At 58.6% G+C, this 57,108-nt stretch carries 56 protein-coding genes, 1 tRNA gene and 1 other annotated feature (2 of these 58 only partly in view); of the genes, 25 read left to right on the forward strand and 32 right to left on the reverse strand.

All coding sequences use genetic code 11. The annotated features are described in order from the left end of the window. Positions 1-377 carry the 3' portion of a 2-keto-3-deoxygluconate kinase gene (locus BEQ56_04650; protein AOH42826.1) on the forward strand. 700 nt of this gene lie to the left of the window's left edge, so the window shows 377 of its 1,077 coding nt (coding positions 701-1,077); the start codon falls outside the window, past its left edge; the stop codon is at positions 375-377. A 44-nt stretch (positions 378-421) separates the two neighbouring features. After that, entirely contained in the window at positions 422-1,876 is a 1,455-nt protein-coding gene (locus BEQ56_04655) for a phosphogluconate dehydrogenase (NADP(+)-dependent, decarboxylating) (protein ID AOH44409.1), read from the forward strand. A 104-nt stretch (positions 1,877-1,980) separates the two neighbouring features. On the opposite strand, the gene BEQ56_04660 is transcribed toward BEQ56_04655, so the two are convergent. The 18 genes from BEQ56_04660 to BEQ56_04745 form a co-directional block, all read right to left on the reverse strand. Then, positions 1,981-3,318, reverse strand: coding sequence for an NADH oxidase (locus BEQ56_04660; GenBank protein ID AOH42827.1), 1,338 nt, complete (start codon positions 3,316-3,318; stop codon positions 1,981-1,983). 140 nt (positions 3,319-3,458) lie between these two features. Further along, positions 3,459-4,919, reverse strand: a complete 1,461-nt coding sequence (locus BEQ56_04665; GenBank protein ID AOH42828.1) for an alpha-amylase — start codon at positions 4,917-4,919, stop codon at positions 3,459-3,461. A gap of 5 nt (positions 4,920-4,924) precedes the next feature. Next, positions 4,925-5,728 (reverse strand): hypothetical protein, encoded by an 804-nt coding sequence (locus BEQ56_04670; GenBank protein ID AOH42829.1) that lies wholly within the window; start codon positions 5,726-5,728, stop codon positions 4,925-4,927. A 2-nt stretch (positions 5,729-5,730) separates the two neighbouring features. Beyond that, positions 5,731-6,798, reverse strand: a complete 1,068-nt coding sequence (locus tag BEQ56_04675) for a hypothetical protein (protein AOH42830.1) — start codon at positions 6,796-6,798, stop codon at positions 5,731-5,733. Next, entirely contained in the window at positions 6,785-7,945 is a 1,161-nt protein-coding gene (locus tag BEQ56_04680; protein ID AOH42831.1) for a hypothetical protein, read from the reverse strand. Before BEQ56_04680 ends, BEQ56_04675 begins: the two co-directional genes overlap by 14 nt. Next, positions 7,942-9,354, reverse strand: coding sequence for a hypothetical protein (locus BEQ56_04685; protein ID AOH42832.1), 1,413 nt, complete (start codon positions 9,352-9,354; stop codon positions 7,942-7,944). Before BEQ56_04685 ends, BEQ56_04680 begins: the two co-directional genes overlap by 4 nt. Beyond that, positions 9,351-10,580, reverse strand: a complete 1,230-nt coding sequence (locus BEQ56_04690) for a hypothetical protein (GenBank protein ID AOH42833.1) — start codon at positions 10,578-10,580, stop codon at positions 9,351-9,353. The genes BEQ56_04685 and BEQ56_04690 overlap by 4 nt, the downstream gene beginning before the upstream one ends. Beyond that, on the reverse strand, positions 10,580-11,674 hold the full coding sequence (locus BEQ56_04695; GenBank protein AOH42834.1) for a cobalamin biosynthesis protein CbiD: 1,095 nt from the start codon (positions 11,672-11,674) through the stop codon (positions 10,580-10,582). Before BEQ56_04695 ends, BEQ56_04690 begins: the two co-directional genes overlap by 1 nt. Then, on the reverse strand, positions 11,671-12,351 hold the full coding sequence (locus tag BEQ56_04700) for a hypothetical protein (GenBank protein ID AOH42835.1): 681 nt from the start codon (positions 12,349-12,351) through the stop codon (positions 11,671-11,673). The genes BEQ56_04695 and BEQ56_04700 overlap by 4 nt, the downstream gene beginning before the upstream one ends. After that, complete coding sequence (locus BEQ56_04705; protein ID AOH42836.1) at positions 12,308-13,078, reverse strand: precorrin-3B C(17)-methyltransferase; 771 nt, start codon at positions 13,076-13,078, stop codon at positions 12,308-12,310. Before BEQ56_04705 ends, BEQ56_04700 begins: the two co-directional genes overlap by 44 nt. Continuing rightward, positions 13,075-14,937: a precorrin-4 C(11)-methyltransferase gene (locus tag BEQ56_04710; protein ID AOH42837.1), complete on the reverse strand. Its 1,863-nt coding sequence runs from the start codon at positions 14,935-14,937 to the stop codon at positions 13,075-13,077. The genes BEQ56_04705 and BEQ56_04710 overlap by 4 nt, the downstream gene beginning before the upstream one ends. Continuing rightward, positions 14,930-15,733 (reverse strand): hypothetical protein, encoded by an 804-nt coding sequence (locus BEQ56_04715; protein ID AOH42838.1) that lies wholly within the window; start codon positions 15,731-15,733, stop codon positions 14,930-14,932. Before BEQ56_04715 ends, BEQ56_04710 begins: the two co-directional genes overlap by 8 nt. Positions 15,734-15,742: 9 nt before the next feature. Next, positions 15,743-16,297 (reverse strand): cob(I)yrinic acid a,c-diamide adenosyltransferase, encoded by a 555-nt coding sequence (locus tag BEQ56_04720; GenBank protein ID AOH42839.1) that lies wholly within the window; start codon positions 16,295-16,297, stop codon positions 15,743-15,745. A 5-nt stretch (positions 16,298-16,302) separates the two neighbouring features. Beyond that, positions 16,303-17,019: a hypothetical protein gene (locus BEQ56_04725; GenBank protein ID AOH42840.1), complete on the reverse strand. Its 717-nt coding sequence runs from the start codon at positions 17,017-17,019 to the stop codon at positions 16,303-16,305. A 4-nt stretch (positions 17,020-17,023) separates the two neighbouring features. Next, complete coding sequence (locus BEQ56_04730; protein AOH42841.1) at positions 17,024-17,776, reverse strand: cobalt ECF transporter T component CbiQ; 753 nt, start codon at positions 17,774-17,776, stop codon at positions 17,024-17,026. A 15-nt stretch (positions 17,777-17,791) separates the two neighbouring features. Then, positions 17,792-18,061 (reverse strand): cobalt ABC transporter substrate-binding protein CbiN, encoded by a 270-nt coding sequence (locus BEQ56_04735; protein ID AOH44410.1) that lies wholly within the window; start codon positions 18,059-18,061, stop codon positions 17,792-17,794. Positions 18,062-18,075: 14 nt separating this feature from the next. Next, positions 18,076-18,834 (reverse strand): cobalamin biosynthesis protein CbiM, encoded by a 759-nt coding sequence (locus tag BEQ56_04740; protein ID AOH42842.1) that lies wholly within the window; start codon positions 18,832-18,834, stop codon positions 18,076-18,078. A gap of 127 nt (positions 18,835-18,961) precedes the next feature. Beyond that, positions 18,962-19,107: a binding site (cobalamin riboswitch), on the reverse strand. A 54-nt stretch (positions 19,108-19,161) separates the two neighbouring features. Further along, entirely contained in the window at positions 19,162-19,659 is a 498-nt protein-coding gene (locus BEQ56_04745) for a hypothetical protein (GenBank protein AOH42843.1), read from the reverse strand. 165 nt (positions 19,660-19,824) lie between these two features. On the opposite strand from BEQ56_04745, the gene BEQ56_04750 reads away from it, so the two are divergent. The 5 genes from BEQ56_04750 (at position 19,825) to BEQ56_04770 (ending at position 25,053) form a co-directional block, all read left to right on the forward strand. Beyond that, positions 19,825-21,015: a hypothetical protein gene (locus tag BEQ56_04750; protein AOH42844.1), complete on the forward strand. Its 1,191-nt coding sequence runs from the start codon at positions 19,825-19,827 to the stop codon at positions 21,013-21,015. Positions 21,016-21,183: 168 nt separating this feature from the next. Next, the gene (locus tag BEQ56_04755) at positions 21,184-21,714 is read left to right on the forward strand and encodes a hypothetical protein (protein AOH42845.1); all 531 of its coding nucleotides are present in this window, start codon (positions 21,184-21,186) and stop codon (positions 21,712-21,714) included. Positions 21,715-21,774: 60 nt separating this feature from the next. Continuing rightward, positions 21,775-22,839: a hypothetical protein gene (locus BEQ56_04760; protein ID AOH42846.1), complete on the forward strand. Its 1,065-nt coding sequence runs from the start codon at positions 21,775-21,777 to the stop codon at positions 22,837-22,839. Positions 22,840-22,968: 129 nt separating this feature from the next. Continuing rightward, positions 22,969-24,117, forward strand: coding sequence for a hypothetical protein (locus BEQ56_04765; GenBank protein ID AOH42847.1), 1,149 nt, complete (start codon positions 22,969-22,971; stop codon positions 24,115-24,117). Between the two features lie 57 nt (positions 24,118-24,174). Continuing rightward, complete coding sequence (locus BEQ56_04770; protein ID AOH44411.1) at positions 24,175-25,053, forward strand: hypothetical protein; 879 nt, start codon at positions 24,175-24,177, stop codon at positions 25,051-25,053. An 88-nt stretch (positions 25,054-25,141) separates the two neighbouring features. Here the strand turns inward: BEQ56_04770 and BEQ56_04775 are convergent, their stop codons facing one another. Beyond that, complete coding sequence (locus tag BEQ56_04775; protein ID AOH42848.1) at positions 25,142-25,372, reverse strand: hypothetical protein; 231 nt, start codon at positions 25,370-25,372, stop codon at positions 25,142-25,144. Positions 25,373-25,444: 72 nt separating this feature from the next. Further along, complete coding sequence (locus BEQ56_04780) at positions 25,445-26,455, reverse strand: hypothetical protein (protein ID AOH42849.1); 1,011 nt, start codon at positions 26,453-26,455, stop codon at positions 25,445-25,447. Positions 26,456-26,737: 282 nt separating this feature from the next. On the opposite strand from BEQ56_04780, the gene BEQ56_04785 reads away from it, so the two are divergent. After that, on the forward strand, positions 26,738-27,946 hold the full coding sequence (locus BEQ56_04785) for a selenium metabolism hydrolase (GenBank protein ID AOH44412.1): 1,209 nt from the start codon (positions 26,738-26,740) through the stop codon (positions 27,944-27,946). Positions 27,947-27,979: 33 nt separating this feature from the next. Continuing rightward, the gene (locus tag BEQ56_04790) at positions 27,980-29,173 is read left to right on the forward strand and encodes a knotted carbamoyltransferase YgeW (GenBank protein AOH42850.1); all 1,194 of its coding nucleotides are present in this window, start codon (positions 27,980-27,982) and stop codon (positions 29,171-29,173) included. A gap of 52 nt (positions 29,174-29,225) precedes the next feature. On the opposite strand, the gene BEQ56_04795 is transcribed toward BEQ56_04790, so the two are convergent. Genes BEQ56_04795 through BEQ56_04805 form a run of 3 tightly spaced genes read right to left on the reverse strand, consistent with a single transcriptional unit; the run spans position 29,226 to position 32,226 of the window. After that, on the reverse strand, positions 29,226-30,263 hold the full coding sequence (locus BEQ56_04795; protein AOH42851.1) for an ABC transporter: 1,038 nt from the start codon (positions 30,261-30,263) through the stop codon (positions 29,226-29,228). Between the two features lie 17 nt (positions 30,264-30,280). Further along, positions 30,281-30,973, reverse strand: coding sequence for a hypothetical protein (locus BEQ56_04800; protein ID AOH42852.1), 693 nt, complete (start codon positions 30,971-30,973; stop codon positions 30,281-30,283). Further along, positions 30,970-32,226: an iron ABC transporter substrate-binding protein gene (locus BEQ56_04805; protein AOH42853.1), complete on the reverse strand. Its 1,257-nt coding sequence runs from the start codon at positions 32,224-32,226 to the stop codon at positions 30,970-30,972. Before BEQ56_04805 ends, BEQ56_04800 begins: the two co-directional genes overlap by 4 nt. Positions 32,227-32,635: 409 nt before the next feature. On the opposite strand from BEQ56_04805, the gene BEQ56_04810 reads away from it, so the two are divergent. Together BEQ56_04810 and BEQ56_04815 are read left to right on the forward strand one after the other, a co-directional pair. Beyond that, positions 32,636-33,547: an L-lactate dehydrogenase gene (locus tag BEQ56_04810; protein AOH44413.1), complete on the forward strand. Its 912-nt coding sequence runs from the start codon at positions 32,636-32,638 to the stop codon at positions 33,545-33,547. A 69-nt stretch (positions 33,548-33,616) separates the two neighbouring features. After that, positions 33,617-33,702 (forward strand) — tRNA-Ser (locus BEQ56_04815). A 57-nt stretch (positions 33,703-33,759) separates the two neighbouring features. Here BEQ56_04815 and BEQ56_04820 read toward each other — a convergent pair. Further along, on the reverse strand, positions 33,760-34,257 hold the full coding sequence (locus tag BEQ56_04820) for a hypothetical protein (protein AOH44414.1): 498 nt from the start codon (positions 34,255-34,257) through the stop codon (positions 33,760-33,762). A gap of 313 nt (positions 34,258-34,570) precedes the next feature. Here BEQ56_04820 and BEQ56_04825 point away from each other — a divergent pair, with 313 nt between their 5' ends. Both BEQ56_04825 and BEQ56_04830 read left to right on the forward strand, forming a co-directional pair. Next, positions 34,571-34,813 carry a hypothetical protein gene (locus BEQ56_04825; protein AOH44415.1) on the forward strand — a complete coding sequence of 81 codons (243 nt, stop codon included), beginning with the start codon at positions 34,571-34,573 and terminating at the stop codon, positions 34,811-34,813. Between the two features lie 11 nt (positions 34,814-34,824). Further along, entirely contained in the window at positions 34,825-35,058 is a 234-nt protein-coding gene (locus BEQ56_04830; protein AOH42854.1) for a hypothetical protein, read from the forward strand. Here BEQ56_04830 and BEQ56_04835 read toward each other — a convergent pair. Continuing rightward, positions 35,040-35,309: a hypothetical protein gene (locus tag BEQ56_04835; protein ID AOH42855.1), complete on the reverse strand. Its 270-nt coding sequence runs from the start codon at positions 35,307-35,309 to the stop codon at positions 35,040-35,042. The genes BEQ56_04830 and BEQ56_04835 overlap by 19 nt on opposite strands. 357 nt (positions 35,310-35,666) lie before the next feature. Between BEQ56_04835 and BEQ56_04840 the strand changes: the two genes are divergently transcribed. The 9 genes from BEQ56_04840 to BEQ56_04880 all read left to right on the forward strand — a co-directional run bounded on the left by BEQ56_04840 (position 35,667) and on the right by BEQ56_04880 (position 45,730). Beyond that, positions 35,667-35,909, forward strand: a complete 243-nt coding sequence (locus tag BEQ56_04840; GenBank protein ID AOH42856.1) for a hypothetical protein — start codon at positions 35,667-35,669, stop codon at positions 35,907-35,909. Positions 35,910-35,922: 13 nt separating this feature from the next. Next, positions 35,923-36,648 carry a hypothetical protein gene (locus BEQ56_04845; GenBank protein ID AOH42857.1) on the forward strand — a complete coding sequence of 242 codons (726 nt, stop codon included), beginning with the start codon at positions 35,923-35,925 and terminating at the stop codon, positions 36,646-36,648. 27 nt (positions 36,649-36,675) lie between these two features. Further along, positions 36,676-37,236 (forward strand): ribosomal subunit interface protein, encoded by a 561-nt coding sequence (locus BEQ56_04850; GenBank protein AOH42858.1) that lies wholly within the window; start codon positions 36,676-36,678, stop codon positions 37,234-37,236. 202 nt (positions 37,237-37,438) lie between these two features. Further along, positions 37,439-39,118 carry a hypothetical protein gene (locus BEQ56_04855; GenBank protein ID AOH42859.1) on the forward strand — a complete coding sequence of 560 codons (1,680 nt, stop codon included), beginning with the start codon at positions 37,439-37,441 and terminating at the stop codon, positions 39,116-39,118. 96 nt (positions 39,119-39,214) lie between these two features. Next, positions 39,215-40,042, forward strand: a complete 828-nt coding sequence (locus tag BEQ56_04860; GenBank protein AOH42860.1) for a hypothetical protein — start codon at positions 39,215-39,217, stop codon at positions 40,040-40,042. A gap of 214 nt (positions 40,043-40,256) precedes the next feature. Continuing rightward, the gene (locus tag BEQ56_04865) at positions 40,257-40,814 is read left to right on the forward strand and encodes an elongation factor P (protein ID AOH42861.1); all 558 of its coding nucleotides are present in this window, start codon (positions 40,257-40,259) and stop codon (positions 40,812-40,814) included. 252 nt (positions 40,815-41,066) lie between these two features. Continuing rightward, on the forward strand, positions 41,067-42,932 hold the full coding sequence (locus BEQ56_04870) for a cell division protein FtsH (GenBank protein AOH42862.1): 1,866 nt from the start codon (positions 41,067-41,069) through the stop codon (positions 42,930-42,932). A gap of 147 nt (positions 42,933-43,079) precedes the next feature. Further along, positions 43,080-43,988, forward strand: a complete 909-nt coding sequence (locus BEQ56_04875) for a hypothetical protein (GenBank protein ID AOH42863.1) — start codon at positions 43,080-43,082, stop codon at positions 43,986-43,988. Then, positions 43,985-45,730, forward strand: coding sequence for a hypothetical protein (locus BEQ56_04880; GenBank protein AOH42864.1), 1,746 nt, complete (start codon positions 43,985-43,987; stop codon positions 45,728-45,730). Before BEQ56_04875 ends, BEQ56_04880 begins: the two co-directional genes overlap by 4 nt. On the opposite strand, the gene BEQ56_04885 is transcribed toward BEQ56_04880, so the two are convergent. Continuing rightward, positions 45,636-47,099, reverse strand: coding sequence for a hypothetical protein (locus BEQ56_04885; protein ID AOH42865.1), 1,464 nt, complete (start codon positions 47,097-47,099; stop codon positions 45,636-45,638). The genes BEQ56_04880 and BEQ56_04885 overlap by 95 nt on opposite strands. A gap of 66 nt (positions 47,100-47,165) precedes the next feature. Here BEQ56_04885 and BEQ56_04890 point away from each other — a divergent pair, with 66 nt between their 5' ends. Genes BEQ56_04890 through BEQ56_04900 form a run of 3 tightly spaced genes read left to right on the forward strand, consistent with a single transcriptional unit; the run spans position 47,166 to position 51,287 of the window. After that, positions 47,166-49,145 (forward strand): DNA primase, encoded by a 1,980-nt coding sequence (locus tag BEQ56_04890; GenBank protein ID AOH42866.1) that lies wholly within the window; start codon positions 47,166-47,168, stop codon positions 49,143-49,145. Between the two features lie 59 nt (positions 49,146-49,204). Then, a complete protein-coding gene (locus BEQ56_04895; protein AOH42867.1) occupies positions 49,205-50,713 on the forward strand; it encodes a hypothetical protein in 1,509 nt (502 codons plus the stop codon). 25 nt (positions 50,714-50,738) lie between these two features. Then, positions 50,739-51,287 (forward strand): hypothetical protein, encoded by a 549-nt coding sequence (locus tag BEQ56_04900; GenBank protein AOH42868.1) that lies wholly within the window; start codon positions 50,739-50,741, stop codon positions 51,285-51,287. Between the two features lie 70 nt (positions 51,288-51,357). Here the strand turns inward: BEQ56_04900 and BEQ56_04905 are convergent, their stop codons facing one another. The 6 genes from BEQ56_04905 to BEQ56_04930 form a co-directional block, all read right to left on the reverse strand. Beyond that, positions 51,358-51,609, reverse strand: a complete 252-nt coding sequence (locus BEQ56_04905) for a hypothetical protein (protein AOH42869.1) — start codon at positions 51,607-51,609, stop codon at positions 51,358-51,360. Positions 51,610-51,622: 13 nt separating this feature from the next. Beyond that, the gene (locus BEQ56_04910) at positions 51,623-52,864 is read right to left on the reverse strand and encodes a hypothetical protein (protein AOH42870.1); all 1,242 of its coding nucleotides are present in this window, start codon (positions 52,862-52,864) and stop codon (positions 51,623-51,625) included. 91 nt (positions 52,865-52,955) lie between these two features. After that, positions 52,956-54,104 (reverse strand): hypothetical protein, encoded by a 1,149-nt coding sequence (locus BEQ56_04915; GenBank protein ID AOH42871.1) that lies wholly within the window; start codon positions 54,102-54,104, stop codon positions 52,956-52,958. After that, positions 54,101-55,573, reverse strand: a complete 1,473-nt coding sequence (locus BEQ56_04920) for a hypothetical protein (GenBank protein ID AOH42872.1) — start codon at positions 55,571-55,573, stop codon at positions 54,101-54,103. The genes BEQ56_04915 and BEQ56_04920 overlap by 4 nt, the downstream gene beginning before the upstream one ends. Before the next feature lie 115 nt (positions 55,574-55,688). After that, complete coding sequence (locus BEQ56_04925; GenBank protein AOH42873.1) at positions 55,689-56,114, reverse strand: hypothetical protein; 426 nt, start codon at positions 56,112-56,114, stop codon at positions 55,689-55,691. Positions 56,115-56,220: 106 nt separating this feature from the next. After that, positions 56,221-57,108 carry the 3' portion of a hypothetical protein gene (locus BEQ56_04930; protein AOH42874.1) on the reverse strand. It continues 288 nt past the right edge of the window, so the window shows 888 of its 1,176 coding nt (coding positions 289-1,176); its start codon lies off the right edge, out of view; its stop codon occupies positions 56,221-56,223.

Consider the following 57,108-nt stretch of genomic DNA (forward strand, 5'->3'; position numbering starts at 1 on the left):
GCGACAAGATCGAGGGGTTTAAAGAGATGATCACGCGGGTCCGCGCCGCCTATCCGCGGGCGCGGGTTTTCGCGAATACGCTGCGCGAGGTCGTCAGCGCGAACGAGCATCTCTGGGGCGCGCTGCTGCATGTAGAGGACGAGTGGTTTACGGTTGAACCGCGGCCGATTCCGGTCCTGGATCGAATCGGCGGCGGCGACGGATTCGTCGGCGGTCTGCTGTACGGCGTTCTTCAGGGCTGGGAGCCGGAAAAATGGGTCCAGTTCGGTTGGGCGACCGGGGCGATGGCGACGAGCTGCCTGACCGATTATGCGCAGCCGCTCGACGAGGATCAGGTTTGGGCGATTTATCAGGGAAACGCGCGCGTCAGGCGATAAAGGCGACCGAAAGGCGTAAAAGCAGAGAAGGGAAAATGACGGCAATGATGAAAAAGTCGGATATCGGATTAATTGGGCTGGCGGTCATGGGGGAAAACCTCGTGATCAACATGGAGAGCAAGGGCTTTACCGTTTCGGTTTATAACCGGACGACGGAGAAGGTCACGAAATTTATCGAAGGCCGCGCGAAAGGGAAACAAATCCGGGGCGCATATTCGCTGGAGGAACTGGTTTATCAGCTGGAGCGCCCGCGACGCGTGATGATGATGGTCAAGGCGGGAGCGGCGGTCGACGATTTTATTGAAAAGTTGATTCCGCTTCTTGAACCTGGGGATATCCTGATCGACGGGGGCAACGCGCATTTCCCGGACACCGAACGGCGGACGAAATACGTCGAATCGAAGGGTCTTCTCTACGTTGGAACGGGCGTTTCGGGCGGCGAGGAGGGCGCGCTGCATGGTCCATCGATGATGCCCGGCGGGTCGCCGGCGGCCTGGCCGTTCGTGAAACCGATTTTCCAGGGGATCTGCGCCAAGGTTGAGAATGGCGCGCCGTGCTGCGACTGGGTCGGGAGCGGGGGCGCGGGGCATTTCGTCAAAATGGTCCACAATGGGATCGAGTACGGCGATATGGAGCTGATTTCAGAAGTGTATCAGGTCATGCGCGACGTGCTGAAGATGACGAACGGCGAAATGGCCGAGGTTTTCGCGGCTTGGAACAGGACGGAGCTGGATAGCTACCTGATCGAGATTACGAGTAAGATTCTCGGCTATCAGAACGAAGCGGGCGAGGAGGTGATCGATGTTATCCTTGACGCCGCGGGTCAGAAGGGCACGGGAAAATGGACGGCGATTTCGGCGCTGGACGAAGGAATTTCGCTGACCCTGATTACCGAGGCGGTTTTCGCCCGCTGCCTGAGCGCGGTTAAAGAGGAACGGGTCGCCGCGGCCGCCGCTCTGGCGGGCCCGGCGGCCGGTTTCGACGGCGATCGAGCCGCGATGATCGAGGATTTACGGAGCGCGCTTTTCGCGTCCAAGATCGTTTCGTACGCGCAGGGGTACGCGCTGATGCGCGCCGCCGCCGAGAGGTACGGCTGGGACCTGAAATTCGGCGATATCGCGCTGATGTGGCGGGGCGGCTGCATTATTCGATCGGTTTTCTTAGCGGATATCAAGCGCGCGTTTGACGCGCGGCCGGGGCTGCGGAACCTGATGCTGGACGATTATTTCAGGGCTGCGCTCGAAAAGGCGCAGTCCGGCTGGCGGCGGGCGGTCGCGGCGGCGGTCATGAACGGGATCCCTGCGCCGGCGATGTCGGCGGCGCTGTCATATTACGACGGGTACCGCTGCGCCGGGCTCCCGGCGAACCTGATCCAGGCGCAGCGCGATTATTTCGGCGCGCATTCGTACGAACGGATCGACCGTCCGCGCGGCGAATTTTTCCATACGAACTGGACCGGCGAGGGCGGGACGACGTCCGCGTCGACGTACGTTGTCTGATTGAACCGGCGGAGGAAGCCGGAGAGGAAAAAACGTCGGGGCGGGTTTTGGTAAACTGAACCCGCCCCGGCTTTGCTCAGGGCCGCTTTTGGGGGAGCGCGGATTTATTTCGCGCTCAACGCCGCCATGGTGATATAGTTGTACGGCTGATTAAAATGCGGCAGGAAGAAGATATCCATCAGCTTTAATTTATCGATCGTGACGCGTTCTTCGATTGCCAGAGAGAACATGTGAATCCCCATATGCATATCGTATTCGGAGGCCATCTGCGCGCCGATAATTTCACGGTTATCCTTCCGGTAAACGATCCGCAGCCTGACAACCGGGTTCGCGCTCTGGATGAACGCCGGCTTCTGCGTGTCTTCGAATTCCGTGAATTCGACGGGGATCCCAAGGCGTTCGGCGCGTTCGACGGTCAGCCCGGTGGAGACCATTTTCAGGTCGTAGACGCAGATTCCGTTGGAGCCCTGAACGCCGATATGCTCGAGCGCAGTTCCGCAGGCGTTATGCGCGGCGATGATGCCGCTGCGGACGGCGTTGGTCGCGAGGGCGATGTACTCGTCGCGTCGCGAGGCGTTATCGAAAACGGAGGCGCAGTCGCCAATCGCGTAAACGTCGGGGATCGAGGTGCGCTGACGCCGATCGACCGCGTACGCGCCGCTGGCATGATATTTCAGCGCGGGATGGCGGAAGGGGGTATTCGGCCTGAACCCGACGCACTGGACGACCATGTCCGCCGGGATCATCCTTTTATCGGTTCGGACGCCGCTGACGTTTCCGTCTTTTCCTTCGTAGCCGAGGACCTTCTCCCCGAGCGCGAGGCGGATCCCATGCGCTTCAAGATTCTGGATCATGCGTTTCCGGAACGGCTCGTCGTAGTACTGGACGAGGACCGTCGGCGCGAGATCGACCAGCGCGACGTTCTTCCCGATCCGGCGAAAGGCTTCGGCGAGTTCGACGCCGATATACCCGGCGCCGACGACGGCGATCGTTTTGAAGGCGTCGTTATTCCCGAGTTTTTCGATGACCTCTTTGGCGTTCTGATAAAGCTTGACGTATTGGATATTTTTGAGGTCCGCGCCGGGGATCGGAAGCTCGATCGGTCTGGAGCCGGTCGCGAGGATGAGCTTATCGTACGTGTCCTGACGTTCGTTCGCGCCGGATCGGACGGTAATCGTTTTCCTGTCGAAATCGACGGCGGTCACCTCGGTCTCCATCCAGACTTTCGCGCCTTTGGCTTCGAAATCTTCTTTGCGGCTGTAAAAAAGGCCGTCGCCGCTGGGGATCTGCTTCCCGATCCAAAGCGCCATGCCGCAGCCTAAAAAACTGATGTTGTCGTTGCGGTCGTAGACGACGACTTCGTTCCCGGGATATTGGTCGAGAATCGTATTGATCGCGGCTGTTCCGGCGTGATTCGCGCCGACGACGATAATTTTGCTCATGCTTGCCTCCTGAAACGGATCGTGGAACTGTTCCTGATTTAAACCGGTTCAATTTTATCGTATTATTGGCGTTTTGTGGGGACGTTCGGATTATTTCGCGGGAGGGACTGCGAACCCGTCCGGCGGGCTGGCCCGCTTTTTTACGCCGTGAAGCTTCGATCTCCCCAGACCGAGTAGGAGCGGGCTGAAACGGGGAAGTCGGCTGCGCCGTTCTCGTCAAGCGTAATTTTATCGTCGCGGCGGCCGCTGTAGTCGGCGAAGACGCGGCCGGCGTACGTTGGGCCGAACTCGATACGCATGCGCATTTCGTCATCGCTCGTGCAGACGAGGGTCGCCAGTTTCCCCGGATTTTCATCGTCGCCATGCTGAATCCAGCCGATCAGGTTGGGATGATCAAAACGGTCTTCCTGGTCGCCGGAGAGGAATTGCCGCCGGATCCGGAGGAGGCGGTCAATTTCGGACTGGAACCCCGGACGGTCGGGATCGCCGTTGATCCCCCAGTAGTCGCCGGCGAAAACGCAGGGGTACCCGTCCTTCCGGAGCAGGATCAGCGCGTAAGCGAGCGGCTTGAACCATTCTCCGACCCAGGATTCGAGCGCCTGTCCGGGCTGGCTGTCATGATTATCGACGAACGTTACAGCTAAAGCCGGGTGTTCCCGGACGACGGTATTATCAAAAACGGTTCGCAGGTCGTATTCTGCGCCGTGCCAGGCGGCTTCGGCGAAATGGAAATGGAGCTTGACGTCGAAGATATCCATGTCGTAGTTCGTTTCGTAGAGGTAACGGTTGGTCTCCGAGCTGTCGGTTTTCCAGTACTCGCCGACAAAGTAAAACTGGTCCCCCTGCTGTTCCTTAACGTGTTCGACGAAATCGCGCATGAAGTCGGCGCTGATATGCTTAACCGCGTCCATCCGGAAGCCGTCGACGCCGGTTTCCGCGATAAACCAGTCGCTCCAGCGTTTCAGCTCGTCGCGGACGTCCGGGTGATCCGTGTTGACGTCCGCGAACATCAGGTAATCGAAGTTCCCGAGCTCGCTGGATACGTCCCGCGACCAATCTTTGTTGTCGCCGAGGATTTTGAAGATACCGCCTCGATTGGAGATCCGGTCGTAGTCGACGCCGCTGAAATGATTGAAGTTCCATTTAAACGCGGAGTAGCGGCCGCCGCGGCCGGGGAAGTCAAAGCGCGTCCAGCCTTCGATATCGAACGGGTCGGAAATGACTTCGGTTCGGTCGTCGCGATTGACCTCGACGACGCGGAAAAGTTCGACGCCGTCTGCACCGGCTTTATGATTCAGCACGACGTCGGCGTAAACTTCGAGCCCGCGCCGTTTCAATTCGCGGACGCAGTCGAGGTACTGCGCCTTGGTTCCGTATTTCGTCCGCGTTTCTTCCTTCTGATCGAACTCGCCAAGATCGTAAAGATCGTACGTCCCGTATCCGACGTCAAGCGACGAGGTCCCCTTAAACGCGGGGGGAAGCCAAAGCGCGGTGAATCCGGCGCCCGCGAACTGGGCTGCCTGATTTCGGATTCGGTCGTAGAACGTGCCGCCGCCTTCGGTATTCCATTCAAACGCTTGAAGCATGACGCCGTTTTTCATCAGGTTCAGATCCTTTCTGTTGTTTGCGGGACTGTTGATTCTCCGCCGTTTTTTTTCGTCAGGAATTCGAGATATTTTCCGCCGAACGCGTTTTTCAGCGCGCCGCTTTTGAGAATTCCTTCCCGCGTCTCCGAAAAAAAAGCGCGGTCATCGTCTAATACCCAGATCACGTCGGCGAACCGCATGACCAATTCCAGGTCGTGGCTGGAGAACAGGATCGCTTTTTTCTCGGAAACCGCGATCTCTTTTAATAATAACAGCGTTTCCATCCGATTCGGCCAATCTAAAAACGCCGTCGGTTCGTCGAGAAAGAGGATCGGGGTTTGCTGCGCCAACGCGCGGGCTATCAGGATTTTCTGTTTTTCGCCGTCGCTGAGATGAAGATAACGGCGGTCGGCGAGCGGAAGCGCCCCGATTTTTTTCAAAACATCGTACACGATTTCGCGGTCGGCGTCGGTCAGCCGCCCGAGCCAGTCCGTGTAGGGGAGGCGTCCCAGCTCGACGACCTGAACCGCTTTGAGGTTTCCGACATGGACGCCGCCGGAAAGGACGGCGCTGACGAGGCGGGCGCGTTTTTCGGGCGGGATCCGATAGAGATCTTCGCCGGCGGCGCTGACGGTTCCGGCGATGGGCTTCTGCAGCCCGGCGAGGGTTCGGATCAGGGTCGATTTTCCGACGCCGTTCCGTCCGATCAGGCAGCTCAGGCGGTCCGGCGAAAGCGTCAGCGTCAGCCCCTGGAGCAGCGCCCGGCGTTTCCGGCCATGGAACCCGACGCTGAGGTTCGAAGCGGATAAAATCACGTCGGTCATGATCAGAAATCCCGACTGAGACTGCGTTTATTCAGGATCACGGCCAGAATAACCGGACCGCCGACGAGCGCGGTGACGCTGTTGATGGGGAGGAGATACGTCCCGCCGAAGCTCTGCGAAATCATGTCGGCGATCAGCGCGACGCAGCTTCCGGCAAGGATACAGGCCGGCAGCAGAACTTTATGATCTGAGTCGGCGAAAACGCTGCGGCAGAAATGCGGAATGGCGATACCGATGAAGCCGATGATGCCGCAGTGCGCAGTGACGACGCCGGTCAGGACAGACGCGACCGCGATCGTCAGCCGACGGGCGCGGCGCGGGTCGATTCCGACGCTGCGGGCCTGCTGGTCCCCCAGTAAAAAGGCGTTCAGCGGTTTAATCGTCAGCGCTGAAAGCGCCAGACCGCCGAGGACGACAGGCGCGAAGATTCTGAGCTGGTTCCCCGTGACGCCCGAGAAGCTCCCGAAGGTCCAGGACAGATACGCCTGGATCGCGTCCGGCGTCGCGTATTGAACGAGGATCCGGACGAACGCATTGACGATCGAGCCGACGAAGACGCCGGAGATCAGGAGCGTCGCCGGATGGACGCTGCGCGCGAGGAGGATAACCGGAATAAAAACGAGAAGCGAACCGATCGCCGCGGCGAGGATCAGCCCGACGCTCCCGGTCAGGTCAAGGCTGCCGATCGATCGGAAACCGCCGCCGATTCCCGTCAGGATCACGAGCGCCGCGCCGAGATTCGCGCCCGACGAAATCCCGAGGATAAACGGGTCCGCGAGCGGGTTATGAAAAAGCGTTTGCATCTGCAGCCCGGCGACGGAAAGCGCCGCGCCGGAAAGCAGCGCGGTTATCGATTTCGGGAATCGATAATCACGGACGATAACGCTCCAGTTCCGCGGCAGGTTTTCCGCTCCGGTCAGCGCGCGGAAAACTTCGCGGATCGGGATCTGAACCGAGCCGACCGTCAGGTCCGCCGCCCAGCAGGCGAAGAACGCGAGGATCAGCGCGCCCCAGAGCCAGCGCGCCTGAGCGGGAGGGCGCTGGAACGGTTTTTCGTTATGGGAGTTCATGCGTGTCCAGGCGCCGGTAGTAGACAATATCGTGATCCGGGAGCGCCTCCGGATGGAGGATGCGGATGAGGTCGGCGAGGACGATGTCCGGATTGACGATCCCGGTCTCGCTGTAAAGATTCGCGCCGTTATCGGCGACGAGCCGATTGTTATTGTAAACGCGGTTATCGGCGAACGCCTTGATTCCGGCGTAGCGCGGATCGGCGTTCAATATGTCCTCGGCGGAGCGCCAGGAAAGCGACTGATCGAGCCAGAAATCGGCCTCCGCGCCTTTTTCGAGAGCCGTTTCAAAGCTGATCGGGAATCGTCCCGACGTTCCGTCGTCCGCCCAGAGATACGCGCCGCCGGCGTCGCGGATATAGGCTGCCTGAACGCTGTTCCCGCCGGGGACGTTCCATTTTCCGTTCTGATGGAACCCCATGATGACGCTCGGCTTTACTTCCAGTTTGGCGCTGATTTCGGTCAGCGCGAGATAGCGGCGTTCAATGTCGTCGAAGATCCGTTCCGCTTCGGCCTCCTGATCGAATAAAAGCGCCATGACTTTAATCCATTCGGCGCGTCCCAGCGGCGTTTCTTCCATGTAGTCCGAAAAGATCAGCGTCTTCATGCCGAGCGAGAGGAGCTGCTGATAGTCGTCTTTCGTCGATTTCCCCATCGCGAACGTCGTCACAACGTCGGGATTTACGCTGAGTAATTCTTCAAGATCGACGTCGGGTCCGTTCCCGACGGCGGCGATCGTCCCCGCCGCGATTCCCGACTGAACCGTTTCGGAGCTGACGTACTGCGGGTTGGCGATGGCCGTGAGGCGGTCGAGGGTTCCGAGCCGTCCTAAAAAGGCGAGATGCGTCGCCGCCAGCGAAGCGACCGACGAAACCGGCGTTTCGATCCGCTGCGCTTCGGGGTATCCTTCCGGGTCGGGCGTCCCGCGCTTGACGAAAAGATATTCGAAGGTCCGGTCCGCCCCGCGCCAGGGACGGGTCACGGTCAGCAGCCGGTAGGTATCGAAATTTTGAATCGTGAACGCGGTCGCGTATCTGACGGTGGGCGCTGTCGGCTGCGCCGCGGCGTATCTGACAGCGGCGATCAGCAGGAGCGCGGCGATGGTCAGGCTCAGGAGGAAGCTGAAAAAGCGGATTGGACGGTTCATGCAGCGACGGAAGCTCTCCTTTGGGCACATTTCAGAATAAAGGTTTCGGCTAACGACGGGTCCTGCTGAAAATGCAAATGCACGTAGGAGGCGAGGACGTTCGCGCTGCGCCAGCCTTCGGTGGAGACCGGTCCGTCCGGGTCGCCGACATGACGCTCGTAGGCGGGGGAAACCCCGGCCCGACTTTCGTCCGCGCCGTCCCATTCTGAATAATGGAATTCATGGCCGCGCAGGAGTCTTCCCTTTTCGGCGAGAAGCGTATCTCCGAGCGGGCGGACCGAACGGTACCCCATTTTCAATCCTGTTCCCATCCGGCAGCGTCCGTCGATCGTGCCGACGAACGGAAAGAACGTTCCTTCGTCTTCGAAGCCCTGCGACAGGTAAATCAGTCCGCCGCCCTCCGCGTAAACCGGCGTCCCATCCGCGCAGCGCGCGCGGAGTTCCGCCAGGAGAGCGGTATTCGCGCTCAGCCGGCGGGCGTAACGTTCGGGAAAGCCGCCGCCAAGGAGAATTCCGTCGGTTCCTTCGGGAAGGCGAGCGTCGCGAAGCGGGCTGAATTCGACAAGAACCGCCCCAGCGCGTTCGAGCGCATCCAGGTTATCGCGATAGTAGAAACAGAAGGCCTCGTCGCGGGCGACGGCGATCCGGACCGGCGGTTCCCGTCGATTTTGGTCGGTGTCTTTTGCGGGGACGAGCGTGGGCGGCGGGGAGAAATCCGGCGCCGCGTCAGCGATCGCGAAGATTTTTTCCAGATCGAGGTATTCGCGGAGCGCGGAGGCCGATTCGGCGACGAACGCTCGCGCTGCGTCCGGGTCTTCGACGACGGTCCGCAGCCCGAGCTTCCGTTCCGGAAGGTTCAGCGCGTCAAGCCTGGGGACGCAGCCGAGAACCGGGATTTTCGCGTAGGTATCGATAGCGCTCCTGAGCCAGGCGGCATGATTCGTCTTCCCGACGCGGTTGCAGACGACGCCCGCGATTCGCAGCCCGGGCTCGAACGTGTCGAGGCCTTTCAGGATCGCCGCGGCGGTCGACGACAGCTTCGCGCAGTCGAGGACGATCACGACGGGACAATCGAGCAGCCTGGCGATCGACGCCGGGCTGCCGCGCATCGGGTCGTCGGCGAATCCGTCGAAAAGTCCCATAACACCTTCGATTATGGAGAGAGACGCGGACGAGGAGGCTGACGCGAAGATCCGGCGGTTGGTTTCCGCCGGGAGGATCCAGCTGTCGAGGTTTCGCGACGGCCGGCCGGTCGCTGACGCGTGATACATCGGGTCAATAAAGTCGGGGCCAACCTTGAAACATTGTACCGGGAAGCGCTCCGAAAAAAGAGCGGCCAACGCGGACGTGATAACGCTTTTCCCGGAACCGCTTCCCGGCGCGGAAATCAGGATACGCGGAATTCTCATCTTTGGATCGTTTTCCCCAGATCGCAGCTTAAAACGTATACCGGATTGATCGGATCGAGACGGGTTCCGCCGCCGATCCCGCGCCCGTAAGCGAGACTGATTCCGGCGACGCAGGGATCGTATCCGGCTCCGCGGAGCGTTTCCAGCGCCAGCGTCAGGTTTTCAAGAATCGTGAAGTTTGCGGCAAGGCGTGCGTTCGGCGCGGCGCGGTTCAGGACGAAGCGCAGGATCGCCTCCAGTTTTCCGCCGCTCCCGCCGATAAAGACCGCGGTTGGGGCGGGGAGATCCGCGAGCGCTTCCGGCGCGGCGCCTTCGACGGCGCTGACGTTCAGCGCGCCGAAGCGGTCGACGTTCCGGCGCAGGAAGACCAGCGCTTCCGCGTTTTTTTCGATCGCGAAAACCCGTCCGCGCCAGGCGCGTTCGCCGATTTCAATCGAAAGCGCGCCGCTTCCCGCGCCGACGTCCCAGACGAGGTCGTCTTCAGCGATTTTCAGTCGATCCATCGTCATCAGGCGCACGTCCCGTTTGGTGATCATGCCGCGCGGATGCGCATAGGCGTCGTCCGGCCGTGGAACGCCGATGGAGGATGGGACGAACGGTTCGCGCTGAAGCAGCAGAAGGACGTTCAGCGGCGCGAAGCGCATTCCGCGAATTTCGGATAGACTTCCCGCCAGGATTCGTTCGTCCTTCGTCCCCAGATTTTCGCAGACGACCGCCCGGCAATCCGGGACTCCGGCGGAAAGGATTTTTTCCGCAATCCAGTTGGGCGGGAACCCTGGTTCGGTCAGCAGCCCGATCTTCGCATGACGGCGGATCAGTCCCAGCGCTTCGGGAAACGGGCGCGCATGCAGGCTTGTCAGCGCGGCGTCCTGCCAGGGGACGCCGGCTTTCGCGAAAGCGGACTGGAGCGCGGAAACGTTCGGAACGATCGTTATCTCCTCCGGGGCGAGGATTTCCGAAATCGTCGCGGCGATTCCGTAGAAACCGGGATCGCCGGACGCCAGGACAACGATCCGTCTGGAACCGCGGGAGCGCAGGCTTTCCAGCTGCGGCCGGAGGGGGGACCGGAATCGGACTTTCTTCGCCGGAATGTCGTCGAATTCGGATAGGAAACGTTCCGCGCCCCAGAGCTCGTCAGCGCTCTGGATCGCTTGAAGGGCCGAAGCGCTGAGCTCGCTCCTTCCGGACATTCCTGAGCCGACGACGACGATTTTTTCGGGGACCATCACGCCTCCCCTTCCTCTTTTTCGGCGGGCCGGAACGAACTGGCCAGGAGGTCGCCGGTCAGGTTAAACAGGTAAACGCCGATATCCGTTTGCCCGCGGCAGCGTTCCCAAACCGACTGCGCGGCCATCTCTGTCAGGATCGGTTCCAGCCGGACCCCGAGCGGCTTGAGAAGCTGCTGCGCCTGACGCGCGGTCCGGCAGGTCCGGATCGTTTCCGCGTCCCGGGGCTGTGCGCCCGCTTTGACCGCGACGCTGGCCAGAAAATCGAAATCGACTTCGCCTTCGTTGACATGCGTCTGGAAACGTCCCTGCGCCAACTTTGAAAGCTTCCCGATCATTCCGCCGATGTAAATTCCGCTGAATCCGAACCGCAGCGCGCGGTCGATCGGGAACCCGATCTCGTCGCCCACGTTGATCAGCTCCAGTTCGTTCGATTTCTGGAGGACGCTTTTCAGGTATTGGAGCGAACGCTTTCCGGTCGCGAACGCGACCGTCCGCGATCCGTTCTCTTTCGCGACCTTTAGCTCGTAATACAGGCTTGTCCGGAAAGCGGGGACCGAATAAGGATGGACCAGGCCGTCGGTCCCGAGGATCGAGATTCCGCCGACGATCCCCAGCTTCGGGTTCATCGTTTCCCGCGCGATTCGCTCGCCGTCCGGGACGCAGACGGTCACGCTGAGTCCGATCTCCGGGGCCAGTCCCAATCGCTCGGTTTCGGTCCGCAGCGCATGCAGGATCAGGCGGCGCGGGCCGGGATTAATCGCGGCTTCCCCGACGGCGACCGAAAGTCCGGGAAGCGTCACGGTCCCGACGCCGATCCCGCCCTGTATTTCGATCCGCCCTGTCTCCGACGGGCGGACGAGCGCCTGAATCTCGAGTCCGTTGGTGACGTCGGGATCGTCGCCCGCGTCCTTTATAACGCCGCAGCGGACGCCGTCCCCCTCCCATTCGCAGCGGACGATCGAAAAAGCGACCCCTCGCCGGGTCGGAAGATCGATCGCGACGTTCGCTACGGTTTTCCCGCCTGTCAACGCGCGGAGCGCGGCGACCGCGGCGGCGGCCGCGCATGCGCTGGTTGAAAATCCGGTTCTCATCTTTCCGACTCTTTTCGTTCGCTTTCGTCCCGCTTTTTATTCGCCAGCCGGAGGAGGGCGTTGAAGATCGCGACGGCGACGGTCGAACCGCCTTTCCGTCCGGATACGGTTATATAGTCCAGATCGGTCCCGCAGAGCGCTGCCTTGGACTCGGCCGCGTTGACGAAGCCGACCGGAACGCCGACGACGACCGCCGGACGGATTCCTTCTTCCCGATAAAGGCGAAGGACCTCGAAAAGCGCGGTCGGCGCGTTCCCGATCAGGACCGCCGCGCCGTCCATCTCTCTCCCCAGCAGGCGCATTGCCGTTTCCGAACGCGTTTTCCCGGTCCGGGCGGCGATCGCGGCGACGTTTTCATCACTGACGAGGCAGCGCGACCGGCAGCCGAACCGATCCATCAGCGGTTTCCCGATTCCGGCCTCGATCATCCTGACGTCCGAAAAAACCGGCCTGCCGGCGTGGATTGCGCGGATCGCGCTGTCGATCGCGCCGGGCGAAAAGCGGATCAGGTCCTGAAATTCGAAATCGGCGGTTGCGTGGACGACGCGCTGAACGATCGGGAGCTCGGTTTCGCTGAACGAATGCGGATGCATTTCGCCAAGCAGGATTCGGAAGCTTTCGCGTTCAATTTCTTCAGGTTTCAAGCGTTTCTGTCTCCATTGACTGCTTTTGAAGATTGTACCCCCGCGCGGTAATCATCCTGCCGCGCGCGAAACGGGTCGTGCGGTTCCCGATGATCACGACGCAGTCCATCCCCAGTTCCGCGCCGCGGAGCTCCGCCATCCGACAGCGGCGAACGCTTTGGCCGTCGCGATACGCGGCGCGGACGATCCCGACCGGCCGCTCGCCGCCGACGATTTTCTCGACCGCGGCGCAGGCCGTCTCGAAGAACGCGCGCCGTTTTGAGGAAGTCGGATTATACAGGCAGATTACAAAATCCGCCCGCGCCGCCGCTTCGAGCCGTTTCAGGATCGTCGCTTCCTCGACGAGATAATTGCTCAGGCTGATCGCCGCGAAATCGGACATCAACGGCGCGCCGAGCAGCGCCGCCGCCGCGGTCAGCGCGGTGATCCCGGGAATGACTTCAACGGGGATCCCGTCGCTGTCGCCGTCGAGCAAGTCAAAAATCAATCCGGTCATGCCGTAGACGCCCGCATCGCCCCCCGAGATGACGGCGACGGTATGGCCTTCCCGCGCGAACTGGATCGCTTTTTCGGCGCGCTCGACCTCCTGACGCATTCCGCTTCCAAAGCGCGGCGTATCTGGGAAAAGCGAATCGATCTGCTTCAGGTAGGTATGATAACCGACGATGATCGTGGCTTTTCCGAGCGCCGCGAGCGCCGCGGGGGCGCAGAGCTCCGGCGTGCCCGGTCCCGTCCCGATCAGGGTAATCGCCCCGCTCATGCGTCCTCCTCAGCCAGCGAGACGGCGACCGTCACGTTCGTGAATTTTCGTTTCCGGATCAGGAGTTTTTGGCTGGCCGCGGCGAGGAGCGCGGCCGGTTCGGCGACGGCCGGAACCCCGAGCGCTTTCCGCGCCGCGGGAGAGTGCGCGACGAAATCCGCGACGCTTTCGAGTTCCGCGCGCGAAAAGAAACGCAGCTCCCAACCGGTTTTCTTCGCCAGCGCGACAAGCCCGGGCTCGTCGCGTTTGTCTTCAACGCTCGCGAGGCAACGGATCGCGTTCAGCGAGAGACCGTCCCCAGCGAAAACGGTTTCGATCGCTTCAAGAATCTCGCTTTCGTCCGTCCCACGGTTGCAGCCGACGCCGACGGTCAACGCGGCGGGATAGAGGATCGCCGCGCCGTTCATCCTGTCCGGAAAATGACGTTCGAGGCCGCGCAACGTAAAGTAAACCGAGCTTTCCGCGATTTTCGCGGCTCCATGGCCCGGGAGCACGGCGATTTCCGCCCATGGGACCGTCGTCAGCGCTTTGGGAACCGGCAGCCTGTCGTCAACGAATAAGGTTACCGGACGTCCATTGATCAGCGCGCTCATTACGCCCGGGAGGTCGCTGCGCGGATGAAATTTCCAGCCGTGATTTTTCGCGATGACGTCGAGCGGAGGCAGCCCCGCGTTGTCGCCCGCGGTGGTAACGACGGCCTGACCGCCAGTCATTTCAGCGATCCGGAGGGCGAGCGCGTTTGCGCCGCCTTCGTGGCCGCTGAGAAGGCTGACGGCGAACGCGCCCTGCGGATCGAGGACGACGACTGCGGGGTCGGCGTGTTTACTGGACAGGACTGGCGCGAGCGAACGGACGACGATCCCGGCGGCCATGACGCAGATCAGGCTTTCAGCGCCGCGGAATTCGTTTTGGAGCGCTTCGCGGACGCCGTTACGGATCGGGAAGACGCGCTGACCGGCGGTTTCCGCGTCGGCGAAGGACCTGACATGCGCCTCGGGAATAAAGAGCCGCGCGTTATTGAGTTCATTCAGGAGTTTTTTCCCCAGGCGGATCGCGGGTTCGGTCAGCGCGAAAATTGAACATCCGGCGCGCGGGGCGCCCCCCGCCTGATAACCGCCGTAAAGGAACGACCGCGGGATGTCTCGGGACGCGTCGAGCGCGGGGCTGACGATTATCAGGCTTTGGCGATCGATCCGGGCGGCTTGAAGCTGCGCTTCGATCGTTTCGATCGTCCCGCGCAGGATCGCCTGATCCCGCCAGGAAGCGCGGTAAACAACCGCGATCGCGCTATCTTTCGGATAGCCGGCTTCGGTCAGCTCGCTGACGACCTTCGGGATTAACGAGGAGCTCAGGAAAATTGCGACGCTGCAGCGATGCTTCGCGAGCTCCCGCAGGTTTTCCTTCTCCGGGACGGGCGTTCGGCCGGACGCGCGCGTCAGGATCAGCGTCTGTGACCGTTCGGGCAGCGTATATTCGATCTCAAGCGCGGCGGCGGCGGCGAACGCCGAACTGACGCCGGGGATGATTTCGAACGGGACGTTCCGATCGCGGAGCCCGCGCATCTGCTCGTCGATCGCGCCGAAAACGGACGGGTCGCCAGTATGGAGCCTGGCGACGATTTTTCCCGCCTTTGCGGCTTCGCTCATGAGCTCAAGCTGGCGTTCGAGCGGGAGCCGCGACGTGTCGAAGCGCTCGGCGTCCGCTCGCGCGTCGGCGAATATTTCTTCAGGGACGAGCGATCCGGCGTAAAGAATCCGGTCGGCCGTGCGGACGATCCGCGCCCCTTTCAGCGTGATCAGCTCCGGGTCGCCGGGGCCGGCTCCGATAAAGAAGACTTTTCCGGAAGCGATGTCAGCCATTCGCTTTCGTGTCCCAGGCTGTTTTTGCGTGGCGGACGTAGATTTCGCGGATCGCGGCGAGCTCGCCCAACCCGGTCAGCCGGGTCCGGACTTCGAAGCCGTTCGCCGTCAGGATCGATTTCCAGCTGTCCGGATTATCGCTGGCCATGTCGTTATGCGCATGGTCGCCGGCAACGAGCATGAACGGCATCAGGACGACGCGCCGGACGCCGCCGGTTTTCATCTCTGGAACGATATCCTCGAGAACCGGCCTGCCTTCGACCGTCGCCAGATAAACGCGGCGGAGCCCGGCGCGCTCAAGCGTCTGCGTCATGCGCTCGTATGCCTGGTTGGCGGCGTGTCGGGAGCCATGGCCCATCAGGAGCAGCGCCTGATCTTTCTGGAGCGCCGCGGCGATGGGGCGGATCGCTTCAGCGACGGCGGGAAAATCGTCGTCGTCCGCTAAAAGCGGCTTCCCGACGACGAGACGTTCGAACGAATCTGCCCGGAGCGCGGCTTCGCGTTCAATTTTCGCATATTCGAATCCCGGGATCAGGTGAAGCGGTTGAACCAGGACCTCGCGGTACCCGTCTTTCGCGAGAGCGGCGAGGACCTCGGAAACGAATTCTCCGGAACGTTCGCCGTCGTTCCGCGCCGATGAAAGCTGATGCGACGTGATTGCGCGCTTGAGCGCGAAATCCGGGAACGCGTTCGCGAGGTCGGTTTCGGTCGCTTCGATCGCTTCGCGGCGCGCTTCCTGAAAACTGGTGCCGAAGCTGACGGCGAGGAGGGCTTTTTCTGATGATGGTGTGCTCATGCGTTTCTCCTAAAAGTCGATACCCTTTTGCGCTGGGATTTGCTGGAGACGGAACGGATGCCTGACTTCGCGCATCTCGGTGACCATATCGGCATATTCGACGAGCTCATCGGGCGCGTTCCGCCCGGTCAGGACGAGATGGAGCCGGTCGGGCTTGTTCGCCTTGAGCCAGGCGACGACCTCGCCGGTGTCGAGCCAGCCGAACGTCAGCGGATAGGTAAACTCGTCGAGGATAACGACGTCGGTCCCGCCTCCGGAAATCAGCGCTTTCGCCTTTTCCCAGGCAGCGAGCGTCGCCTGACGATCCTGCCCCCCTTTCTCGGGGTTAAAAACGAACCCGGTCCCGAGGCTCTCGAACGGGACCCCCAACCGCCGCGCCGCGTCGGCTTCTCCGTACGCGCGTTCGGGGCTCTTGATGAATTGGAGGACGGCGACGCGCAGGCCGTGCCCCCTGGCCCGGGTCATGACGCCCATCGCCGCCGAGGTTTTGCCTTTGCCGTTACCCGTGAAGACGACGACAAGACCTTTTTGCTTGCTGGTTTGTGACTCTCCCGTTTGATGCATTCTGATTATCCGTACCTTTCCGGCAGCTCGCTGCCTTGAAATACTTCTTCCGGCGTTCCGGCGCGAAGAACTTTTCCGTCTTCAAGCCAGTATACCTCTTCCGCCCATGAACGCGCCATGTCCCAGTCATGCGTCGCGAGCAGGACGGTATTCCCTCGCGCCGTCCAATCGCCCAGGATCTTCAGCACCTGCGCGCGCATCCATGGATCGAGGGCGTTCGTGATCTCGTCGGCGAAAAGGAACCTCGGGCGCATCGCGAGGATTCCGGCGAGGGCGGCCCGGGTTTTTTCGCCGCCGCTGAGCGCGTGCGTCGGGCGGTCAAGGAGTTCGGTCAGCCCGCAGAGCGCGGCGACTTCGGCGACACGCCGGCGCGCTTCTTCGGGCGTCAGCCCGATATTGAGCGGTCCGGCGCTGATATCCTGGAAGACGGACGCGCTGAAAAGCTGGTCTTCCGGGTTTTGCAGCACGATCCCGACGCGTTCGCGGAGAAAGCGGCTTTCGCGTTTGCCTTTGCCGACGACGCGGCCGTCGAAAATGATCCTGCCTTCGGCGGGAAAGAGGATCCCGTTCGCGATCTTCATCAGCGTGGATTTACCGCTGCCGTTGCGTCCGATCAGCGCGGCGCGTTTTCCGCTTCCGAGCCGGAGCGTCAGCGCGTCGAGCGCGTTCCGTTCTGTCCCGGGGTATTTATATACGACATTCTGGAAAATAAAATCCGTCATATGGTTATGTCCCGGTGGAATTCGCGGCTCCGGGGGCGTTTACTTCCCGCCAGAGCGAGCGGGGCGATTCATAGTCGCGGGGAAGGACGCGAAACGACCCGTTCCAGCAGCGCCCTTCCAGGGCGATCTGGAGCCGCTGGCTGCGTCGATAGGCGTCGATAAATAAACTGGCGGCGATATCGGCGCTGGACCGGAAGGCGTTTCGAAACGTCCGGAAGCCGAGCCGGGCCTCTTTGGCGACGATCATGCGGTCGAGACAGTCCAGGAGCGTGAAAATAAACCGGTAAATCAGCGTCAGGATATCGATCAGCGAGTCGGGAACCTTCATTCGCGTCATCAGGTCGATCAGGTCGACCATCGGGGTCGTCAGCGCCAGCAGGTTCATCGCGCTGACGCAGGCGAGCGAGCGCAGGAACAGGCCGCCCGCGGCGGCGAGCGATTCCTGCGTTGCCGAGAACCACAGCCCGAAAAAAAAGCGCGCGTTTGCGCTTTGGATCGTGGAGACGCTGACGGCGACCGTTCCGACGCTGAGGACGAGGAATCCGGCTTCCGTGAACAGGATTTTCAGGAACGGTCCGAGCGGGATCCCGGCGAGAAGAACCGTTATCAGCGCGACGGCCGTCAGGCAGGCGGCGCTGAACCCCGCCCGGTTGACGGTCAGGCAGCTGAGCAGCAAGAGCAGGCTGAACCCGGCTTTCCAGGCCGGATCCAGCTTGCGAATGCGATTGTTATACGCGAACCGGTCAATCAGGCGCATTTTTGGGACGCGGTATCAGCGATTTTTCGCTTTGCTTTGCGACTGGCCTTTTTTCAAACCAATATAGTAAGCGATAAACCCGGCGCCGAGCGCGGCCTGAAGCGCGAAGAGGAGACTTTCGATTTCGCCGGACGGCGGCTCGAAAAGCGGTTCCGCCCAAGGCTCGTAATCAGGGTTGATATCGCCGATCGCGCTTTCGGCGAGAACGTCCGCGCCTTCGAATTCAGCCCCTCTCGATAAGAAAAGCGGAACGACCGCCAACGCGACGACGAGCAGGATCAAAATCCAGGTTGAATTTTTCATGATTTACCTCCTTCGAATCCGAGCGCTTTCAGCTCGGCGGACGCGTTCTGTTTCAGCGCGTTGAAGATCAGGACGGTCAGGATTCCCTCGCTGATCGCTAACGGGATTTGGGTTATGGCGAAGATTCCGCCGAATTTTACGAAGGAAGCGGCGAATCCCCCGGCGGTATCCGGATGCGCCAGCGCGAGCTGGACGGAGGTCACGACGTACGTCAGCAGGTCGGCGGCAGCGGCGGCAAGGAAGATGACCCAGGATTGCGGAAGCTTATCCTTCAACGCCTTCCAGATTCCCCAGGCGATCAATGGTCCGGCGATCGCCATGCTGAACGCGTTCGCGCCAAGCGTTGTTAATCCACCGTGCGCTAAGAGGATCGCCTGAAAAAGGAGGACGACCGTTCCGACAACCGCCATCGGGAACGGCCCGAAGAGCATCGCGCCGAAGCCGGTTCCGGTCGGATGGCTGCAGGAGCCGGTCACCGACGGAATTTTCAGCGCGCTCAGGACGAACGTGTACGCGCCGGAGAATCCGAGAAGGAGCCGGCTTTCGGGTTTTTCCGCGACGATTTTTCGAATCTGGATCATCCCGACGACCCAAAATGGGATCGAGACCGCGAACCAGAAAATCGCCCAACCGATCGGCAGGAAGCCTTCCATGATATGCATGGCTCGGACGGGACGGATCCCGAAGCCCAGGATCAGGGCTAAGAACAGGTACAGAACGGATTTGGATTTGAGATGATTCTTGAAAACATTCATAACAACCTCCTATCGGTTAATGTCTCGAGACAGGAGGCGGAACCGATCCCTGATGATATGGAAACAGACAGCGTCAGAGACTGCGACAGCGATTGGGGTTCAGGCCGGTCTCCTTGCTCGAGAAGACGACGATAAAACGCTGCAAGGCAGGTTTCCTGGCTTCGAACCGGCTCCGATTCGTTACAGTTGCGGCACAGCGCCGGTCTTTCACCGGCTTCCACCTTTTAAGCCCTGACATCCGGGCATCGGGTCACCTTGCTATAATGTTCTGGTCCTGATTATAGCTTAGTTTCAGCGGTTTGGGGAGGTTCGGGAAAAGCGAAAAGCTTATTCCCGCGGGTCGTTTCGCGATTTTTGAAGCTCGGTCAGGATCGACTGAATCGGGAGGTTCGTGTCGCGCGCGATCCGTTCGAGCTCGTCGGATTCCGGCCGTTCGGAGAAAAGCCGCCCGTCGAGGAATTTCCGTTTGTACCGGACGCTGCCGAAGACGGTTTCACGGACGATTTCGTCGCGTTCGGCGGTATAGCGCGCGCAGTCTTTAACGCGGACGCCGAGCGTCGACGTTTCCCGGAGGATCAGCTCGGCGAATCTGGCTTCGTCTTCTTTCCGCGCCAGGACGGTAAAGAGAACGGCGGGCCGGTTTTTTTTCATCTGAATCGGCGTGAACCAGGCGTCGAGCGCTCCGGCGTCGAGCGCGCGCGTCAGCGCCAGCGCCAGCGTTTCGGCGCTCTGATCGTCAATATTGGCGCAGAGCTCGACGCAGGCGCCGTCTTCCTTATATATATGATCGGGCTGATTTGGGGCGGACGTCCCGGAAGTTTTCATGTCGTCTCCTTTGGATCGGCGGGCCGGATCGGATCGCGGTTCGATGACCTGATTTTATCATTGCCCGATCGCCGTGATCCGGACTTTTTCGTTTGGCTTACGCGGGCGGCGATCTGATATAATCGGTTTATATCGAAAGCTTCCAACGGAAGGAGGTCCGCGGGGATGCGACGGGGATTCAGGCTGAAACTGATTGGGCTGATGATCGCGGCGGGGGCGCTTGCCGCCGTTTTCGTGCGTTCTGTCTCCGCGGATCATCTTCGCAACGTCCGCCTGAATCGGATTCTTTACGTCGGCGTCGCCTCGGATTTTCCTCCTTTCGCGTCCGTTTCTCCTGAAGGCGCGATCGAGGGGATCGATATCGATCTGGTGGGGCGGATCGCCGCGGATATTGGCGTGGGGGGCGAGGTTGTCGATATCGCGTTCGCAGGGCTCGTCGACTCGCTTCTCGCCGGGCAGGTTGACCTGATCGCCGGAGCGCTTCCGGTCGAGGACGGATTGAGCTCCGTTTTGGATTACACGAACGTTTATTATCAGGGAAAATTCGGATTGCTGGGTCTCCCGGGCGGACTCGACGCGTCGGCGTTTACGGCGGACGATTTGGGATGGATCCGTCTCGGGGTTCAGCGCGGAACGGTTCAGGCGCAGTTCGCGCGGTCGTACTGGGTCGGGTCCGGACGGATTCCCCCGGCGCAGCTTCAGGTTTTTGATTCGCGCGATGAAGCGGTCGAAGCGCTGAACTGGGGCGAGATCGATTATTTCCTGACGACGGAGGAGGTTTATAAACGGCGCTACGAGCTCAGCGGCGCGTATACCTGGATCACGGGCGATTTCGCGACCGTTCGCTTCGCGTTCGCCGCGCCGGAAGGATCGACGCTGGTCCCTGAGATCAATCGAATTCTAAGCGTCCTGAGCGCCGACGGCACGGCGCAGCAGTTCGCCAACGCGCGCATGAGCGAGGCATGGCCGGAAACGGCCGTAGATTTTTCGCGCGGGTCGCCGCTTTCGGACGTACGGGCTGGCCGAAGCTGTACCTTCGCGGCGCGCTTTTCAGGCGACGAGACGCTCCCCGACGGCGAAACCGTCGAAAGCGGCGCGGCGCTGGAAAAGCGTTGGCGGGTGATGAATATCGGGAGCTGCGCCTGGGAGAGCGGGACCGCGCTCGTTCCGATTACCGACGCGGAGACGTTCCCGGTCGTGCCGTTCGCTGGTGTTCGTCCGGGCGAGGTCGTTACGATCGCGCTTCCGTTTACCGCCCCGACGGCGCATGGGCAATACCTGGCGCGGTTTCGCCTGAGCGCGCCGGACGGGTCTGATTTTGGCCAGATACTGCGGCTGCGGCTGACGGTGCGCTGAGGTCGGCGTTTCAGTGCCGCGGAATTCGATGGTCCCGGCGTATGGGCGCGGTTTTTTCAATGCAATTCGACTGCGAATTCGAAAGACGAAAATCAGGAAATACAGTAAAATATAAAGGTAACAGCACCGAAGAAATAGTTGTTGATTTTATATATTTAAGGAGAGACAATGGAACAGTTGCATGAAGTCGTTGCGTCCGGCAAAGGTGGTTTTGAAAGCTTGATCGAGAAAATTCCCGGAATTAAGGGGTACAAAGCAAAAGAGGATCGCCGTTCGACGGATAAGCTCGTGCGCGAAACGGTTGCGGCCCGGCTGGAAGAGGAATGGGCTCGGATCTCGGCGCTCCAGCGTCAGCTTCTTAAAGCCGGCGCGCTCGGACCGATGGGCGATCTCGAATCTCCTGCGCTGAAAATCCGCCAGTTTATCGACCGGATCCGGACAGCCGCTTACGGTTACGCCGGGCTGATGGACGCGGTTAAGGTTGACGAAGCGGCGCTGAATCAGCTGTACGATTATGATTTATACTTGTTCAGCCTGGTCGACGAAGTCAGGAAACGTCTGGATACGATCGAGGCCGGGATCGGCGGACCCGAAACGGAGCTGAATCGGGCGATTCAGGAGCTGACGAAGGTTGCCGCCGAAATGGTAACTGCGTTCAACCGCCGTTCGGAAGTCGTTCAGGGAACGGTCAATTCATAATCATCAATAGATCTCTTCCGTCCGCGCGCCGCGGCGGGATCAGGGCAGAAAGGCAGAGAAATGGCACGGATTTTTGATGTAGTTGAGTACGCGAACGAGATGCAGAACGTATTAGCGTACCATTTCCCGGAAAACGGGGTCGCCGATTTACGTTTTGGGTCGCAGGTTATCGTTCGCGAGTCGCAGAAAGCGGTTTTCTTCCGAGACGGGAAGGCGTTGGACGTACTCGGTCCAGGGCGGCATACGATTTCAGCGATGAATTTTCCGCTCCTGACGGGGCTTCTCGGAACGGCGTTTAACGGACGCACTCCGTTTACCGCCGAGGTTTTCTACGTTTCGATGCGCGAGTTCGCGGATGTAAAATGGGGCACGTCGCAGCCGATTATCGTCCGTAACGCAGGCGTCGGACTCGGCGTCAGCCTTCTTCAGGGGTTTGGTACGTACAGCTTCCAGGTTGCCGATCCGCAGCAGTTTATTACCCAGATCGTCGGTTCGCGGTCCGCGTATACGCTGGACGCGATCGAAGGGCGGCTGCGGACGATGCTGCTGTCGAAGATTCAGGACGTCTTAGGGACGCTCACGCAGACCAAAAATATTTTTGAATTGATCGGTCTCGTTGAGGAAATCGGGACGGCGGTCCGCGTCAGCGCGCAGGACGATTTCGCCGCGATCGGGTTGACGCTTAAATCGTTTTATATCGGCAGCCTCAAACCTTCCGAAAAATCAGCGGAAGAGCTGCGCGCGATGGGAATGCTCGACATGAGCGTGTATACGCAGCTCCAGGCGGCGGACGCGCTTCGCGAGGCGGCGAATAATCCGAGCGGCGGCGCGGGATTAACCGCGGGCCTGGGCGCGGGGATGGGTCTGGGAAACCTGATGACGCAGACGTTCGCTCAGCCGCAGGCCGTTCAGCCGGCGCCCGCTCCGGCGGCTCCGGCGGCGTCGGCCGCTCCCTCCGCGCCGGGGATTAAAGCGGTCATGACGCCGGGAGAAGTCGCGCAGTTGTTGCAGGTCTCCGAAGAGGATATTATCGCTTCGATTAACGCCGGTGAGCTGAAAGCGCGGAAGATCGGGAGCGCATACCGGATCAGCGGCGATGCGGTCACTGAGTTTTTGAACGGATAAGCGAAGAGGACTGGTTCCGGGACGACGGCGGACGTTTGGACGCGGAAGCGCCGTGTTCGCGCGCGTTCGCCGCTTCTTTTGAACTATAAGCTTTAAGCGATCGGATATGGGGGAAAGGTCGGGGCTGCGTTGAAGTTACTCGAATATCAGGTTAAAAATCTTTTCCGAACGTACGGGATTCCCGTTCCGGTTGGAAAAGCGGCCTCGTCGGCGCGCGAGGTAAAGAATATCGCGGAGGAAATCGGAAAATCGGTTGTCGTCAAGGCGCAGATCCCCGTTTCGCAGCGCGGAGAGAAGGGCGGGATCCGCGTCGCCCGGACGCCGGTCGAGGCGGAAACGATCGCTTCGGAAATGATGACCGCGCGGATCGGGGGTTTCGTCGTCAATAAGGTTCAGGTCGATGAAGCGTTATCGATTCAGGATGAGTTTTCGGTCGTCCTGACGTTTGACCGGGCGACGCGGTTCCCGACGCTGCTGCTGTATACCGGGACGTCGATCAGTATCGAGAACGCCGCCAACGCGGTTTTCGAATCGATGAGTAAAATTTCGATCGATCCGCTGATCGGGCTGCAGCGCTACCAGATTCGCGCTCTGGCGCGTCAGGCGGGGTTCCCCGACGCGCATCTCGCCGTTTTTATCAAGGTCTGTTTGCAGATGTGGTCGCTGTTTACCGATCTGGACGCGCGGTACGTCGCGTTCAGTCCGCTCGTTATCACCGAGACGCAGCGTGTCGTCGCGCTTGACGGAAAAATTGCGTTGGATCAGAACGCGGGCTTCCGCCAGACGTTCATCTTTGATCATTCGGACATGATCCGGCGGAGCGACCGGGAGCTCGAAGCGTATAAGCTTGGGTTTACTTATCTGGATTGCGACGGGAAAAACGCGATCGCCTGCATGGCGAACGGGGCGGGGCTGGCGCTGTCGACGATGGACATGATCGCGGCGGCGGGCGGAACCGTCGGCGACGTCGTCGACCTTGGCGCGCGTTCCGTCACGGATCATTCCGATCGGGCGCTCTGGATCCTTCTTCGCAATCCGAGCGTGACCGCGATTGTCGTCAATTTTTACGGGGGAATGGCTTCCTGCGACGATGTCGCCCGGCGGTTGCTCTCGGTTTGGGAAGAGGCGGACCGGCGCGTTCCGATTTTCGTCAATTTCGACGGCCGCGGGCGGATGGACGCGAATGGACTGCTTCAGGATTCTGGGATGATCGTCTGCTCCTCGATTGAAGACGCGGTCAGCTCGGCGGTCGCGCTGACGAAAGAGGAGGCGAAATGAACCCTGGAAACAGGAATGGATTCGGGCGGGTTGCGGCTGCTGCCAAAAAGGGGGGCGATGAGTATCCTGATCAATCGTGAGACGAGTATCATCGTTCAAGGTATTACCGGGCGCGCGGGCGAGTATTATTCGCGTCTGATGTATCGGTTCGGGATGAATATTGTCGCGGGCGTATCGCCGAACGTCGGCGGCTCCTGGGTCTTAGACGGAAAGGTCCCGGTTTTCGATTCGGTCGCGAACGCGGTCGAGATTTTCCCGAACGTGAAAGCGGCGATCCTGTTCGTACCCGCGCCGCAGGCGTTGGACGCGCTTTACGAAGCGGCCGATGCCGGTTGTTTTTCCGTTGTTGTCTGCGTTACGAAGGGAATCCCGCTTCATGACGTTTCGAAGGCCTGCCGCTATATGGATTCGAAAGGGATCCGGTTTATCGGCCCGAATAGTCCGGGGATTTATAATCCGGGAAACGCGCTGTTGGGCGTTTTCCCTGCGGATTGCGCGGTTCCCGGAAACGTCGGCGTGATTACGCGGTCGGGGACGTTGGGTTTCGCGGTTCTCGAAACGCTGAAGGCGGCGGGGATCGGCGTCAGTACCTGTATCGGGATCGGCGGCGATACGCTTCAGGGGACGACGATCGTCGACGCGCTGGCGCTGATGGACGAAGACGTGTATACGAAGAAGATTGTCCTGATCGGCGGGGTCGGCGGGCTTGAGGAGGAGCGTGCGGCGTCTTACGCGATGTTCTCGATGGCGACGCCGGTCGTCGGCGTTCTCGCCGGACGGAATTTCCCGAAGAACCGCTCGTTCGGAACTTCGGGCGCGTTTATCGACGGCGATATCGGTTCGGTTGATAAGAAAGAATTAACGTTTCAGCAGTTAGGTCTGCGCTGCGTTTCGAAGCTTCGCGATTTGCCCCGCGTTCTCGAAACGTATTCATGACCAGCGGCTTTTTTGCTGTTTGAAAACGAAAGAACGGTATCGGCGCGAGCTTCAGCGCCGGTACCGTTCTATTTCTGCGCTTTCCGGATTACATTTTGGACAGGATGTCGATTACGTCCTGGACCGATTTGATTTCTCTTGCCTGATCGTCGGTAATCGTGGCGTTGAAGGCTTCGGAAAAGCCGTCGATCAGGAAGAACTGATCCATGGAATCCGCTTTCAGGTCTTTAATGAATTCGGTTTCCGGCGTGATATTCGCTCCGTCGATTTTCAGGACGTCGACGACAACTTTTTTTACCTCTTCGAAAGACACATTCATATTTTTTCTCCTAAAATTTCCAGCTGGTTCTTTTGGATTTTATCATGAGACGCGCGTCTCGACCTGTTATGGTTACTTGATTGAATCGATGAGCAGCGTTCCCTGCTGCGACGAGGCGATGACTTCGATTTGTAAATCGCTCTGGCCGGAGGTTCCGTCTTCGTTCTTGAACGTGATTTCGGCGTTGAGAACGGCGGGATTTTGATTTTCGGTCTGAAGAAAGACGTAATTGACGGTCAGCTCGCTGATCCCGGCCCAGTTCGCCGCGAAGTAATCGGCGGGGTTGACCCCCTTGTTGTAACAGCAGGCAATCTGACTTTTCTCCGACATCATCCACCAGGCGTCGCTTAACCTTCCCTCGGCGATTGTCGCGTAATAGGACCGGACGAAATCCTCGGGGTTCGGATAGTCGCCCGGGATCCAGGGGGTAAACACGGGCGCGGCGCTGTCGGAAGCGCCCGGGCGGGCCGGGGTCGCCAGCGCGGCGGCGGGAACGACGATTGTCCGCGTCGGGGTTGGAAGCTGCGCCGCGATATCGGCGTGAATCGTTTCGGCGATCTGGGTATAGAAAGCGGAGACCTGCTCTGTCGTCCTGGTTTCGGTGATTTTGCGATCCTGCCAGAAGACGAAGTAGAGGACCGCGGCGGTCAGGAGCAGCCCGAGCGCGAGAAAGGCAAAAATCCGCGGCGAAAGCGGCGCGCGTTTTTTTACAGTTTCGGCGTTATCGATATAGTAATAACCGCCGATCGTTTCGGATCCGCCGTTGCTGTTGATCAGCGCGATAAAATCGGAGCCTAACTTGTGGCCCGAGTTCCAGGTCAGCTGATTGACGCGGCGAACGGTGAAGAGATGATCGCTGGATTCGCCGGGGTTGAGGCGGAAGTCAGGCGGATAGGCGGTGACCCAGGAGACCTGGATCGCGATTCTCCCGACGAGCATGCGGTCGCCGTCGTTTCGGATCGTCAGCCTGGCGATGCCATGCCCCTCAGCCGCTTCTTCAGCGTAATTTACCAGCCCAAAGTCGAGGCTGGCCGGCGAAATCGCCAGGATTGGCTGAGGCGGCTGAGAATTGCGGATGATCATAGAAGAATTATACCAATGACCGGAACGGTACTGGCTTTTTTCCCGGAAAGTCTGCGCTTTTGGGTTTTATTTTCGCTTCTATCCGGGTTTTCCCGATTGTCATATCGCTGCTCCGAGGTAGTACGTCGAGTATCACATGAGAATAGGGTCATTTATCACCTTTGCATGATTTCAAAAAGGTATAAAATTGAGTTAATGAAGTTGTCAGACAATTAACCTGTCGACGATGACCGAATTATTATCCGATCTTGACAGATCTAAAAACGGAGGTTTATTTTGGCTATTGATTTCAAGGCAATCCGCGCGAAAGCTGAAAGCTACGCGGACGATATGACGAAGTTTATGTGCGATTTGATCGCGATCCCGGGTGAATCCTGCCAGGAGGGTCCAACGGTTCAACGAATCAAGCAGGAAATGGAAAAAGTCGGGTTTGATAAAGTCGAAATCGACCCGATGGGAAATATTTTTGGATGGATCGGACATGGCAGCCACCTGATCGCCATGGACGGGCATATCGATAACGTCGGCGTTGGCGATATCAACAACTGGACGGTGACAGGGCCTTTCGAACCGAAAGTTATCGGCGACGAAATTTACGGCCGCGGCGGCTCGGATCAGGAAGGCGGTATGGTTTCCATGGTCTACGCCGGCAAGATCATTAAAGATCTGCATCTCGAGGACGATTATACGCTCCTCGTCGTCGGCTCCGTTCAGGAAGAAGACTGCGACGGTCTCTGCTGGCAGTATATTGTCAACGAAGATAAGATTCGTCCTGAATTCGTCCTGATTACCGAACCGACGTCGCTTCGGATTTACCGGGGTCATCGCGGCCGGATGGAAATTAAGGTGCGCACTCCCGGAATCAGCTGCCATGGGTCGGCGCCGGAACGCGGCGACAACGCGATTTACAAGATGGCCCCGATTATCAACGAAATCCGCGCGCTGAACGAAAATCTGCATTATGATCCGTTCCTGGGGAAGGGAACGGTTACGATTTCCGAAATTTTCTTTACGTCGCCGTCGCGCTGCGCCGTTGCGGACAGCTGCACCATTTCGCTGGACCGCCGCCTGACCGACGGGGAGACCTGGGAAAGCGCGCTCCAGGAAATCCGCAACCTGCCTTCCGTCAAGGAAGCGAAGGCTGAGGTTTCGATGTATACGTATGAACGTCCGTCGTACACGAACCTGACCTATCCGACCGAATGCTTCTTCCCGACCTGGGTTATCCCGGAAGATCATGTCGCGACGCAGACGCTCGCCAGCGCGTATGAGAATCTCTTCGATAAGAAACCTGTTATTGATAAATGGACCTTCTCGACCAACGGCGTTTCGATCATGGGCCGCTACGGCATTCCGTGTATCGGGTTCGGCCCCGGCGCGGAGGATCAGGCGCATGCCCCGAACGAGAAGACCTGGACGAGTCATCTGGTTACCGCTGCCGCGATGTACGCTGCCGTTCCGGCGGTTTATTGCGGAAAGTTGAAGAAATAATCCGATCCTGGATCGGAAAGAACTGGAGACCTTATGGAAAAAACGAAAAATTTGATCAGCCTGCTCAAGGGCCTCGATACGTCGAAGATGTACAATGACGATTTCCTGCTGACCTGGGAAAAGAACGACGAAGAAGTTCGCGCGACTTTCGCGGTCGCGGATATCCTTCGCGGCCTTCGCGAAGACAACGTTTCGACGCGGATCTTCGACTCCGGCCTGGCGATTTCGCTTTTCCGCGATAATTCGACGCGGACCCGCTTCAGCTTCGCCAGCGCAGCGAATCTCCTCGGCCTGGAGGTTCAGGATTTTGACGAAGGCAAATCGCAGGTCGCGCACGGCGAGACCGTTCGCGAAACCGCGAACATGATTTCCTTTATGGCGGACGTGGTCGGGATCCGCGACGACATGTACATCGGCAAGGGCAATGCCTACATGCGCGCGTTCAGCCAGTATGTCAAGGATGGAAATGAAGAAGGCGTTCTTGAACAGCGCCCGACGCTCGTCAACTTACAGTGCGACATCGATCATCCGACCCAGTCCATGTCGGACGCGCTCCATATTATCAACCATTTCGGCGGCATCGATCAGCTTAAGGGCAAGAAGATCGCGATGACCTGGGCGTATTCCCCGTCCTATGGGAAACCGCTCTCGGTCCCGCAGGGGATTATCGGCCTGCTGACGCGGTTTGGAATGGACGTTACCCTGGCGCATCCGGAGGGTTACGAGGTCATGCCCGACGTTGAAGCGGTCGCGGAGAAGAACGCGAAAGCCAGCGGCGGTAAATTCTCGAAGACGCATTCGATGGCCGAGGCGTTCGCCGGCGCGGATATCGTTTATCCGAAGAGCTGGGCGCCGTTCGCGGCGATGGAAAAGCGGACGAAGCTGTACGGCGATGGCGATACCGACGGGATCAAGGCGCTGGAGAAGGTCCTTCTGGGTCAGAACGCCGAGCATAAGGATTGGGAATGCACGGAAGATCTGATGAAGACGACGAAAGACGGGAAAGCGCTGTATATGCACTGCTTACCGGCGGACATTACCGGCGTCAGCTGCAAAGCGGGCGAGGTCGAAGGTTCGGTCTTCGATCGCTATCGCGTTCCGCTCTATAAGGAAGCCAGCTATAAACCGTATATTATCGCGGCGATGATCTTCCTGAGCAAGGTTAAAGATCCGGCGGCGGTCCTGGAGGCCATGCGGACGAATAAGCCGCGTCGCTTCCTCGGATAAGCTCAATGATAAAAAAGGGGTAAACCATTCGCAGGTTTGCCCCTTTTTTGACTTAATTCAGCTCCCCGTCTTTTCGGCTCAGCTTTTCTCCGGCGCGGAGTTTTCGCCGCGCCTCCTGCATCACATGATCGACTTTCCCCAACGCTTTCAGAAGTTCTTTTTCTTCTTCGCCGGTTTCGATAATTTTCGCGATCCCGCCGTTGCGGATCACGATTCGCCGGTCGGCCATCAGCGCGAGAAGAGGATCATGGGTCGCCATCAGGACGATTTTATCCTGCGCGACCAGGAGCTCGAGCGCTTTCCGGCGGTCGATCCCGGCGTTCTCGATCTCGTCGATCAGGACGATCGGCGATGAGCTCAGGATGGCCGTGTCGGCGATCATCAGCGCGCGCGACTGGCCGCCGCTGAGCCCGGTTACGGGGGTGGATTCGGAAAACGCTTCGCCGGCGAGCCGGTTCGCTTCGGCGAGAATTTTCGACTTGACGTCTTCGCGGTTCTCGATCATCCGGCTTTCGGCGTGCATTTCGACGAATTCGCCCGCGCTGAGGTCCATGATGAAGTTCATGTTCTGCGACAGCTGCGCGACTAATTTATGCGTCGTTGAATAGCGCCATTTCGGATCCGGTTTTTCTCCGTTGATCAGGATCATCCGCCCGGTCGGCGTGTCGCGCTGCGCCGCCCATTCGATATCGGCGAGCAGGCGGCTCTTTCCGGATCCGGTCGGGCCGACGATCGAAACGATCTGGGACGGGTAAATATCGATCCTCCCGAAGGTTTCCGGCTGCCTGTTCTTGTCCCGCCCCGCGAGAATCGAAAGCGAGCCGACGGCGGCTTCGCGTTCGATTCCGAGGAACTCTTTCATCTGGTCGATGTATAAGCTGAGTTCTCCGGGGAGCGTTTCGATGCGGATTGCGCTGTCCTCGATTTCCTCATCGCTCAGGCGCGTTAAAAATTCCGGAAACGTGAGCGATTCGGAACCGCTGATTTTCAGGCGGTTCTGTTCGAAGAAATCCTGCGTAAACGGATATTTTTCTAAAATCCCGCCCAGCGTTAACGTCCGCGTCGTTTCCAGTTCTTCTTTTTTATTCATGCCGCTTTCCGTTTCTTTTATTCGTCCCAGTTCATTTTCTTAGCGTTGCCAAGCTGATACGATTCGCCGATCCGCGTCTCCCCGAGGCAGTACGAGCACATCGCCGCCGGCATCGGAAAGCGCAGCTTCATCCCCTGAACGCTTTCGATATCGACGTCGTCGCGGTAGATCAGCGTGCTGAGCTCGTAGGCGCCCTGTCCGCTGAGTCCGTTGACATGGATAACGATCGCGCGCGGGTTGACGGCGCTGACGCGCGACGCGAAGACTTCGCGTTCGGCCTGCGAAACGATATCGCCTTTGGTGATGACGACGACGTCCGCGGCTTTCAGCATCGGGCCGATCTTTTTCGGCGTGTTGATCCCGGAGAGATTATCGATCACGCAGACGCCTTTAACGTCGGCGAGATAGGGGGAACAGCGGTTACACAGACCGGCGGATTCGCTGACGAGGAGGTCGAGCTCCTCGCGCCGGCCCCACCTGACGACGCCTTCGATATTCGAGGCGAAAAAATGATCTGGGCAGAGACCGCCGGACAACCCTTTTTTTACCGGGACGCCGGCCTTTTCGTAGAGCGTGTCGTCGTCGGTATACAGGCAGTCGAACTTGACGACGCCGACTTTCAGCCCGCGATCCCGAAACGAATCGATCGTTTTCAGGATGACCGAGGTTTTCCCTGACGACGGGGGACCGGAAAAAATCGTTAAATTCATCGCCGCGCTCCGATTTTCAGGATGGTCCGGTTGGATTGGTTGAAGAAGGCCGCTTCAGCGTCGCGGAGAAGTTTCCCGACGTCTTCGTGATGAATAACGTCCCAGCCGATCCAGACGAACTTCTGGTCCGACGTGAGACGGTTATCGAGCGCGGGGTTCGTCGAAGGGAATTTTCCGTCGACGTAAATCGTCTCGGCGACGTCTTTCGAGTAGAGGAAGTCGACGACAGGCTTGATCCGTTCGCGGACCGACGCCTTGGTGATCAGGAAAATCGGGCTGACGATCGCGCCTTCCTCCGGCCAGACGGTTTTCAGCGGTCCGCTTTCTTTGGCCATCTGTGCGAAGAACCAGGGGGCGATACTGACCGCCGGCTGCGTTCCCTGAGCCGATTTCGCCCCTTTGACCATCTGCGCCGGGTGCATCCCTTCCAGCAGGTTCTCGCCGAGTTTCCGGATCCCGTCAAACCCGAACAGCTTGTACCATCCGAGCATCAGCGCGTTGAACATGTCGAGGTCCCTGACCGGGAGCGAGATACTGTTCCTGAATTCGGGCGCGAGGAGGTCTTCCCAGCGGGACGGCATGGGCCGGTCGCCGAGAACGGCGGTATTGACGACCATGACGGCGGGAACGACGCCGATAATCGAATAGCGTTTCAGCGGATCGCGCAGGTCGATCGATGCGTTTTCGAAATCCGGGTTGATATGTTCCCAGCCGGATTGGTCGGCGAACACGCCCTGTTCCATGTACTTTCCGATCAGGTCCTTATCGAAGAACAGGTTAAATCCGGCGGATATGTAAATATCCGCGAGGTCGTCCGCGCTCCGGCTTTTCCGGACCTTTTCGATGATAGGGTCGAGGCCTAAGCTGGCCGATTGCAGGTCCATATTGATATCGATTTTTTCATCTTCGATAAGTTTCTCGATTTTTTCCAGGAGCTGAAGCTTAACCGGGCAGGGAAGGACGCCTTCGATCGACATCTGAGCCGTGTCGCTGTGCAGCTCAGCTTTGACAAGGCCGTCGGATAAACTCAGTTCACCGCCGTCCAGGATTTCAGCGGCTTCGGCTTCGAAAAGCGCGATATCGATTTTTCTCATTTTAAGCGCCTGATCGAGCGAAATTGCCTTCCCGAGCGTCTTCCGCATCGTTTCGTTACGGAGATTGTCGAAGCCTTTGGAGATCAGCAGATCGAGTACCTGCGGATATCGTTCAGTGATATCGTATACCTTTTCGCTCAGTTCAAAATATCGGTTCATTCTTTTCCTCTTTCCGTGTACAGCTTTTCGTTTCCGGCTTGTCCCCGCGGCTGATCCGTCCGCGCTGAGGTTTCGAACGATTGGGACCGCGGGGGCAGTTTTTTTTAGCCCGACCCGAATTATAAACTGCTAACTGCGGCTGCCGGTTGGAAATCAAACGAATGGGTCGATTCGTTTTGCTATAATTTGGTTTGTACGAACTAATTGGCGGCGCTGGCGCTGATTCAGCGCTGTAATTCAGGGTAAGTCGAACGCCGCGCGGCGGCGGAATACGAGGAACTGAAAGGCAGGAAATGATATGGAGAATTCGCAGCTATATATCAATACATCCAATCGCGCTTCGGCGGCTAACGGCGAGGCGGCGAAGAAGGATCGGAAGGTCGTCCTGGTTGGGACGGGGTTTGTCGGAATGAGCATGGCGTATACGTTTTTATCGACCGGAGGCGTTGACGAACTCGTTCTGATCGATGTGAACGAGGAAAAAGCGATCGGCGAGGCGATGGATTTGCAGCATGGGCTGCCGTATGCGCGGAACCACATGAATATCAAAGCGGGCGGATATGAAGAATGCGCTGACGCGGAAATCGTTGTGATCACGGCCGGCGCGGCGCAGAAACCGGGCGAGACGCGGCTGGACATGACGGCGACCAACGCGCGGATCATGAAAAACGTCTGCGAAAAGATTATGAAGTCGGGTTTTGACGGGATTCTGATTGTAGCTTCGAATCCGGTTGACCTGATGGCCTACGTTGCGTACCGGGTTACCGGGCTGCCGGCCGCGCGCGTGATCGGGTCGGGAACGATTCTGGATACGGCGCGGCTGCGATATATGATGAGCGAGTATGTCGACGTTTCGCCGTCGAATATTCATGCGCTCGTGATGGGGGAGCATGGCGATTCAAGCTTTATCCCGTGGAGCCACGCGTATCTGGGCGCGAAAAACCTGGTCGAGTACCTGAAAGAAACGGGCCGGGATTTATCGTTCCTTGACGAAATCTACAGGCAGGTTCAGCAAGCGGCGTACGAAATTATTAATCGAAAAAAGTCAACGTATTACGGGATCGGGCTGGCGCTGAACCGCCTGGTTCAGGCGATCCTGAATCATGAGAATACGCTCCTGACGCTCTCGGTTCTTCAGCGGGGGGAATATGGTCAGGAGGACCTGTTTATCGGCGTCCCGACGATCGTAAATCATGATGGAATCCGCGAGATATTGAAGCTGCGGCTGAACGACGAGGATCGGGCGAAGTTTGATCAGAGCGCGGCGATCATGAAGGATATTATCGAATCGACGATCCGTCCGGTCTTGTCGGAAAGGTAGAAAAGCCCGATTTGCGGCGGAAGTTTGCGTCGTTTTTTGATTATGATATAATCATCGAGTCGACGGCTGGGAGAGATAGCGTAGTTGGCCTAACGCGCGCGCCTGGAAAGCGCGTATACTGAAAGGTATCGTGGGTTCGAATCCCACTCTCTCCGCTGAAAAAACTCACCAGACGGTGAGTTTTTATAATACTTACTGACGGCGCTCACTGCTTACAAGAATGTTTTCCAATTGGTCCTGAAATCCAAGTCTTTAATCAGGCGGTAAATATCAAAGCACTTAATCCCTAATTGGGAACAGACATCAGGAATCTTCTTGTTGTATTTCTGTTTTGATGGTTTCGACGATTCTGTCGAGACGACGGCACGATTTTCTTTGTCGGTCAGGCCATAGCTGATCAGAAAAGGATCCTTCCCTACTTTCGCGATTTGTATATCGTCAATTTCATCCAGCGTCAGATCGTACCCATTCATCAGGACGTAATTAACATTTTGAATTTCTTCGTCGATTAGAAATAAGTTTTTCCGCTCTTTTATCCATTTCCCGAGAATTCCTGAGTCTTGTGTTATTTCAAACATAATTTCTTTTGGAATTCTTATTTTCCCCTGTTCTCCCCAGTATGAGAGCCATTCCCAGAATTCCGGAACGCGGTCGATTTGGTAATAATAATCTTTAGCTGTGATGATGACCGATGCGTCAACTAAATAGATCATGATCAATTTTTGTTGTTGAGTGCCCAAGGTTCCCGACGATCAGGACAAAAATTCCGCTTTCTTCTACGCAGTTTCGCAGGTAGCGAAAGGCATCTTCCTTTGTCCTTTTTCGTCTGAACGCTGTAATATCAAAATGAATTGAATCGCTGACGATTTTGGCCGCACCCCCTGAACAGGGTTGCATTTACTCTGACAACTCACCTTCAAATTTCCGTAGTCAAGAGGGGAACTTGAAACCAGACCCTCTCTGTGTCTCACATTTGAAAATCAGTATCGTTTGTGGTACTATAAATGCATGAAGCCGATCTGGATGAAAAAAGCCAAAAAGTACTATGACAAATCGCCGAAAACCTTTCGGGGACGCGTAGATAGAGCGCTGGAAGAACTGATCGGAATCTTTCCGGACGTCGGAAAAAGTCCGAACGTCAAAATGATGCAGGGAACGGACGACATCTATCGTTACCGTGTCGGCGATTTCAGAATTCTTTTTGCCGTGATCGGCGAAAACCTTTATATCGTCGAAATAGGTTCCCGCGGCGATATTTATAAATAAGGAGGATGAAAATGGAAACCTTTATCCCGGATAAATCAGAACTCGAAGCGGTCGCCGATTTCCGTAAAGCTCTCGCGGAAAACGATAAAAGCCAGCTCGCAACCTTTGAAGAACACGAAACGCGGGAATTGAGCGGGAAACTCGTCATAAGAATCCCGAAAATACTTCATCGCGAACTCAAAGACCAGGCTGAAGCGAACGGCGTCTCCCTGAATCAATTCATACTCTATAAGCTTGCGCGCTGAGACGAAACGGCTGCGTAAAACGAAACGACTTGATCCGGAGTTCGCGGTTCGTTCTCGATCAGCAGCCCGATCTCCGGATAATACTTCCGAAGGCCCGTCCCGTTCCTTGTGAGACGGAGACAAGTCCCGCCGCGTTGGCGGCAGGGATGTCTTAGCGTTCGCGCGTCGATAACGCTCATGAACCCGTCGATCCGCGCCCGCTGCTCGATCTTGACCGGGTTCTTTTTCAGCGTCTCACCGCCCTCTTTCAACGCCACGTTCAGGAAATGCGCAGCCAGAAGCTGATGAACGCCGATGATCCTAACCTTTCCGTCCTTCAGCGCCCCCTCGAACTCGTCCAGTGCGCCCGAAAGGTTATAGCCCAGTTATATACTTATTGCGGCAGAGCATTAAATGTATGCACAGAGTGCATGGTCATAAGGAACAGATATGAGTAAACTAACCGAGTTGCTGGGAAGTTCCTTTCGGTTTCGTTCAAAACTTATTAGCCAGATATTTTTTATCCTTATAAAATTATTCATATATCTTATCTCTGCTGCAAGGATGCTTTACGATACTTTGACGAAAGGGCTGGATGACCTGAACGAAAAGCGCTGATAGCGAAAAGGTTGCGGTTCGGCGGCAAGGAACCTATAATTAAGGTTAACAGCCGCGGGCGGCTGAGATCGGACGTTTTCTTTCGGAAAGGAGCAACCGCGCTGATGGATCTTTTTTCGCACAAAGAACGCGCACAGGGATTGGTTGAATACGTTTTAATCCTGATTATCGTCGGGGTCACGATTTTTGTCCTGCTGACGTTATTGGGTCCGGCGATCATGAAGTTCGTCCAGGACCTGATCGCGCCGGTCTGATCCGTCGGGGCGCATGTCCGCGGAAACATTCGGGTTCCAAGCGGTATCGTTCGGCTGGCGCCTGCTGTGGCGGCTGTTTCCGCCGTGCTGCATGGGCTGCGGCGCGCCGGGCGCGGAGATTTGCGAGGCGTGCCTGCGGAGCGCGGAGCGGCCGGTTGGGAAGACCTGCGGCCGATGTGGAAAGACGTTGACGGGGGCGGGGGTTTGTCCGCTTTGCTCCGGGCTGGAGACGATCTGGTTCGAGCGGGTCCGTTCAGCGTTCGTCTATGCAGGCTTGATCCGCGAGGCGATCCATGCATTTAAATTTGAGCGGAAACTCGGGTTGTCTTTCCTCTTTGCGGATGCGGTTTTTTCTGTATACTTAGAGATGAAGACGCGGGTCGATATTGTCCTTCCCGCGCCGATCTCTCGGGCGAGGCGGGCGGAAAGAGGCTATAACCAATCAGCCTGGGTCGCGCGGACGTTCAGCCTGAAAACCGGATTGCCTTATTCGGCGACCGCGTTGCAAAAAACGCGGGACACGGCGCATCAGGCGCTCTTAACCGAAGCGGCGCGGCGAACGAATTTAGGCGGCGTCTTCGAAGCCGAGCCGAGCGATATTCTGGGGAAATCGGTTTTAGTCGTCGATGACGTCCTGACGACCGGAACGACGATGAATGAATGCGCCCGCGCGTTGAAGGCGGCCGGCGCGGCGTCGGTCTTCGGGATAACGATCGCGGCGACGAAAAACCGCGCCTGATCTAAACTTATTTTTTAGGAGGATAGGATGGAAACGAAGACGGTTCTTTACGGGAAAAATTTGGAAATTTCGGAGCGGATTAAGACGAACGTCACGTCGAAAACGGACAAATTTTCTAAATTCTTAACCAACATCGAGGAAGTTCGAATTGACTTAGCGCATTTAAAGACGGCTCGCAACGCAAACGACCGGTACGTTTCTCAGATTACCATTCGTGGAAAAGGGTTTATTCTTCGAACCGAGGAGCGCGCGGACGAGCTTTCGGCCGCGTTTGATAAGTCGTTTGATAAAATGATCCGGCAGATCGAACGTTTCAAGGGGAAGCGCGGTCGGACGCATCTTGAAAAGGTCTTCGTCGATCCGGCGGCTCCGCAGGCTGAACCGGAACCAGTGGAAGAGACGCCGGTGATCGCGCGCCGAAAGAAATTCGCGCTGATTCCGATGACGGAAGTGGAAGCGCTGGAGCAGATGAAATTGCTGGGACACGAGGATTTCTTCGTTTTCTATAACGGCAATACGTCCGCGATCAATGTCCTGTATAAGCGAATGGACGGGACGTTCGGGCTGATCGAGACTGAGATCGCGTAGGTTTTATCGCAAAACGGGAGCTCCGCAGGAAACAGGGCCTGCGGAGCTCCCGGCGCGGGGACGGACAGGAATCATTCGTGTGATTGAACGAGTGGGATTGCTGCGCCGGCTGGCATCACGGCGAGCGATCCCATTTTATTTTTTTCTGAATTTTGGGTAAAATCAAGCGTGCTTTCACAAGAAAGAACGGAGCGGACAGAACTTGAATCTTAACGATTATTTCGATATCGGCGCGGGACGCGAAGGCGGTGCGGCGGCGACAGGGTTGACCGTCGTGAATCGGTTTTATCGCGTGACGGTTACCGGAGCGGCGATTGCGGCCGGAGGCGAGACGGGGCCGCTCGTTCCAGAAGCGGGGTTTCCGCTCGTATTGGAGAACGGCGGGCGGGCGCGGTTTAATCTCCCGCCGGGGCAGCGCGAATGGACAGGCGCGACCGTTCGGTTGACGACGGCGGAGTTCGGCGTTCTTTCGCTCGGCGCCGTCGCGGCGCCGAATCGTTTAGCCGCGCTGGAACGGCCGCGATCTTTTTTCGACATCTTCCGCAAGGAATATGAAGTCAACCTGCTCCTCGACGGGGACGAGGTTCTTCGCGGGGGAAGCCCGCTTTCGTTCGGCGTCAATCTTGAATCGTTTGACGCCGCGCCGGACCGGCCCCTCTGGTACGATCCGGCGGGAATGCGGCTGGCGGACGGGTTGGTCGGGACGCTGCGTGAGCTGAACCCGGCGGCGGTTCGCTTCGATATCGGTTCGGGGCGTCCGGCGGCGGTTCTTTCGCTTTTTTTTGATCTCTGCCGCAGTGTCGGGGCTGCTCCTTACCTGAAAGCTGACGGCGAATGGTTTGGCGGGGAAACTGACGCCGCGCTCGCTACGCTCGTTGGATTGTTGGAGCGCGGAGCCGCGGCAGGGGATTTTGATCAGGGCTGGATCGAGCTTGAAGTCGGGGATGAGCCCGGGAAGGCGGTCGCCGCGGCGGAGCGGCTTCGAGCGCGTTTCCCGTGGATAAAAATCGTTTTCAGCGGCGTTGAGCTGGCGCAGGAGCGTTCTCTCCGCCGCTTCCAGGACGTTTTAGCGAGCTGCGCGGACGCGGCGGACGCCGTCGGCGTTCCCTGGCGGTTCCCCGGCCCGGCGGGCTGGGAATCGGACGCTTCCGACGCGGATGCCGCGGCGATTTTCGGGATGGGGGCGGGCAGGCTCGTTCGCACCACGAACAGGCTTTTCCGCGATATTCCTGAGACGCTGGCGAAACCGATGATCCTGACGGGCTGGCGGTATTTCCGCGCGCCGGACGAGCGTGATCTGCTTCGGATTCAGGACCGTTCGGCGGACGGATTTTTCTACCTGTCGGCGCTGGCGTCGTTGGCGGCGAATTCGCGTTTCGGCTTGCTGCTGATGGACCTGCCCGCGGTCGCGCGACAGGCCGCGGACGGCCGGTTCCATGAAGCAATCGGCGCGCTGGTCTGGCGGATGGCGTCCGATCGCCTGGGAACGCAGCTTGGCTGGCGGTCGGTTCGCGACGAGCCGATCCCGAACGCCCGAAGCGAGGGGATTCCCGGCCTGGTCGAAGCGAGCGACGTTCCGGACGTCATAATGAGCGCGACGCGGTCGCTCGATCGCCGGCGGGTTCACCTTCTGGTTCAGAACCTGAATCCGGGAAAGCGGCTTTTTGCCCGCGTGCATTTCGCGCATCTTCCGGACCTGCGGCCGACGGCGGCGCGGAATCTTCGCGGCGGGAGCGGACTCCGGATCGCGAGGCTTTTCCAGCCACGCGTGGCGGCGCCGGTTCTGAAAGACGTTTCGCTTCCGAGGTACCGTCCGATGGATCATGTTAATTTGGATATTCCGCCGCTCGGGATGGTCAGCATGACGCTGACGGACGAATGATTCGCGTTGATTCCCTCCCGTTTTTCGCGGTTAATTGAGTAGAATTGAGGGGAAGTCTGGTTTCCTGACATAAAAAAAATAATTGGAGGTATTGAAATGCTGCGACGTGAGAAATTATGGACAATCCTGGTGATCGGCGCGCTGGTCCTGGTCGGCGCGGGCGCGGTTCAGGCTCAGACGAGTCATTACGGCGGATTAGGCGCGGGCCCCGCCCCAACGCAGGTTCCGGAGATTGTCGCTGAGGACAGCGCGGCGGCGAGCGGCGGCGCTGAAGCGGAGAGGGGCGCGTTCTTCGACGAGAACGGCGAGTATAACGAAACGTTCGCGAAGGATTTCTGGGATCGCGGCTGGGAGGCAACGACGCTGATCGGGAACCCGAACGGCGATTATTTTGATTTAGGCCCGAGCCGACTCTCGTTCAAGCTTCCGGTTACTGAGGTTTACGAATTCGTGACGCATACAGGGTCTCTGACCGAGGACGTCCTGGTCGAGGCGACGTTTGAGAACGTCCGGTCGACTGAAGCCAGCTATGGGGTCGTCTGCCGTCGGAACGAGTTGGGCTGGTACGAGCTTCGCGTCAATATTTCCGGCCCGTTAGCCGGCTCATACGCGCTTTATAAATACGATACGGTCCTGAAAGCGAGCGGCCACGTTCCTTACGTTCGGCTCCATCCGGACATGATCCAGTATTTTACGACGGACCTGAAATTGGGAATGAACGTTCGGAATAAAATTGGGTTGGAATGCAAAGGCGGCGAAATCCGCGTCTTTATCAACGATAAGGAACAGACGATTTCGAAATCTGCTCCGATTGTCGATACGCAGTTCGCAAGCGGGACGGTCGGCGCGATGGCGGAGTCGTACGCGAAGGGCGTGGTGGATATCGATCTGGTTGGGTTCAGGGCGACTGACCTGACGGAGTAAAAATCTAAGCGAACCGGGCGGATCAGGCCCAGCCGGGAATACCGGAGCCGCCGGCCTGATCCACTCGATATCGGTTTTCATCCCGTTTCCGGACTCTTTATATAGGATCGGATCGAAACACGTTCCAACGCTGATCCGAAGTTTTCCGACGGATTCGCTGGTATAATCTGCCGATAGAATTTTGTGATTTAAAACGATTGGGGAAATATCTCGTATGATTGATGTAAATGAACTGCGAAAAGGCGTCACGATTGAATTGGACGGCGCGTTGCTGAAAGTTATCGACTATGAGCATAACAAAGCCGGACGTGGAAACGCAACGATTCGCATTAAGGCTAAGAACCTCCGGACCGGGGCGCACGTCGAACGCACGTTCACGTCGGGCAATCGCGTCCAGGACGTTCATCTCGAATTCCAGAACGTTCAGTTCTTATACGCGGACAACGACTTTTTCCATTTCATGAATACGGAAACCTATGAACAGCCGCAGGTCAACGCTGAGATCATGAAGGACGCCGCGCCGTACCTGAAAGAAAATACGGACGTCAAGCTGACGTACTATCAAAACGAAATTATCGATTATGAATTGCCGCTGTCGGTCGATCTTCTCGTCGTTCAGGCGGACATCGCCGTCCGCGGGGATACGGCGACCGGCGTCAATAAGCAGGTCACCGTCGAAACCGGGGCCCGCGTCATGGTTCCGAATTTTGTCAGCGAAGGCGATACGATCCGGGTTAACACTTCGACCGGTGAATATATTACGCGTGTCTAAGGTTCGTTCCGGGCAAAATCAGAAGATGACTTTTCGTGCGTGAGGACGCCGGCTATCGTCCGGAGCCTCGCGGCCGAAAAGTTTTTTATTGATCGTCGCCTCATGCGCCGCGGCGCGTTTCTTATACGGATTTAACACGGCGCCGCGTGGCGATTGATATAATATGCTTATTGAAAAGCCCCGGTTCGGGTTCGCGGGACGCGGTTTTATCGGTCGCCGAATACGCGCTTTGGGGGCGGGAGGAAGAGAAACGTGAATCTTAAACAACGCGGACAAGCGAATATTGTTTATTTACTGTTGTTGATCGGGATTATTTCGCTCCTGATGTATTCGTTTTCCGATCCGCGCAATTCAACGAAGAATATGTCCATCAATGAATTGGCGGATCAGATTAAAAGCGGCAAGGTCAAAGAAATTAACGTTAACGGGACGACGGTTGAGGTTGAGCTGGAAAGCCGGGAGGTCGCGAAAACGGTTATCGAGGAATACGCTTCGTTCCTGAGCCAGATGTCGCTTCTGGGCGTGCAGCCGGAGGATTTATCGGCGCGGAAGATCGTCGTCAACTTTAAAGAAAAGTCGGGCTGGGTTTCGATTTTATCGCTCCTGAGTTATTTCCTCCCGATCCTGTTTATCTTCGGGGCGATGTTCTTTATTTTCCGGCAGTCGCAAGCTGGCGGGAATTCGGCGATGGCGTTTGGAAAGTCCCGGGCGAAGATGCTCGAGGGGGACCGGCCGACCGTGACGTTCGCCGACGTCGCCGGCGTTGACGAGTCGAAAGAGGAGCTGGCCGAGGTCGTCGATTTCCTGAAAGAACCGAAGAAATTTATTGCGCTTGGCGCGCGGATTCCGAAGGGCGTCCTTCTTGTCGGTTCGCCGGGGACCGGTAAAACGCTGCTGGCGAAGGCGGTCGCCGGGGAGGCGGGCGTTCCGTTCTTCTCGATATCGGGTTCTGAATTTGTTGAGATGTTCGTTGGGGTCGGGGCGAGCCGCGTCCGCGATCTTTTCGATCAGGCGAAGAAGAACAGCCCGTGTATTATTTTTATTGACGAAATCGACGCCGTCGGCCGTCAGCGCGGCTCCGGTCTGGGCGGGAGCCATGACGAACGGGAACAGACGCTGAACCAGATGCTGGTTGAGATGGATGGGTTCGATACCGACACGAATATTATCATCATCGCGGCGACGAACCGTCCGGATATCCTCGATCCGGCGCTGATGCGCCCTGGGCGTTTCGACCGTCAGGTTATTCTCGATCGTCCCGACGTTGTCGGGCGCGAGGCGATCCTCAGGGTGCATTCAAAAGGCAAGCCGCTCGAATCGGACGTCGATCTGGCGACGATCGCGCGTTCGACCCCCGGCTTTGTCGGTGCGGATTTGGAAAACCTGATGAACGAGGCGGCGATCTTAGCCGCGCGGCGCAATAAGCTTTCGATCGGAACCGGCGAGATCAGCGAAGCGGTCGAGCGGGTCATGATGGGGCCTGCGAAGAAGAGCCGGATTTTGAGCGAGAACGAAAAGAAAATTATCGCGTATCATGAAGCCGGGCACGCTGTGATCATGAACGTGATCCCGGAATGCAACCCGGTTCATAAGGTTACGATCATCGGGCGCGGCTCCGCCGGCGGGTATACGATGAACCTGCCGATTGAGGATCGGGTTCTGATGTCGAAAAAGGAGCTGGAAGCCGATATGGTTTCGCTTTTGGGCGGACGCATGGCGGAAGAGCTGATGTTCAACGATATTACTTCGGGAGCGTCGAACGATCTCGAACGGGTCACCGATCTGGCGCGGAAAATGGTCATGCGGTTAGGCATGTCGGATTCGCTGGGGCCGGTTACGTACGGGAAGAAGGAGGAGATGATCTTTCTTGGGCGCGAACTCTCGGAACAGCGGGATTACTCTGAATCGATCGCTGAAAGTATCGATCAGGAGGTCCGCCGAATCGTTCAGGCGGCTTATGAGCGCGCGCGCGAAATCCTGATCCAGTATCGCGAAGAGCTGGATAAGATCGCGGCGTCGTTGATCGAGAAGGAGTCGCTGACGCGGGAAGAATTCGAAGCGATTTTCCCGCCGCCGAACGGCCGCCGCTCGGCTACGCCGGAATATGACGCGGCGTAAGCGGCGTTAAGGGAGCGGTTTTGCCTCGGGCCGGGTGCGGAATGCGTCCCCGTCCGGGGCTTTTTCTATATACGACGCAGCGCTGCCGGTCGCGGAACGTTTTGACTCGCCGATCGTTTGCAGGCGCGTTACAAAAGACAGGACAACATGAAACGAATCGTTTTAATCTGTATCCTTTTGGGCTGCTGGTTTGCCGCGTTCAGCGCGGTTTCAGCGTCTGAGTTTGACGGCTCGGCGGCGTACGATTTTGCCGTACAGCAGTTGGCGCTGGGGCCGCGCACGCCCGGAAGCGAGGCGCACGCGGCGTTTCTGACCTTGGCCGAAGGCGCATTTTCCCGGGCCGGCTGGACGGTTCAGCGTCTCTCAGGCGTCAAAAACGGGGAGACGGCGATTAACCTGATCATTGAGCGTCCGGACGGAGCCGTGGGCGACCGCCCCTGGATCGTACTGGGAGCGCATTACGATTCCAGGCTGAACGCGAACGAGGACCCGGTCGCGGCGAATCGGACGGAGCCGGTCCCGGGCGGAAACGATGGGGCGTCCGGCGTCGCGCTTCTTTACGGGCTGGCGAAGTCGCTCGATCGGAGCGTCGGCGTGCGCGTGACGCTGGTTTTATTTGACCTGGAGGATCAGGGCGGGATCGCGCCTTATGACGAATGGTGTATCGGGTCGAAGATGGTCGCGAGTTACTATAAGAACCAGGCCCGGCAGACCGGGATCCAACCCGACGCGGTCGTTATTCTCGACATGATTGGCGATCCGGAGCTGGGGATTTATCGCGAGAATTTTTCCGATCCGGAGCTGAGCGACGAGATTTGGGCGGTTGCCGCCGAATCAGGCTATGACAAACAGTTTGTCAATCGGGCGCGCTTTTCGGTTTACGACGATCATATTCCGTTTATCGAAGCCGGGATGCGCGCGGTCGACCTGATCGATTTCGACGATCCCGAATGGCATACGGTTCGCGACGACCTGACGAACGTTTCGCAGGCGAGTTTACAGGTGGTCGGAGAGGTCGTTTTGACCTGGATCGAACGGTATTCGGAAAAAGAATGACGGAGCTGCCCTTGGAAACAGGCTCAAAATCAGATCCGCGGGCGCGCCAGGAAGTCATCCGGCGGATCCGCGGCGAGCTGACGAATCTGGTTGAGATCAGCGCGGTTCAGTCGCTTCCCGCAGCGGAGCTGACCGTCCTGAAGGACACGGTCAACGCGCTTGACGATCCGTTCCTGATCGTCGTCGTCGGCGAATTTAATTCGGGAAAATCGACGATGATCAACGCGCTGCTGGGGCGGGAGGCAATGGCTGAAGGGATCACGCCGACAACCTCCATGGTTCACCTGATCCGTTATGGAGAAACGCCCTCCCGGCGGCAGGCCGCCGATTGGGGCGAGCTGGTCACCGTTCCGAGCGAGCCGCTGCGGACGATGAGTATCGTCGATACGCCGGGGACGAATTCGGTTTTTACCGATCATGAAATCCTGACGAAGCGGTTTTATCCGCGCGCCGATCTCGTTTTCTTCGTGACGTCGGCGGATCGGCCATATTCGGAGAGCGAACGTCGCTTCCTTGAATCGATTCGTGGCTGGGGAAAGAAAATCGTTGTTCTGATCAATAAGATCGACCTGTTTCCGGCGGAAGCGGATCGCGACCGTCTCGTTTCGTTCGTTCGCGACCGGGTTCATCATGATTTCAGGCTGACGCTTCCGGTTTTCGCGATTTCGGCGCGGGCGGCGAAGGAAGCGGCGCTGAACGGGGAAGCTTTTCCGCCGGAGAGCGGATTCGGCGAGCTGACGGCGTTCCTGACCGGGACGTTATCCGGCGCGGAGCGCTTCCGGTTAAAAATGGATTCGGCGATTCGTTTAGGGGAGAGGTTCGCGAAGACGCTTCAGGAGCGGACCGCGGCGGAGATCGAGATTTTTCGTGAGGATCTGGCGCTGATCGATTCGATCGAAGCGATGGCGGATGGGTATGAGCGCGATTTTGGAAAGGAAATTCAGCGTTCGCTTCGGGAGGTCGGGTTCATTTTTGACGAGATTCGCCGCGGCGCCGACGATTATTTCGAAGAGCTTTTCAAGCTTCGGAACGTTCCCACGATCGTCCGGAAGGAAAAAATCCGGAACGAGTTCCAGGACCGCGTCTTAAAGAATTTACCGGTTGCGGTCGAGCGGCTGGCTTCGGACGTCGTCGGAGAGATTTATCAGCGGCAATCGACGGTGGCGGCGATGATTTCCGAGCGGATCGCGCGGCGCGACGAGCCGGGCGCGTCGCTTGGGGCGGATTCGGAAACGCTTTCCGAGCGCGGTACGGTTTTGAAACGGGTCCAGGAAGCGATCGACGCGCTCAGCGATCGGCTCGATCGGGAAGTTGCCGTGGAGATTGGAATGCGTCACGTTCAAACGGCGGTCAAAACGGCGCTGGCGATCGAGGTTTCGGCGGTCGGGGTCGGCGCGGCGCTGACGATCGTAGCGACGACGGTCGCGACGGACCTGCTGGGGATTTTCGCGGCGGTCTGGGTCGCGGTCGCCGGTTTCGCCGTTCTTCCGTATTATAAGCGTAAATCACAGCGTGAATTTCAGCGGCGGTTAGCGGAGGTTGAGACGGCGCTGACGGCGTCGTTGGAAAAGAGCCTGCGCGACGAAGTAGCCGGGCTGACGGGAAGGATGAAGAGCGTCGTCCGCCCGCTCAGGGAATTTGATCAGGCTAAGGTTTCGCTGAAATCGGATCAGCTGGCCCGGATCGTGTCTGCGGCGTCGGCGTTGGAGAAGCTCCGGGATGCATCGATCGACGCGGTATAAGCGTTCCAACGCCGATCCAAAGCAGTTCCAGCAGCGAGACGCTGAGCCGGAAACGCGGATACGTTCCGAAGCCGTTCGGTCCGGCGCTGATTATCAGGTTGTATATCAGGAGCCCAAGAAGCGCGATCCGAATCGAGCCGTCGGCGGCGCGAAAGCGGAAGGCATGAAGGATCGCACGGAGCGTCAGGATCGCGATGAGACTCAGGAACAGCATGTCGATCAGCGTCAGGAGGCCGAATGGGTCGGTCATCAGCGCGGCCAGGAGCGCGGGCGAAAGGCCATGTTCAAGATAGGCCGTTTTCATGGAATCGATCAGCGCGAGCGACCGTGGAACGATTCGGAAAAGATCGAACGTTCCCGGATAGATCAACGTTGCCGCCGCGCCCTGTACATGCAGCGCGAGATAGAGCGGAAGGCTGCCGCTCAGGATAGGTAACGCGGCGCGCCGCTGCGCAATGGGCGCGATCATCGTTTCAAGGTTTCTGAGATAGGCGGGATCGGTTTTCAACGCTTCCTGCGCCGTGTAGAAATCGGTTCCGTTGAGCTTCGCGCTGACGCCGGCGGCATGGTAAAAGTAGAGGTTCGCGTCGGAAATTGCGCTGAAACCGAGGTAACCGGCGGCCGTCCGGTTCCGCATGGCCCAGGCGCCGATGGGGAACGGAACGAGCAGGATAAACGCGATCAGGATTCGGGCGATAACCTTTCCCGGCGCGCCGCGGCGAAGTTCGAAAATCAGGATCCCTGCGATGACGAAGAACGGAAGGAAGAGCGATCCGGGCCGGACGAAGGTCGCGAGCGTCAGCAGCGCGAACGTCAGGACAAAATCATGCGGTTCCCGATTTTTAAGCGCGCTGACGAGGAAATATACGAAGCCCATGAAAAGCGACTGCGCGAGGCTGTCGCTCAGGACGAAGAGGGCGAAATAGACGTCATGGAGATTGAAAACGGCGATTAGCCCAAGCATATCCCGTGCCATTTTCGGAACGCCGAGGCCTTCGAGCGTTTTGATGAACGTGAAAGAGGCGAGCGCGCTCAGGAACAGCTGAATCGTGATCAGCGCGGCCAGCCAGCGGCTCCCAAAAAGCGCCTGGCAGGCGGCGATCAGGAGCGGGTAGCCGGGCGTCCGGACGATTTCCGGCGCGCCTTCGGCGTTGAGGAACGCGCCCGCGGTCAGGAGCGATCGCGCCGGGGCGATATACCCGGCTGCGTCTGGGTAGAGCGTTTCCGACGCGGTTTCGTTGACGCCGAGCGCGGCCCAGCCCCACCAGAAAAGGAGTCTCACGGCGAAAATCGCGGCGATCAGCGCGGCGGATTGCCAGCCGGAGCGCTTTCGAGCAGGAGGAGCGGAGGGATGGAATATCGTTTTCATGCTGATGTTATTGTACCCGGTTCGGGATTTTCGTCGGGCGCGGGCGGAATGTTGTAGAATTAACGCATGTCTCAGGTTGAAGAAATTAAAAACAGCGTCAATATTGTCGATATCGTTTCGGAGACGGTCAGGCTCAGGCGGACGGGGAAGTCGTATATCGGATTCTGTCCGTTTCATGCGAATACGCATACGCCCGCGTTCGTCGTTTTTCCCGATTCGGGGACGTGGCGTTGTTTTGGGGCCTGCGCTGAGGGGGGAGACGTCGTCAGCTTTATCATGAAGCGCGATGGCCTCGATTTTCATCAGGCGATCGAGCTTCTGGCGCAGCGGGCCGGGATCAAGCTCGAAAAGTTTCAGAGGGACGGCGGCGTAAAAAAAGAAAAGCGCGCCCGGCTTCAGGAGATGCTGGAGCGGGCGGCGACGATCTATCATGAGCAGCTGCTCCGTCATCCGTCGGGCGGGGAGGCCCGCGAGTTCGTCCGCAGGCGCGGCGTTACGGAGGAGACCTGCGCGAGCTGGAAATTAGGTTACGCGCTGGGAAGCTGGGACGGCATGACCCAGCAGCTCCTGTCGCTCGGATATTCGCGCGAAGAGCTGATCGAAGGGGGAATGGTCAGCGAGCAGCGCGACTCGAACGGCGAGCTGATCCCGAACGGGCGGATCTACGATCGTTTCCGGAATCGGCTGATGATCCCGATTCGCGAACCGTCGGGGGGAATGATCGGGTTTGGCGCGCGGCATTTAAATCCGGACGATAACCCGAAGTTTCTCAACTCTCCGCAAACGGTTCTTTTCGATAAGGGGAGGACGCTGTTTGGCTATGATCGGGCGCGGACGGCGATCCGCGAACGCGACCAGTCGGTCATTGTCGAGGGTTATTTCGACGTCATTATCCTTCATCAGGCCGGGTTCACGAATACGGTCGCGCCGATGGGGACCGCGCTCGGCCCGAATCAGGTCCGGCTCCTGACGCGGCAGTCAAAGCGGATCCTGCTGGCGCTGGACGCGGACGCGGCGGGCGACAGCGCGACGATCAAAGGGATCGACGTGATCCGCGCGACGGTCAAGGGCGAGAATTCTGAAACGGACCTGATTCGGCAGGAGAACGAGCTGAAGGCCGATATCCGCGTGACGAAAATTCCCGAGGGTCAGGATCCGGACGAGGTTGTTCTCCGCGACGCGCGCGAATGGGAAGAAATTTTAGCGCGCGCCAGGCCGATCGTAACGTTCCGAATGGAAACCGCGGCGGCGGGAAAAAATCTATCCGACGCGAAGGTCAAACAGGAAATCGCCGACGAAGTCCTGCCGCTGATAGAGGAGGTCGCGAACCCGGTCGAGCGCGAAACCTATCGGCAGCAGTTAGCGGAATTTCTGAACGTTGACGTACGGTTCCTGATCTCCGCGCCGAGGCCGAAGAAAACGAAATCTTCTTCGGCTCAGGTCGCGCACGATCCGGGAACCGGGGATAGTTCATCTGGATTTGTAATTATAGATCTGGGAAAAAGCATTTTAAATAAGGAAACGACGCTGATTTGGTTTGCGCTCCGAGGGTTCCCGCCGCCGGAGGGGTTGGCGAAGATCGATCGATGCGTCCGAAGCGTCGGGTTGGAGGCGATCTCGCCGGCGGATTTCGAAGAAGCGAGGTATAAAGAGATCGCCGCGCTGTATTTCGAAGGGCTGAATCAGGATTTTGAACCGGATATTATCCGGTATGTTGGCGACCGGCTGTCGGAGGACTGCGTCCCGGTTTTTCAATGGATTCAATCTTTCAAAGCGAAAGAACAGTTTGAGAATCGAGCTGAACTGTTGGCCGATACAGTCCGTCAGATTGGCGTTTTGCGCCGGGATCGTACGACGCAGGATCAGCGAGCGGTGCAGTCCGAGATGAATCTGGTCCCTGAGGGTGCGACGGGCGAAGAGGGCGTTTCGCGGGCCTATCTGTCGGAATTGTCCAAGGACCTGTTTTTTCGACGGAAGCTGATCGATAAGCTGCTTGAGAAGCGCTTCCGCGGGGATTTTGATAAGGATTTCCGGGATCAGCCGTAGGCCTTTCGCTGCAGCGCGGGTTATGCATAGCGGAAAAAATTGCAGGAGGAAACAGAAAGATGAGCTTTGAACCGAACGAGTTTGAGGAGCGCGACGCGATCGAGGCATTCGACGGCGACGAATCCGTTGGCGAGCGGGCGATGGACGACGCGCCTGGAGAGGAGTACGCGGAGATTCCGGAAATTTCCGACGCCGTCATCGCCGGAGACGATCCGGTCGAGCTTTATCTTAAGGAAATCGGAGCGACCGGGCTTTTAAGCCCGGAGCGGGAATTTTACGCCGCGACCGCGGTCTCCGCGGTCGGTTACCTGGCTAAAATTGAGAGCAAGCTCGACAGTCCGGATTCGGCGTCGGTCGCGGCGGAAGTCTACCGTACGGTCGCGTTGTCGCTCCCGGAGCTTTGGAAGAAGGTCCTGAGCGCGCTGTCGGGGTATGAGGCGGAGGCGGAGCCGCCGGATTTATTGGCGTTGATCGACGAGGCGGACCGGTTGATCGCCGATCCGGATCGGATGACGACGACGGTGCTGCGGGGATATCTGGATAACGGCGAATGGCAGTCGAAAAGCTGGCAGCGGGTCGCGGAGCCGTTATTCGATTTGTTCCTGTCGTTCTGCTGCCTGCCGGCGGCGTCACTGGCGGAGCTGAGCGCGTCGTTGGCGGCCGGCGAAACGGCGGAGGCTGCGTTTGAGAAGCTGCTGACCCGTGAGCCGGAGGAGGCGGAGGTTATCCGGAGGTTGAAATGCGTTGAGGCCGTGGGCGACGCGATGGAACAGGTCCTGATTCGGTCGAACCTGCGCCTGGTCGTCAGTATCGCCAAACGCTATCAGCGCCGCAGCATGTCGTTCATGGACCTGATCCAGGAGGGGAATATTGGTTTGATGCGCGCCGTTACCAGGTATGATCCGCGGCTCGGGTTCCGTCTCAGTACTTACGCGACCTGGTGGATCCGGCAGGCGATCAACCGCGCGATCACGGAGCAGTCGCGCGTCATCCGTCTCCCTACGCATTTGGTCGACGCGGTCGGGAAAATCCTCCGGACGCAGCGCGAACTTACGCAGCAGCTTTCGCATCAGCCGACGATCGAGGATATCGTTATCGCTGGAAAATTTATTTCCGACGAGGATATTGAAGCGATTCAATCCGCGAAGAAGACCGGGGCGGCGCTGGCGCCGGATGTGCGGCGGCGGCTGGGGGAGATGGTTGACCGGATCCAGCAGCTGATGCAGTCCGAGGCGGAACCGATTTCGCTCGATCATCCGGTCGGCGACGGCGACAGCGATTTTGTCGGCGATTTTATCGAAGATACCGAATCGGACGGACCGATCAACGCTGCGGACAGCGGATTCCTCTCCGAGCAGGTTCAGAAAGTCATCGAGACGCTCCCGGATATCGAGCGTACCGTTTTAGAGTATCGGTTTGGGTTGAATGGGAAAAAGGAGGAAACGCTCGAAGCGGTCAGCCAACGTCTCGGATTTACCCGCGAACGGATCCGCCAGATCGAGTCGAAGGCGCTGCGGAAGCTGCGTCATCCGTCGAATTCGCAGGATTTACGCGATTTTTACGCATGAAATAACGGGCGGGAGGAGCGGAGGCATGGCGCTGTATCGGGAAATTTTTCATCGCGTTGTCGGGTCGTTTCCGATGGTTGAGTTTTGGACGCTGGCGTATCTGACCGATCCGCAGGGGAATTTGCTGATGACGCAGAGAGAGAACGACGGCTATTGGCGGCTCCCGGGCGGACCGATCCGGCCTGAGGAAGACATGATGAATTGCCTTCAGCGGACGGTCCTGGACCAGACGGGCGTCCTGATCGAGGCGGGATACCTGATCCGCGTTTTTTCCGACGCGTCGCAGCGGTACATCGAGACCGACGACGCGCGCGTGTATCCGATCTACGCGGTTTTTTCGGCTGCGTCAACGCGCGGCCGGCTCGAACGGATCGAGGGCAGCCAGCGCAGATTCCGCTTTTTCTCCGCCGAAAACATTCCGGGCGATCGGGTTTTTCCGCCGATGCTCCCCGCGGTTCGGTTTTTCAGCGACTGTTTTTCGGACGGGATCCCGCTCCGTCTCGTCGACGTCGACGCGTATATCCGCTACGAGCGTCCGGGCGAGCCGGGGAGGGAGGACGATTTCGAGCTGTAACGCTGATGGGTTCGTTTTTCCCGATAGCGGAGGGGCGGATCAGTTCGGGGGCTTCGCGACCGACCGGACGTCAGCCGCGGCGTTTCTGGATGAGCTCAGCGAGCTGTTCGACCGTGTCGAACGTATCGGCGTTCAGTTCGTAGTCTTCGATCCGGACGCCGAAGAGCTCTTCGACGGTCATCGCGACGTCGACGAGATGGAACGAGTCGATAAGGCCGCTGCTGATCAGCGGCGTATCGGGCGTCAGTTTCCGTTCCGGCGTTTCGAGGATATCGCTGAGGATCCGCTCGCTGAGGAGCTCGATCGTTTCTTGAAAGTTCATGCGGTCTGATTCCTTATTTCGTTTCCAATGGGCAAATCAGGATGAATTCCTGATTCGATTTCAGGTATTGAGAAAATGAGATGGTGTTCGCGATCAGCTGATCCTGGACTTCAGGAATAAACGTCATCGGGTTGTATCGATAGTAAGCTTCGGCGGTCGCTTCGGAACGGGGAAGCTTCCTGAGGAGGCTGATTTCGGACTGAATTGATTCGGCTAACGATTCGCCGATCTCCCGGACGATCGCGATCAGGCTGGGCTGCTGCTGCGCATCTGCGACCGGCTGGACGGTCCCGTCGTCCTCATCGTCGCCGACGATAATGACGACGCCCTTATTCCTGTCCGGCTGCATGTTTTCCGCGTCGCCGGCGAGCTCGTCCGTTCCTGAACCGGCGGTTTCTCCTACCGCGTTGGCTAACTTGATCTGCGGCTCATGCCGCTTTTCTTCCTCGATTTCGCGCTGGAGCGCTTCGGTTTCCGTTTTGATAAGCTGGAGCATGTAAAGCGTCGAGATATTCCGGAAGGTCCAGCCCGCGTCGTAGGCGCGCGGATCGCTGAAATCGTTCTTATAGAAGGTCAGGTGGATCCCGTCCTGCTGGAGTCCCTTGAAGGGAAGGTCCTGAACCGCGGCCCAGAAGTTAACGATCGGGAGCTCGTATTCGGCCGCGAGATCGGCGATATCCTGGTTGATCCGATGGCCCCCCTCGATATCGTCCGCTTTGGTCATCAGGACCGGCAGGCGGTTCTGCGCGATGGCGGTTTCGATCGCTTCACGCATGTTGTCTTTGAACTGGCTCGGATTGAACGCGTCGTTGGTCCCGATCGAGAAGATCGCGAAGAGGGAATTCTGCGCCGCCAGCTCGCAGTTCAGCGGGTTGTCGTAGTCCTCGCAGGTCGGGTTGATCCAGGTCGGGGACAGGAGCGACGCGGCGGTGAATCCTGGGCGCGCGGCTAACGAGTGCGTCCCGAACGAGCCCTGATAATACTCGATAACCGGGGCGAAATCGGCCTCGAATGGACCGAGATTGTAATACTGTTTCCCCAGATCGAAGTCGGCGATAAACCAGGACGTACTCGCGTAGCAGTCGCCGATTTTCGAGAAGGAATGCGGATTGTGTCCGTTGATCAGACCCTTTTTCAGGATTTCACGCGCGCTTTCGCTGATCCCCGCGGGGAGGACGGATAACTCGCGCCATTTGATATGCCCGGTCTCGGATTGGCTTTCAGCGAAAGCGAAAGAACGGATCGCGAAGATCATCACGATACAAAGGATCGCCGCGTTTAGCCTTAAAGGCTGGGGAAGGGTTAACCGATAATGGTCCATGTTCTCATTTCGTCATTCAGGCGTTTCAGCGAAAATCCGCAGCCGTTCCTGTGTCTTCTCCGGACGGGCGGCGCGGATCGATGAATCCCGGTAACCGTTTTATTATAACCTGACTTAATTCAATCGCGCCGATTCCGTCATAATGAATAGCGCTGTTGGTAAAGCGTTCGACGGGGAGCGCGTCCCAGGCGTCGACGCAGAACCACCCTTTTTCGATACAGTTTTCATTCCAACGGCTCCGCCACGCGTCGTAAGCGATCCGTGAATAGTAAAAATTATATCTGATTTTTGAGTTTGATCCGCTGCTGACGACCATCGGTTCGTTCAAAAACAGGATCGGCGTTTCGCCGGCGAGCGCCGCGGCGGCGTCGAGAACGTCCCAGGCCTGACGATCCAGCGGGTATTCGCCGCTGACGCCATGGAACGTATCGTCGGCGTCAAAATCGGTTCTCGGGCGAAGGTAATCGTCCGGATAGTCCTGATCGACGCCGGTCGCGCTCCAGAGGAACCCGTACAGCTGAAGCCGGATCAGGTCGAAAAGCTCGCGGCGAATCCGGTTCAGCGAGAACGCCGGCGCCGCGGTTCGCGCGAATTCGTTTTCGAGGGATGGGAGCGGAACCGTTTGGGCGATTGCGCGGAATTCGGCGATATTGTCGGCGACGAGCGCGGTTGTGAGCTGCTTGTCGATTGGGAACGACTCAAAGGTCATCGACCAGATCACCAGGTCCGGCTCATACGCCAGCGCCCGGTTCAGGATCAGCGCGTCCTTGCTCAGCGAAAGCGTTGGATATCCGAGGTTATAGACGTCGAGCGTCAGCTCGACGCCGTCGACATGGATTGTTTTTCCGTCGAGACGCGCGGCGAGGGTCTCTTCAGGGCGCAGCAGCGTTCCCCAGACGGAGGAGTCGCCGATCACGACGACGCGCAGCTCGTTCGGGCGCCTGGCGGGCGCGCCGGAAAGCGCATGCGCGGCGAAGAGCGCGTCGAGGTCGGAAAGGCTGAAATTGTAGGCGGCGGCGGGATTTTCGCCGAACGGGAAGCGGTCGCGTCCGCGCCAAAGGCGGTTATACAGCGACCATCCCCCCAGCCGTTTCAGCCCGACGGCGGCGAATATGCCGATCAGGATCGCGGCAATCAGCGCCGCTTTCAAGAAGACGCGCGGCAGTTTTTTCATCCGAAAAGCCTCCCGATAAACGCCAGCGCGAGATCGATCGTCGGAAGCGCGAAAAAGATCCAGCCGAACGCGACGAAATGAAACGTCAGGAGGGTCGCCGCGGCGTTATAGACGGCGGCGGCACGGGGCCGTTCGGCGAGCGCGCTTTGGACGCGTTTCCCCGGCCCGTCGGCGTAAAGCTGATGAATAAACAGGCCGAGCGTGTTCCAAAGGCCCCAGATCAGGTAGTTGACCGTCGCGCCATGCCAAAGTCCGATCAGCGTCATCGTCAGCGTCTGGCCGATCGCGATGATCCAGTTCTGCGGAAGTTTTCGCCTGCGGAGCGCGCGTGTCAGCGGATTGAAGCAGTAGCTGCGGATCCAGCCGGTGAGCGTCATGTGCCAGTTGTTCCAGAAGAGGGCGATATTCCGTTTCAGGTAAGGCGCGTTGAAATTTTCCGGGACGCGGACGCCGAGGATCCGGCCGATTCCGATCGCGATATCCGAGTACCCGGCGAAATCGAAATAGAGCTGGAAGGCGTATGCGTAGAGCGCGATAAGCGCGGCGGGGCCGCTTTGGAACTGCTCCGCGTTTCGCGCGGAGAGCGAAAGATACGACAGCGCGTCGGCAAGGATAAATTTTTTCAACAGTCCCAGCGTGATCCGTTCGGTCGCGGCGTAGAAATCGCCGTCGCTGAATCGGTCGGGCGCGTTCAGGTTTTTCAGGAAGCGGTCGAACCGGTCGATCGGACCGGCGGAAAGCGTCGGAGGAAAGCAGACGTAGCAAAGGAATTCTCCCGGACCGGCGGCGAATTTCCGTCCGCCCTGGCCTTCGATCGCGATCGACAGCAAGCGGAACGCGATATACGAATATCCGAACCAGCGCAGGTCGGAAGCGAGCGCTTCTTCGCCGGACTGACCGACGCCAAGCCGCAGCCAGACGCTGACCAGCCGTCCGGCGGGAGCGAATTTCTGAACGATCAGGAGCGCCAGGATCAGCGCGATGAAGCCGGCGCAGGCGGCGGCGCGGTTCCGTTTCGCGGCGCGTCCGACAGCGGCGATCAGCAGCGCGCTTGACAGGAGCGGCAGGAGGAGCTGATCCATGCGCGGCGGTTTCGCGTTCAGGAGCCAGCCGTCGATCGAGACGAGGCGCGCGGCGGCGATCAGGACGACGACGGCGAGAATGACGCCGAGCTCCGCGATCGTTCGCCGTTCCCGGCGGAGCAGCACGCGGACGTCCACGGAAGCTTTGGACGTTTCTCCGTCCGGCCGCGGACGTGCCTCGCGAAAGATCGCCCAAAGCGTCAGCGTCAGCGTCAGCGTCAGGAACGGGAACCAGAACGCGAAGCCCCGGATCGGGACGAGCGGTTGGAAGATAAACGGAAAAGCCGCCGAGAGCGCGATCAGCGCGAACCGGCGCGCCTCTTCGCGGCGGATCAGGCGTATCCCGACAAACAGCGCGATCAGCACAAAAATCAGCGGCAATTCCATGCGCTTAGAATCCCTGATAAATCCAGAGCGGCGCGTCGCCGGCGGAGAAAATAATCAGCCCTATGACGCATAGGGCTATCAGCAAAGCAAGCCAGTTTTCCCGCATTTCAGCGATTTACTCGAATCCGCAGATCCGCCATTCCCCGTTTTCCCGAACGACGGAATGAACGCGGCCGGTCAGCGGAAAATCTGTGATTTCCGCGCCGTACGACGCGGCGATCTTCCCGGTGCAGGCGACCGAAGCGCCGTTCCCGTCCGCCGTTTTTTCGGTAACTCGGCAGGCGAAATCGACGAGCGTCGGGGTCGTTCCGGCGAACGCGTCGACTTCACGCTTTCCCTCTTTTTCCCAATCGGCGCAGGCGATCGTCGCGATCGCGTCGCGGTCATGGTTCAGGATCGCGTTATAAAACGTTTCGACGACAGCGGCTTCTTCCGCCGGCTTTTCCGGACCCGGATCCGCGGCGGGTCCCGCAGGGGAACAGCCCGCAGCCAGGAAAACCAAGACGAATACGACCAGCAGGATCAAAAAAGATTTGTTCATGGGCGCCCCTCAAGCGCGAACAGCTGCGCTCAGACTTTCATCATATATTAGTTTTCAGTTAATTTTAACCCTTTCCGGAGAACCGGCGGGGATTCGTTCCGCAACATTAATACGCTCCGAGGCTTTTCCCGATGAAATTCAGCGTCTGCATCGCGCCCAGGCTTCGATAGCTCCAGGCCTCGGTCGTCATATAAATATTCTTTCGCTCGGGGTCCAGTCCGTGGTTGGGAAGGCCCTGAATCGTTCGCCAGCCGTTGAAAAAAGGGACGGCGTATTTTTTCGCCGTCCGGGCGATGATTTCGTTCAGCGACCAGTCGCCTTCGATGTTATCGGTTTTGGACGAGAGGATCGGGATTGCGCCGGTGCTGATAATTTCGACGACGATTTCTTCGAGATATTCGGCGAAGATTCCGGTATCCTGCCCCACGTTCCAGTTCGTTCCCATATTAACGAAGACGAACGCCGGTTTATGGATGCGCAGCTCGCAATGAATCGCGGATTCGCCGGACTGACATGCGCTTGGATCGGACCAGGTCGTCGTCAGCGCCGACGCCGCGCTCATGCCGTTGAAGACGGAATAGCTCGTCTCGTTGTAGCCTTCGAAGTAGAAAATCGCGTCGCTGAGTTCGGGATGTTCCTGCTGAAGCTCTGTCGTGATATAGAGGGGGTCGTATTCGCCGAGGAAGACGACCGGGAACGATTGGCAATCGCCGATTTTCGAGAAAAAGCGCGGATTACGGCCGCTATGCGTCCGGCCGAACGCATAGATTTCGCGGACGGCGTCGGATAATTCCGTCGGGACGATCGGAAGCTCGCGCCAGTCGCGGCCGGAGGCGTTCGGATCGATGACGCGCGCCTCGAACAGGGGAAAGTCGTCCGTCTTCGCGGGGCCCGGCTCCGCGAACGGGTCGGGAAGCTGGGTCGGGAGTTCATTCTCGATTTCGGTCGGGATCGGGGCAGGCGGCTGCGTCGGGAATTCGGTCGGGACCAGGGT

It is taken from the genome of Anaerolineaceae bacterium oral taxon 439 (assembly GCA_001717545.1).
Classification (GTDB): Bacteria; Chloroflexota; Anaerolineae; order Anaerolineales; family Anaerolineaceae; genus Flexilinea.

Bases quoted from the DNA above. Each gene is read 5' to 3' on its own strand.
- BEQ56_04655 (AOH44409.1), top strand. From the start codon at position 422: ATGATGAAAAAGTCGGATATCGGATTAATTGGGCTGGCGGTCATGGGG.
- BEQ56_04660 (AOH42827.1), bottom strand. From the start codon at position 3,318: ATGAGCAAAATTATCGTCGTCGGCGCGAATCACGCCGGAACAGCCGCG.
- BEQ56_04665 (AOH42828.1), bottom strand. From the start codon at position 4,919: ATGAAAAACGGCGTCATGCTTCAAGCGTTTGAATGGAATACCGAAGGC.
- BEQ56_04670 (AOH42829.1), bottom strand. From the start codon at position 5,728: ATGACCGACGTGATTTTATCCGCTTCGAACCTCAGCGTCGGGTTCCAT.
- BEQ56_04675 (AOH42830.1), bottom strand. From the start codon at position 6,798: ATGAACTCCCATAACGAAAAACCGTTCCAGCGCCCTCCCGCTCAGGCG.
- BEQ56_04680 (AOH42831.1), bottom strand. From the start codon at position 7,945: ATGAACCGTCCAATCCGCTTTTTCAGCTTCCTCCTGAGCCTGACCATC.
- BEQ56_04685 (AOH42832.1), bottom strand. From the start codon at position 9,354: ATGAGAATTCCGCGTATCCTGATTTCCGCGCCGGGAAGCGGTTCCGGG.
- BEQ56_04690 (AOH42833.1), bottom strand. From the start codon at position 10,580: ATGGTCCCCGAAAAAATCGTCGTCGTCGGCTCAGGAATGTCCGGAAGG.
- BEQ56_04695 (AOH42834.1), bottom strand. From the start codon at position 11,674: ATGAGAACCGGATTTTCAACCAGCGCATGCGCGGCCGCCGCCGCGGTC.
- BEQ56_04705 (AOH42836.1), bottom strand. From the start codon at position 13,078: ATGAGCGGGGCGATTACCCTGATCGGGACGGGACCGGGCACGCCGGAG.
- BEQ56_04710 (AOH42837.1), bottom strand. From the start codon at position 14,937: ATGGCTGACATCGCTTCCGGAAAAGTCTTCTTTATCGGAGCCGGCCCC.
- BEQ56_04715 (AOH42838.1), bottom strand. From the start codon at position 15,733: ATGAGCACACCATCATCAGAAAAAGCCCTCCTCGCCGTCAGCTTCGGC.
- BEQ56_04720 (AOH42839.1), bottom strand. From the start codon at position 16,297: ATGCATCAAACGGGAGAGTCACAAACCAGCAAGCAAAAAGGTCTTGTC.
- BEQ56_04725 (AOH42840.1), bottom strand. From the start codon at position 17,019: ATGACGGATTTTATTTTCCAGAATGTCGTATATAAATACCCCGGGACA.
- BEQ56_04730 (AOH42841.1), bottom strand. From the start codon at position 17,776: ATGCGCCTGATTGACCGGTTCGCGTATAACAATCGCATTCGCAAGCTG.
- BEQ56_04740 (AOH42842.1), bottom strand. From the start codon at position 18,834: ATGAATGTTTTCAAGAATCATCTCAAATCCAAATCCGTTCTGTACCTG.
- BEQ56_04745 (AOH42843.1), bottom strand. From the start codon at position 19,659: ATGAAAACTTCCGGGACGTCCGCCCCAAATCAGCCCGATCATATATAT.
- BEQ56_04750 (AOH42844.1), top strand. From the start codon at position 19,825: ATGCGACGGGGATTCAGGCTGAAACTGATTGGGCTGATGATCGCGGCG.
- BEQ56_04755 (AOH42845.1), top strand. From the start codon at position 21,184: ATGGAACAGTTGCATGAAGTCGTTGCGTCCGGCAAAGGTGGTTTTGAA.
- BEQ56_04760 (AOH42846.1), top strand. From the start codon at position 21,775: ATGGCACGGATTTTTGATGTAGTTGAGTACGCGAACGAGATGCAGAAC.
- BEQ56_04770 (AOH44411.1), top strand. From the start codon at position 24,175: ATGAGTATCCTGATCAATCGTGAGACGAGTATCATCGTTCAAGGTATT.
- BEQ56_04775 (AOH42848.1), bottom strand. From the start codon at position 25,372: ATGAATGTGTCTTTCGAAGAGGTAAAAAAAGTTGTCGTCGACGTCCTG.
- BEQ56_04780 (AOH42849.1), bottom strand. From the start codon at position 26,455: ATGATCATCCGCAATTCTCAGCCGCCTCAGCCAATCCTGGCGATTTCG.
- BEQ56_04790 (AOH42850.1), top strand. From the start codon at position 27,980: ATGGAAAAAACGAAAAATTTGATCAGCCTGCTCAAGGGCCTCGATACG.
- BEQ56_04795 (AOH42851.1), bottom strand. From the start codon at position 30,263: ATGAATAAAAAAGAAGAACTGGAAACGACGCGGACGTTAACGCTGGGC.
- BEQ56_04800 (AOH42852.1), bottom strand. From the start codon at position 30,973: ATGAATTTAACGATTTTTTCCGGTCCCCCGTCGTCAGGGAAAACCTCG.
- BEQ56_04805 (AOH42853.1), bottom strand. From the start codon at position 32,226: ATGAACCGATATTTTGAACTGAGCGAAAAGGTATACGATATCACTGAA.
- BEQ56_04810 (AOH44413.1), top strand. From the start codon at position 32,636: ATGAGCATGGCGTATACGTTTTTATCGACCGGAGGCGTTGACGAACTC.
- BEQ56_04825 (AOH44415.1), top strand. From the start codon at position 34,571: ATGAAAAAAGCCAAAAAGTACTATGACAAATCGCCGAAAACCTTTCGG.
- BEQ56_04830 (AOH42854.1), top strand. From the start codon at position 34,825: ATGGAAACCTTTATCCCGGATAAATCAGAACTCGAAGCGGTCGCCGAT.
- BEQ56_04845 (AOH42857.1), top strand. From the start codon at position 35,923: ATGTCCGCGGAAACATTCGGGTTCCAAGCGGTATCGTTCGGCTGGCGC.
- BEQ56_04850 (AOH42858.1), top strand. From the start codon at position 36,676: ATGGAAACGAAGACGGTTCTTTACGGGAAAAATTTGGAAATTTCGGAG.
- BEQ56_04860 (AOH42860.1), top strand. From the start codon at position 39,215: ATGCTGCGACGTGAGAAATTATGGACAATCCTGGTGATCGGCGCGCTG.
- BEQ56_04865 (AOH42861.1), top strand. From the start codon at position 40,257: ATGATTGATGTAAATGAACTGCGAAAAGGCGTCACGATTGAATTGGAC.
- BEQ56_04875 (AOH42863.1), top strand. From the start codon at position 43,080: ATGAAACGAATCGTTTTAATCTGTATCCTTTTGGGCTGCTGGTTTGCC.
- BEQ56_04880 (AOH42864.1), top strand. From the start codon at position 43,985: ATGACGGAGCTGCCCTTGGAAACAGGCTCAAAATCAGATCCGCGGGCG.
- BEQ56_04885 (AOH42865.1), bottom strand. From the start codon at position 47,099: ATGAAAACGATATTCCATCCCTCCGCTCCTCCTGCTCGAAAGCGCTCC.
- BEQ56_04890 (AOH42866.1), top strand. From the start codon at position 47,166: ATGTCTCAGGTTGAAGAAATTAAAAACAGCGTCAATATTGTCGATATC.
- BEQ56_04895 (AOH42867.1), top strand. From the start codon at position 49,205: ATGAGCTTTGAACCGAACGAGTTTGAGGAGCGCGACGCGATCGAGGCA.
- BEQ56_04900 (AOH42868.1), top strand. From the start codon at position 50,739: ATGGCGCTGTATCGGGAAATTTTTCATCGCGTTGTCGGGTCGTTTCCG.
- BEQ56_04905 (AOH42869.1), bottom strand. From the start codon at position 51,609: ATGAACTTTCAAGAAACGATCGAGCTCCTCAGCGAGCGGATCCTCAGC.
- BEQ56_04910 (AOH42870.1), bottom strand. From the start codon at position 52,864: ATGATCTTCGCGATCCGTTCTTTCGCTTTCGCTGAAAGCCAATCCGAG.
- BEQ56_04915 (AOH42871.1), bottom strand. From the start codon at position 54,104: ATGAAAAAACTGCCGCGCGTCTTCTTGAAAGCGGCGCTGATTGCCGCG.
- BEQ56_04920 (AOH42872.1), bottom strand. From the start codon at position 55,573: ATGGAATTGCCGCTGATTTTTGTGCTGATCGCGCTGTTTGTCGGGATA.
- BEQ56_04925 (AOH42873.1), bottom strand. From the start codon at position 56,114: ATGAACAAATCTTTTTTGATCCTGCTGGTCGTATTCGTCTTGGTTTTC.